49 protein-coding genes, 2 tRNA genes and 1 other RNA gene (2 of these 52 cut by a window edge) are annotated in these 57,671 nt (G+C 58.5%); 15 read left to right on the top strand and 37 right to left on the bottom strand.

The window, feature by feature from the left end; translation table 11 throughout:
- On the top strand, positions 1–987 hold the 3' portion of the coding sequence (locus FX982_RS11235) for a TRAP transporter large permease (protein ID WP_172613031.1). The gene continues 294 nt to the left of window position 1, outside the view; 987 of the gene's 1,281 nt are visible here — the last part of the coding sequence; its start codon lies beyond the left edge, outside the window; its stop codon occupies positions 985–987.
- 84 nt (positions 988–1,071) lie between these two features.
- On the opposite strand, the gene FX982_RS11230 is transcribed toward FX982_RS11235, so the two are convergent.
- The 18 genes from FX982_RS11230 to rlmE form a co-directional block, all read right to left on the bottom strand.
- Positions 1,072–2,031 carry a GGDEF domain-containing protein gene (locus FX982_RS11230; RefSeq protein ID WP_172610678.1) on the bottom strand — a complete coding sequence of 320 codons (960 nt, stop codon included), beginning with the start codon at positions 2,029–2,031 and terminating at the stop codon, positions 1,072–1,074.
- Positions 2,032–2,034: 3 nt separating this feature from the next.
- Positions 2,035–3,036: a response regulator gene (locus tag FX982_RS11225; protein ID WP_172610677.1), complete on the bottom strand. Its 1,002-nt coding sequence runs from the start codon at positions 3,034–3,036 to the stop codon at positions 2,035–2,037.
- Positions 3,037–3,486: 450 nt separating this feature from the next.
- Entirely contained in the window at positions 3,487–3,837 is a 351-nt protein-coding gene (locus FX982_RS11220) for a BON domain-containing protein (RefSeq protein WP_122535429.1), read from the bottom strand.
- Positions 3,838–4,131: 294 nt separating this feature from the next.
- Positions 4,132–6,237 carry a polyribonucleotide nucleotidyltransferase gene (pnp, locus tag FX982_RS11215; protein WP_172610676.1) on the bottom strand — a complete coding sequence of 702 codons (2,106 nt, stop codon included), beginning with the start codon at positions 6,235–6,237 and terminating at the stop codon, positions 4,132–4,134.
- Positions 6,238–6,409: 172 nt separating this feature from the next.
- Complete coding sequence (rpsO, locus tag FX982_RS11210; protein WP_037015114.1) at positions 6,410–6,679, bottom strand: 30S ribosomal protein S15; 270 nt, start codon at positions 6,677–6,679, stop codon at positions 6,410–6,412.
- Positions 6,680–6,831: 152 nt separating this feature from the next.
- A complete protein-coding gene (truB, locus tag FX982_RS11205) occupies positions 6,832–7,749 on the bottom strand; it encodes a tRNA pseudouridine(55) synthase TruB (RefSeq protein WP_065987599.1) in 918 nt (305 codons plus the stop codon).
- 3 nt (positions 7,750–7,752) lie between these two features.
- Positions 7,753–8,154 (bottom strand): 30S ribosome-binding factor RbfA, encoded by a 402-nt coding sequence (rbfA, locus tag FX982_RS11200; protein ID WP_122535428.1) that lies wholly within the window; start codon positions 8,152–8,154, stop codon positions 7,753–7,755.
- Positions 8,155–8,315: 161 nt separating this feature from the next.
- Positions 8,316–10,844: a translation initiation factor IF-2 gene (infB, locus tag FX982_RS11195; RefSeq protein ID WP_172610675.1), complete on the bottom strand. Its 2,529-nt coding sequence runs from the start codon at positions 10,842–10,844 to the stop codon at positions 8,316–8,318.
- Positions 10,845–10,871: 27 nt separating this feature from the next.
- Positions 10,872–12,353 carry a transcription termination factor NusA gene (gene nusA, locus FX982_RS11190; protein WP_065987602.1) on the bottom strand — a complete coding sequence of 494 codons (1,482 nt, stop codon included), beginning with the start codon at positions 12,351–12,353 and terminating at the stop codon, positions 10,872–10,874.
- 59 nt (positions 12,354–12,412) lie between these two features.
- Positions 12,413–12,871 (bottom strand): ribosome maturation factor RimP, encoded by a 459-nt coding sequence (rimP, locus tag FX982_RS11185; RefSeq protein ID WP_163022007.1) that lies wholly within the window; start codon positions 12,869–12,871, stop codon positions 12,413–12,415.
- 127 nt (positions 12,872–12,998) lie between these two features.
- A tRNA-Met gene (locus FX982_RS11180) sits at positions 12,999–13,075 on the bottom strand.
- Between the two features lie 97 nt (positions 13,076–13,172).
- Positions 13,173–13,258, bottom strand: a tRNA-Leu gene (locus tag FX982_RS11175).
- Positions 13,259–13,302: 44 nt separating this feature from the next.
- Positions 13,303–13,686, bottom strand: coding sequence for a preprotein translocase subunit SecG (gene secG / locus FX982_RS11170; RefSeq protein WP_122535425.1), 384 nt, complete (start codon positions 13,684–13,686; stop codon positions 13,303–13,305).
- A gap of 4 nt (positions 13,687–13,690) precedes the next feature.
- Complete coding sequence (tpiA, locus tag FX982_RS11165) at positions 13,691–14,449, bottom strand: triose-phosphate isomerase (RefSeq protein ID WP_172610674.1); 759 nt, start codon at positions 14,447–14,449, stop codon at positions 13,691–13,693.
- A 66-nt stretch (positions 14,450–14,515) separates the two neighbouring features.
- On the bottom strand, positions 14,516–15,859 hold the full coding sequence (glmM, locus tag FX982_RS11160; protein ID WP_172610673.1) for a phosphoglucosamine mutase: 1,344 nt from the start codon (positions 15,857–15,859) through the stop codon (positions 14,516–14,518).
- Between the two features lie 16 nt (positions 15,860–15,875).
- Positions 15,876–16,727 (bottom strand): dihydropteroate synthase, encoded by an 852-nt coding sequence (gene folP, locus FX982_RS11155; RefSeq protein ID WP_172610672.1) that lies wholly within the window; start codon positions 16,725–16,727, stop codon positions 15,876–15,878.
- Positions 16,728–16,735: 8 nt separating this feature from the next.
- Positions 16,736–18,646, bottom strand: coding sequence for an ATP-dependent zinc metalloprotease FtsH (gene ftsH, locus FX982_RS11150; protein ID WP_122535421.1), 1,911 nt, complete (start codon positions 18,644–18,646; stop codon positions 16,736–16,738).
- A 189-nt stretch (positions 18,647–18,835) separates the two neighbouring features.
- A complete protein-coding gene (gene rlmE, locus FX982_RS11145; RefSeq protein ID WP_065987607.1) occupies positions 18,836–19,486 on the bottom strand; it encodes a 23S rRNA (uridine(2552)-2'-O)-methyltransferase RlmE in 651 nt (216 codons plus the stop codon).
- Positions 19,487–19,593: 107 nt separating this feature from the next.
- Between rlmE and FX982_RS11140 the strand changes: the two genes are divergently transcribed.
- Positions 19,594–19,902 carry a YhbY family RNA-binding protein gene (locus tag FX982_RS11140; protein ID WP_074888472.1) on the top strand — a complete coding sequence of 103 codons (309 nt, stop codon included), beginning with the start codon at positions 19,594–19,596 and terminating at the stop codon, positions 19,900–19,902.
- A gap of 179 nt (positions 19,903–20,081) precedes the next feature.
- On the opposite strand, the gene greA is transcribed toward FX982_RS11140, so the two are convergent.
- The 7 genes from greA to grpE all read right to left on the bottom strand — a co-directional run bounded on the left by greA (position 20,082) and on the right by grpE (position 30,194).
- Positions 20,082–20,558 (bottom strand): transcription elongation factor GreA, encoded by a 477-nt coding sequence (gene greA / locus FX982_RS11135; protein ID WP_122535420.1) that lies wholly within the window; start codon positions 20,556–20,558, stop codon positions 20,082–20,084.
- Positions 20,555–23,776, bottom strand: coding sequence for a carbamoyl-phosphate synthase large subunit (gene carB, locus FX982_RS11130; RefSeq protein WP_172610671.1), 3,222 nt, complete (start codon positions 23,774–23,776; stop codon positions 20,555–20,557). The genes greA and carB overlap by 4 nt, the downstream gene beginning before the upstream one ends.
- A 122-nt stretch (positions 23,777–23,898) precedes the next feature.
- Positions 23,899–25,035, bottom strand: coding sequence for a glutamine-hydrolyzing carbamoyl-phosphate synthase small subunit (gene carA, locus FX982_RS11125; RefSeq protein WP_172610670.1), 1,137 nt, complete (start codon positions 25,033–25,035; stop codon positions 23,899–23,901).
- Between the two features lie 301 nt (positions 25,036–25,336).
- Positions 25,337–26,143, bottom strand: a complete 807-nt coding sequence (gene dapB, locus FX982_RS11120; protein ID WP_172610669.1) for a 4-hydroxy-tetrahydrodipicolinate reductase — start codon at positions 26,141–26,143, stop codon at positions 25,337–25,339.
- Positions 26,144–26,153: 10 nt separating this feature from the next.
- Positions 26,154–27,284 (bottom strand): molecular chaperone DnaJ, encoded by a 1,131-nt coding sequence (gene dnaJ / locus FX982_RS11115; RefSeq protein WP_172610668.1) that lies wholly within the window; start codon positions 27,282–27,284, stop codon positions 26,154–26,156.
- 322 nt (positions 27,285–27,606) lie between these two features.
- A complete protein-coding gene (dnaK, locus tag FX982_RS11110) occupies positions 27,607–29,526 on the bottom strand; it encodes a molecular chaperone DnaK (RefSeq protein ID WP_254074894.1) in 1,920 nt (639 codons plus the stop codon).
- 101 nt (positions 29,527–29,627) lie between these two features.
- Complete coding sequence (gene grpE, locus FX982_RS11105) at positions 29,628–30,194, bottom strand: nucleotide exchange factor GrpE (protein WP_122535414.1); 567 nt, start codon at positions 30,192–30,194, stop codon at positions 29,628–29,630.
- A 277-nt stretch (positions 30,195–30,471) separates the two neighbouring features.
- Between grpE and recN the strand changes: the two genes are divergently transcribed.
- Positions 30,472–32,145 (top strand): DNA repair protein RecN, encoded by a 1,674-nt coding sequence (gene recN / locus FX982_RS11100; RefSeq protein WP_172610666.1) that lies wholly within the window; start codon positions 30,472–30,474, stop codon positions 32,143–32,145.
- Between the two features lie 108 nt (positions 32,146–32,253).
- Here the strand turns inward: recN and fur are convergent, their stop codons facing one another.
- Positions 32,254–32,661 carry a ferric iron uptake transcriptional regulator gene (gene fur, locus FX982_RS11095; RefSeq protein WP_065987616.1) on the bottom strand — a complete coding sequence of 136 codons (408 nt, stop codon included), beginning with the start codon at positions 32,659–32,661 and terminating at the stop codon, positions 32,254–32,256.
- A 98-nt stretch (positions 32,662–32,759) separates the two neighbouring features.
- Here fur and FX982_RS11090 point away from each other — a divergent pair, with 98 nt between their 5' ends.
- Positions 32,760–33,284, top strand: coding sequence for an outer membrane protein assembly factor BamE (locus tag FX982_RS11090; protein ID WP_122535412.1), 525 nt, complete (start codon positions 32,760–32,762; stop codon positions 33,282–33,284).
- 87 nt (positions 33,285–33,371) lie between these two features.
- Here the strand turns inward: FX982_RS11090 and FX982_RS11085 are convergent, their stop codons facing one another.
- Genes FX982_RS11085 through FX982_RS11075 form a run of 3 tightly spaced genes read right to left on the bottom strand, consistent with a single transcriptional unit; the run spans position 33,372 to position 35,530 of the window.
- Complete coding sequence (locus FX982_RS11085) at positions 33,372–33,692, bottom strand: RnfH family protein (RefSeq protein WP_172610665.1); 321 nt, start codon at positions 33,690–33,692, stop codon at positions 33,372–33,374.
- Positions 33,685–34,119 carry a type II toxin-antitoxin system RatA family toxin gene (locus FX982_RS11080; RefSeq protein WP_065987619.1) on the bottom strand — a complete coding sequence of 145 codons (435 nt, stop codon included), beginning with the start codon at positions 34,117–34,119 and terminating at the stop codon, positions 33,685–33,687. The genes FX982_RS11085 and FX982_RS11080 overlap by 8 nt, the downstream gene beginning before the upstream one ends.
- A 7-nt stretch (positions 34,120–34,126) precedes the next feature.
- Positions 34,127–35,530, bottom strand: coding sequence for a sodium-dependent transporter (locus tag FX982_RS11075; protein WP_172610664.1), 1,404 nt, complete (start codon positions 35,528–35,530; stop codon positions 34,127–34,129).
- 127 nt (positions 35,531–35,657) lie between these two features.
- Between FX982_RS11075 and smpB the strand changes: the two genes are divergently transcribed.
- Positions 35,658–36,140, top strand: coding sequence for an SsrA-binding protein SmpB (gene smpB / locus FX982_RS11070; RefSeq protein WP_065987620.1), 483 nt, complete (start codon positions 35,658–35,660; stop codon positions 36,138–36,140).
- Between the two features lie 81 nt (positions 36,141–36,221).
- Here smpB and FX982_RS11065 read toward each other — a convergent pair whose 3' ends face one another.
- Positions 36,222–36,989, bottom strand: coding sequence for a GntR family transcriptional regulator (locus FX982_RS11065; protein WP_122535409.1), 768 nt, complete (start codon positions 36,987–36,989; stop codon positions 36,222–36,224).
- 415 nt (positions 36,990–37,404) lie between these two features.
- Between FX982_RS11065 and FX982_RS11060 the strand changes: the two genes are divergently transcribed.
- The 5 genes from FX982_RS11060 (at position 37,405) to ssrA (ending at position 44,212) form a co-directional block, all read left to right on the top strand.
- Positions 37,405–39,111, top strand: coding sequence for a lactate permease LctP family transporter (locus FX982_RS11060; protein ID WP_172610663.1), 1,707 nt, complete (start codon positions 37,405–37,407; stop codon positions 39,109–39,111).
- 66 nt (positions 39,112–39,177) lie between these two features.
- Positions 39,178–40,323: an FMN-dependent L-lactate dehydrogenase LldD gene (lldD, locus tag FX982_RS11055; protein WP_122622782.1), complete on the top strand. Its 1,146-nt coding sequence runs from the start codon at positions 39,178–39,180 to the stop codon at positions 40,321–40,323.
- Between the two features lie 72 nt (positions 40,324–40,395).
- Entirely contained in the window at positions 40,396–43,206 is a 2,811-nt protein-coding gene (locus FX982_RS11050) for an FAD-binding and (Fe-S)-binding domain-containing protein (RefSeq protein WP_172610662.1), read from the top strand.
- A gap of 210 nt (positions 43,207–43,416) precedes the next feature.
- On the top strand, positions 43,417–43,707 hold the full coding sequence (locus FX982_RS11045) for a hypothetical protein (protein ID WP_172610661.1): 291 nt from the start codon (positions 43,417–43,419) through the stop codon (positions 43,705–43,707).
- 113 nt (positions 43,708–43,820) lie between these two features.
- Positions 43,821–44,212: a transfer-messenger RNA gene (gene ssrA, locus FX982_RS11040) on the top strand.
- 86 nt (positions 44,213–44,298) lie between these two features.
- Here ssrA and FX982_RS11035 read toward each other — a convergent pair.
- On the bottom strand, positions 44,299–44,763 hold the full coding sequence (locus FX982_RS11035) for a hypothetical protein (RefSeq protein WP_172610660.1): 465 nt from the start codon (positions 44,761–44,763) through the stop codon (positions 44,299–44,301).
- Between the two features lie 394 nt (positions 44,764–45,157).
- The gene (locus FX982_RS11030) at positions 45,158–45,361 is read right to left on the bottom strand and encodes a DUF6021 family protein (protein WP_122535404.1); all 204 of its coding nucleotides are present in this window, start codon (positions 45,359–45,361) and stop codon (positions 45,158–45,160) included.
- Positions 45,362–45,753: 392 nt separating this feature from the next.
- Here FX982_RS11030 and FX982_RS11025 point away from each other — a divergent pair, with 392 nt between their 5' ends.
- The 4 genes from FX982_RS11025 (at position 45,754) to FX982_RS11010 (ending at position 49,099) form a co-directional block, all read left to right on the top strand.
- Entirely contained in the window at positions 45,754–46,932 is a 1,179-nt protein-coding gene (locus FX982_RS11025; protein ID WP_172610659.1) for a sugar transporter, read from the top strand.
- A gap of 473 nt (positions 46,933–47,405) precedes the next feature.
- Positions 47,406–47,687: a hypothetical protein gene (locus tag FX982_RS11020; RefSeq protein ID WP_172610658.1), complete on the top strand. Its 282-nt coding sequence runs from the start codon at positions 47,406–47,408 to the stop codon at positions 47,685–47,687.
- A gap of 187 nt (positions 47,688–47,874) precedes the next feature.
- Positions 47,875–48,723: an HPP family protein gene (locus FX982_RS11015; protein ID WP_172610657.1), complete on the top strand. Its 849-nt coding sequence runs from the start codon at positions 47,875–47,877 to the stop codon at positions 48,721–48,723.
- Between the two features lie 103 nt (positions 48,724–48,826).
- Positions 48,827–49,099 (top strand): hypothetical protein, encoded by a 273-nt coding sequence (locus tag FX982_RS11010; protein ID WP_172610656.1) that lies wholly within the window; start codon positions 48,827–48,829, stop codon positions 49,097–49,099.
- Positions 49,100–49,141: 42 nt separating this feature from the next.
- Here the strand turns inward: FX982_RS11010 and FX982_RS11005 are convergent, their stop codons facing one another.
- The 5 genes from FX982_RS11005 to FX982_RS10985 all read right to left on the bottom strand — a co-directional run bounded on the left by FX982_RS11005 (position 49,142) and on the right by FX982_RS10985 (position 56,932).
- The gene (locus FX982_RS11005; protein ID WP_172610655.1) at positions 49,142–51,427 is read right to left on the bottom strand and encodes an Orn/Lys/Arg decarboxylase N-terminal domain-containing protein; all 2,286 of its coding nucleotides are present in this window, start codon (positions 51,425–51,427) and stop codon (positions 49,142–49,144) included.
- Positions 51,424–52,833, bottom strand: a complete 1,410-nt coding sequence (potE, locus tag FX982_RS11000) for a putrescine-ornithine antiporter (RefSeq protein WP_172610654.1) — start codon at positions 52,831–52,833, stop codon at positions 51,424–51,426. The genes FX982_RS11005 and potE overlap by 4 nt, the downstream gene beginning before the upstream one ends.
- Before the next feature lie 334 nt (positions 52,834–53,167).
- Positions 53,168–54,004 carry a regulatory signaling modulator protein AmpE gene (ampE, locus tag FX982_RS10995; protein WP_172610653.1) on the bottom strand — a complete coding sequence of 279 codons (837 nt, stop codon included), beginning with the start codon at positions 54,002–54,004 and terminating at the stop codon, positions 53,168–53,170.
- A 15-nt stretch (positions 54,005–54,019) separates the two neighbouring features.
- Positions 54,020–54,568 (bottom strand): 1,6-anhydro-N-acetylmuramyl-L-alanine amidase AmpD, encoded by a 549-nt coding sequence (ampD, locus tag FX982_RS10990; protein WP_172610652.1) that lies wholly within the window; start codon positions 54,566–54,568, stop codon positions 54,020–54,022.
- A gap of 123 nt (positions 54,569–54,691) precedes the next feature.
- The gene (locus FX982_RS10985; protein ID WP_172610651.1) at positions 54,692–56,932 is read right to left on the bottom strand and encodes a DUF1631 domain-containing protein; all 2,241 of its coding nucleotides are present in this window, start codon (positions 56,930–56,932) and stop codon (positions 54,692–54,694) included.
- A gap of 384 nt (positions 56,933–57,316) precedes the next feature.
- On the opposite strand from FX982_RS10985, the gene nadC reads away from it, so the two are divergent.
- A protein-coding gene (gene nadC, locus FX982_RS10980; protein WP_172610650.1) for a carboxylating nicotinate-nucleotide diphosphorylase crosses the window boundary here: on the top strand, positions 57,317–57,671 show its 5' portion. 494 nt of this gene lie beyond the right edge of the window; the window shows 355 of its 849 coding nt (coding positions 1–355); it begins with the start codon at positions 57,317–57,319; the stop codon falls past the right edge of the window.

Below are 57,671 nucleotides of genomic sequence, written 5' to 3'. Positions count from 1 at the left end.
GCCTCGACGTTCTTCGGCGCCATCTCCGGCTCGTCGGTTGCCGACACGGCGTCCGTGGGTTCGGTGCTGATTCCGGAGATGGAGCGCAACGGCTATCCGCGGGACTTCTCTACGGCGGTGACGGTGAGTGGTTCAGTGCAAGCATTGCTGACACCGCCCAGCCATAACTCGGTACTGTACTCGCTGGCCGCCGGTGGCACGGTGTCGATCGCGTCGCTGTTCATGGCCGGGATCATGCCAGGCCTGTTGCTCAGCGCCGTGATGATGGTGCTGTGCATGATCTTCGCCCGTAAGCGTAATTACCCGAAAGGCGAGGTGATACCGCTGCGCAAGGCGTTGAAAATCGCCGGTGAAGCCCTGTGGGGCATGATGGCGATGGTGATCATCCTGGGCGGCATTTTGTCGGGCGTGTTCACGGCCACGGAGTCCGCAGCGATCGCAGTGCTGTGGGCGTTCTTCGTCACCATGTTCATCTACCGCGATTACAAATGGCGCGACCTGCCAAAGCTGATGCATCGGGCCGTGCGCACGGTTTCCATCGTGATGATCCTGATCGGTTTCGCCGCCAGCTTCGGTTACATCCTGACGCTGATGGAAATCCCGATGAAGATCACCACGGCGTTTCTGACGCTGTCGGACAACCGCTACGTGATCCTGATGTGCATCAACGTCATGTTGTTGCTGCTGGGCACGGTAATGGACATGGCGCCGTTGATCCTCATCCTCACCCCGATTCTGCTGCCGGTGATCGTCGGCATCGGCGTCGATCCGGTGCACTTCGGGATGATCATGCTGGTCAACCTGGGCATCGGTTTGATCACGCCGCCTGTGGGGGCCGTGCTCTTCGTCGGCGCTGCGGTGGGCAAGGTCACAATTGAGGCCACAGTGAAAGCGCTGCTTCCCTTCTATGTCGCACTTTTCCTGGTACTGATGGCGGTGACGTACATTCCTGCAATCTCGCTGTGGCTGCCAAGCGTGGTGCTGTGATTACGGTGACAAAAAGAAAAGCTGTTGAACTGAAAACGCCCTCCTAGTGAGGGCGTTTTACTGTCGGTGCCTGCGTAGTCGCCTTCAATCCGAGGCATCCACTGACACGCGATTGCGCCCGTTTTTCTTGGATTCGTACAGCGCCTGATCCGCCCGTTCGATCAGCATCTTGTAGTCGTCCATCGGCGAGGTCATGTCAGCGACACCCAGGCTGATCGTGCAATGAATGGCTTCGCCTTCCTGCATGACGTCCAGCGCCTCGACGGCGGCGCGCAGACGCTCGGCAAACATGGCGCCCCCCTGCTTGTCGGTGTCCGGCAGCAGCACTGCGAACTCTTCGCCACCGTAACGGCCGGCGATGTCAGCGTCACGGATGTGCTCACGCACCACGTCCGCCACCCGCTGGATCACCCGATCACCGCATTGATGGCCAAAGGTGTCATTCACGCGCTTGAAGTGGTCGATGTCGAACATCACCAAAGCCGCCGACGAGCCGTACCGCACGTGCCGTGCATGCTCCAGACGCAATGCTTCTTCCCAGTGGCCGCGGTTGTACAGGCTGGTCAGGCGGTCGGTGCTCGACAGCTTCTGCAGCTCGCGGTTGGCCGCCTGCAATTGCAGACGGTTCGTCGCCACATCGGTGACGTCGTAGATCACCAGGCACACATGGGTCACCGCCCCGGTCGTCGACCGCAGGGGATACATCGTGGTGTTCTGGTACATGAAGTCTTCTTGCCCGGTGATGGGCTGGTAGCTCTTGAAATGAATCAGATAAGGGCGCTGCTCCCAGATCGTGAACGCTGGCGTGCCGAGGGTAATCACGCTGTCGATCTTGTTCTTCAGCCAGCGTTCGTTGATCTCCGGAAATAACGAAAAGAACGAACGGTTCGCCGCTTCATACGACAGTATCCCGGAACGGTTCTCCATGAAGGTGTTCCAGACCTGCACGCGGTATTCCTGATCCAGCACCACCACGCCGACGTCGATGTTCTGCGTCACGGTAAGCAGCCAGTGCAATTCCTTGAAATCGATACGATCGTTCATGAATCAGCTCATCAAATGGGCGAGTTTCCGCGACAGCAGCTCGACCGAGTCCTCGGTGAACAACATCAACAGATCGAAATGGATGTTATGGCCTTCCAGGCTGTAACTAATCTCCACAGCCAGCGTCTTCTTCCAGCGCCGCTCATTGAGACGGATCAGCTCTTCAATGCCGCTATGCAAGCCCAGAACCTGGGGGTGGCTTTGGGAAAATGCGACGTCGAGCTCCTCCGCAATGCCGCTCAGGCAGGCTCCGATCAGGATGGAAGACAGATCCAGCAACATCTCCATGTCAGAGTAGTCGGCATCGTCGATTTTCATCAACTGCGCCATGTCGGCGATTTCCGAGTCATGAAACAACAACAGCGCTTCGCCGGCGATGCCGCCACCGATATAGCCCTGACACACCGCCGTGAGCCGGTCGTTGGCCTGGGCATCGGACAACGCCATGTGCAACTCGCCTACTTCCAGCATATTGACGTTGGGCACCGGCAGTTGCACAAACACCCCTAACACCCTCGCCAGCAATGCGGCCGCGCGGCCCATCGCGACGTTCACGGTCTCGCGGAATGCATCATTGAAACTGATGGGGGTCTGGTCGACGCTCAATGCCGGGGCGCCCCACTGATTGGCGCTCTCCCCCAGCAAGCCCAGCCGCTGAAGGGTCTGCTGCAGCTGATCTGGATCGGCCGGTTTTTTCAGAAACGCGAGTGCGCCCAGTTCGAGGGTACGACGCACCGCCTCTTCCTGAACGTCGCCGGAGACAATAATGACGCTGGCTTGCAGGCTTTCCGCGCGAATGGCGGCCAACGTCTCGTAGCCGTCCATGTCCGGCATCGTCAAATCCAGCAACACCACGCTGCCCAAACCCTGACGAATCGCCTCGATCCCTTCACGGCCATTGGTTGCCGTGGTCACTGAAACGTCCCACTCAGGCGGCAAGGATCTCATCAGCTGCTTCCGCGCCATGTTGGAGTCGTCGCAAATCAATAAGGGAATCGTGGGCATTTACTTCTCACAGCAAAAGAGTTTCAGGCCTGGGCCGATGCAAGGCAGCGGGGTGAACAGTGCTTCGCACCAGACTGTAGTTGATGACGGCAGATCAAGGCATTGAGCCTGCGGGTAATTTCTACACCGAATCCACAAGGGGCTGCGTGATATGCAAGTAATGTGCTCATCAGAACTCGATCATTCCGAACAGGTGGATTTCATCCTCTCATTTGGATAGGAAGTCGCGCTGTAGCGTAACGCACCGCGAGTGCCGAGCCTACGTGAGATGCTCCCGAGCTAGCGGAGCAGGCTGGAAGACGCGCGGAAATATGCGCACAAAAAAGCCCCGACGCGAGCGCCGGGGCTTCTGATGACCACATCACTGTGGCCTTCGGATGAACCGCGAATCAGTCAGCTGACGACTTTCCCACTGTCAGCCGATGGTTCCGCATGTTCTACCGAGTGGAATTACTCAGCTTTCAGGCCATCAGCCGAAACAGCCTTGACGCCTTTGATTTTCTTGGTGATGGCTACAGCAGTTGTTTTCTGTGCTTCAGTCACAGCAACAGTCGACGACAGGGAAACCACGCCTTTGTTAGTCTCAACCTTGATGTCGGAGCCTGGAATGCCTTTTTCGGTTACCAGGTCAGCTTTGACCTTGGTGGTGATCCAGGTGTCAGAGGTAGCCTCTTTGGTTTTGGCAACTTCGTTTGCAGCTACAGTCATTGGCGCTTGAGCAGAGGTCTGAGCCATGGCTACGTTAGCCATAGTCAGAGTCAGAGCAGTGGCGGTAGCAGCAGCAATAGCGAACTTCTTCATACGGGTAACTCCTGTTTTTCTCAGAATCTGCGCCAATCTGGTTGGCTGCAGGGTTACTGGTATATCGCAAGCGCTGTGCCAACCCGCGCTCACAGAGATATTCGTTATTAATCAACGACTTATATTTTCATGGATCCGCAGCTGTCGTGCAGATTGCCCGCTTTAAGAAAGTTCCACTTGCAAGATGCATGTTCTGACGAGCCGCCGTAGTCTGGTTTTCGTTTCTAAGCCATTAATTGCATTCGAAAAAAAGAGCCCCGAAGGGCTCTTTTTATCAGCTACAGGAGAGAGGGTTTAAACCCCCGACGCCTTGGCAGCTGCGACGTCTTTGATCGACAGCTTGATGCGGCCGCGGTTATCCACGTCCAGTACCAGCACTTCGACTTCCTGACCTTCTTTCAAGATGTCGGTGACTTTCTCAACGCGAGCGTCGCTCAACATGGAGATGTGCACCAGACCGTCTTTGCCCGGCAGGATGTTGACGAACGCGCCGAAGTCGACAATGCGCTCGACCTTGCCAACGTAGATCTTGCCGATCTCGGCTTCAGCGGTAATACCCAGAACGCGCTGACGTGCAGCTTCAGCCGCTTCCTTGGTTTCGCCGAAGATCTTGATCGAGCCGTCGTCTTCGATATCGATCGACGCTTTGGTCTCTTCGCAGATGGCACGGATGGTCGCGCCGCCTTTGCCGATCACGTCACGGATCTTGTCGGTGTCGATCTTCATCGCGATCATGGTCGGCGCGTTTTCCGACAGCTCGGTGCGCGACTGACCGATGATGGTGTTCATCTGACCCAGGATGTTCAGACGCGCTTCCAGCGCCTGACCCAAAGCGATCTCCATGATCTCTTCGGTGATGCCCTTGATCTTGATGTCCATCTGCAGCGCGGTCACACCTTTGGCGGTACCGGCCACTTTGAAGTCCATGTCGCCCAGGTGGTCTTCGTCACCCAGGATGTCGGTCAGGATGGCGAACTTCTCGCCTTCTTTAACCAGACCCATGGCGATACCGGCAACCGGCGCCTTCATCGGAACACCAGCGTCCATCAGGGCCAGCGAAGCACCACAGACCGAAGCCATGGAGCTGGAACCGTTGGACTCGGTGATTTCCGATACGACACGAATGGTGTACGGGAATACGTCGGCAGCAGGCAGCATGGCCTGAACCGAACGGCGGGCCAGACGGCCGTGACCGATTTCACGACGACCTGCGCCACCCATGCGACCACACTCGCCCACCGAGAACGGAGGGAAGTTGTAGTGCAGCATGAACGGGTCTTTTTTCTCGCCTTCGAGGGTGTCGAGCAACTGAGCGTCACGCGCAGTACCCAGGGTGGCCACGACCAGCGCCTGAGTCTCGCCACGGGTGAACAGTGCAGAACCGTGAGTCTTCGGCAGAACGCCGACTTCGATGTTCAGCGGACGCACAGTCTTGGTGTCGCGACCATCGATACGCGGCTTGCCGTTGACGATGTTCTCGCGAACGGTGCGGTATTCGATTTCGCCGAAGGCTGCTTTCACTTCACTTGCGGACGGGCTGCCGTCTTCAACAGCCAGCTTGGCAACGATCTGATCCTTCAGCTCACCCAGGCGAGCATAACGATCGGCCTTGACGGTGATGGTGTAGGCCTCGGAGATCGCTGCGCCGAACTCGGAGCGGATGGCGCCCAGCAGTTCAGTGGCTTCGGCTTTCGGCGCCCAATTCCAGGTTGGATTGGCAGCTTCGGCGGCCAGCTCTTTGACGGCCTTGATAACCGACTGGAATTCGTCGTGGGCGAACAGCACAGCGCCCAGCATCTGGTCTTCGGTCAGTTCTTTGGCTTCCGATTCAACCATCAGTACCGCTTCTTCGGTACCGGCAACGACCATGTCCAGGCTCGATGCTTTCAGTTGCTCGTAAGTCGGGTTCAGCAGGTAGCCGGTGCTCTCGTGGAAAGCAACGCGCGCGGCACCGATCGGGCCGTCGAACGGAATGCCGGAGATTGCCAGGGCAGCGGACGTACCGATCATCGCAGCGACGTCCGGATCGGTTTTCTTGCTGGTGGAGACGACAGTGCAGACAACCTGCACTTCGTTCATGAAGCCTTCCGGAAACAGTGGGCGGATCGGACGGTCGATCAAACGCGAGGTCAGTGTTTCTTTTTCGGAAGGACGGCCTTCACGCTTGAAGAAACCACCAGGGATCTTGCCAGCGGCGTAGGTCTTTTCCTGGTAGTGAACGGAAAGAGGGAAAAAGCCTTTGCTCGCGTCTGCATGCTTGGCGCCGACCACAGTCACGAGAACGGTGACGTCGTCGTCAACGGTGACCAATACAGCACCAGAGGCTTGACGGGCAATGCGGCCAGTCTCGAGGGTTACGGTCGATTGACCGAATTGAAATTTCTTGATTACCGGGTTCACGGTTTCCTACCTTCTTTGTGGCTCTTGGGGAACTGGTTTCTTGCGAATTCTTGGGCAGCGAGGGGAATCGGACCCTTCGGCAGCCCAGATACAACTAGAGGCTGGGAGCCCGCCAGCCCACTGGTAAAACCAGCGGAGCATGACGAACAACCAACCTCTATCCGAGTCGTTATTAGCGACGCAGACCCAGACGACCGATCAGGGCGCTGTAACGGCTAACGTCCTTACCTTTCAGGTAATCCAGCAACTTGCGACGCTGGTTTACCATACGGATCAAACCACGACGGGAGTGGTGATCCTTACCGTTGGCCTTGAAGTGGCCTTGCAGTTTGTTGATGTTGGCGGTCAGCAGTGCAACTTGCACTTCTGGCGAACCAGTATCACCAACAGCTTGCTGGTAGTCGGTTACGATCTGAGCTTTATCTTCAACGCTGAGTGCCATTTGGGCATTCCTTTTTATCAAGAAACCGCTCCTGGGAGACGGCTTCAACAGGCCGAGAGCTGACTCTCGTATTTAAATGTGAGGAGTGACCATGCCTGTTAACAGCCACCCTCGTACCGCCGTGCCAGGACACCCTGCCGCGACGGGTCCGGTCACTCTGACCGAATCAGTCGACGCGGCGCAATGCGCCCGTCCTCACTCACTTCACCGATCCCGATGAAGCGTCCTTCATGATCCTGCACCCGCACCATGCCAAACTTCGGCGCGTCGGGGGCTCTGACTGGCTGACCATGCAACCAGTAAAACGAACTGTGCTCCGAGAACTGCAACAACGGCCAATCCAGCAACCCGCTGTCCGATGGCATCAGGAAGCGATCGACCGCCTCATTACCGCCTTCGGCATGCACCGCTTCCAGCTCTTCCAGCGTTACCGTCTGGGCCAGCGTGAAAGGGCCGGCCTGGGTGCGACGCAACTGAGCGACGTATGCACCGCAGCCCAGCTTCTCACCGATATCTTCCACAAGCGTACGAATATAGGTGCCTTTGGTGCAGTCGACAGCCAAACGAGCGGTCTCACCTTCACACGCCAATAATTCCAGGCGCGCAATAGTAACAGAACGCGGTTCGCGCTCCACCACTTCCCCAGCCCGGGCCAGCTTGTATAACGGCTGACCGTCCCGCTTGAGGGCGGAGTACATCGGCGGTATCTGACTGATATCCCCGCGAAATGCCGGAAGCACTGCTTCGATATCCGAGCGACCAACGGTCACAGGCCGCGTTTGCAGAACCTCACCCTCGGCGTCGGCCGTGGTGGTGGTCTTGCCGAGCTGCATCAGGGTTTCATAACCCTTGTCGGAGTCGAGCAGGTACTGCGAAAACTTTGTCGCCTCACCGAAGCACAGCGGCAGAACGCCGGTCGCCAGCGGATCAAGACTGCCGGTGTGGCCGGCTTTTTCTGCGTTGAGCAACCAGCGCACTTTTTGTAGCGCGGCGTTGGACGTGAAGCCCAGCGGCTTGTCGAGCAGGATGATCCCGCTGACGTTACGGCGAATACGCTTGACCTGAGCCACGCCTTATTCCTCCGGACCGTCTTGCTTGGGTGCGGCTTGGTGCTGACCATCTTCAGCCACGGCACGCTCGATCAAGGCCGACAAGTGCGCGCCACGGGCAACGCTTTCGTCGTAATGGAAATGCAGCTGCGGAACGCTGCGCAGCTTCATCTCACGCGCCAGTTGCATACGCAGGAAGCCTGCAGCGGCGTTGAGCACTTTGATCGACTGCGCGATCTCTTCGGCGCTGTCCTGACCCATCACGGTCATGAAGATTTTCGCGTGACCGACATCACGGCTGACGTCGACGGCGGTGATGGTGACCAAACCCACGCGGGGGTCTTTGATTTCACGACGGATCAGCTGTGCCAGCTCACGCTGCATCTGATCGCCGATACGTTGGGTACGGCTGTATTCTTTTGCCATGTCTTGTTACCTGTCACTGCTGACCCATGGCAAAAGCCATGTGGTCTGAAAGCGGCAAACGCCCGGCCTGGCGAGAGCCGGACCGGGCGTTGCGTTTAGAGTCCATGACCGACGCCTGGCATTTTCATGCGGCGCAAGCCACGACTCCTGAAGCTCGCGATTTAGAGGCTGCGAGCCACTTGGACCTTCTCGAAGACTTCGATCTTGTCACCGACCTTGACGTCGTTGTAGCTCTTGACGCCGATACCGCATTCCATGCCGGCACGTACTTCGGAAGCGTCATCCTTGAAGCGGCGCAGGGATTCCAGCTCGCCTTCGAAGATAACGATGTCTTCACGCAGTACACGGATTGGACGGTTACGGAAGACAACGCCTTCGATGACCATGCAACCGGCGATCGCGCCGAATTTCGGCGAGCGGAACACGTCGCGGACTTCAGCGATACCCAGGATATTCTCCCGAACGTCACTGCCAAGCATACCGGTGAGGGCCTTCTTGACGTCTTCGATGATGTCGTAGATGACGTTGTAGTAACGCATATCCAGACCTTCCTGCTCGACGATCTTGCGCGCGCCAGCATCGGCACGCACGTTGAAGCCGAACAGTACAGCGTTGGAGGCCAGTGCCAGGTTGGCGTCGCTTTCGGTGATACCACCGACACCGCCGCCCACTACACGCACTTGCACTTCGTCGTTACCCAGGCCATTCAAGGCACCCTGCAACGCTTCCAGAGAACCACGGACATCGGATTTGAGGACGATGTTGAGCGTCTTCTTCTCTTCCTGACCCATGTTCTCGAAGATGTTTTCCAGCTTGCCGGCGTGAGCACGGGCCAGCTTGACTTCGCGGAACTTGCCTTGACGGAACAGAGCCACTTCACGGGCTTTCTTCTCGTCGGCAACAACGCTCATCTCGTCGCCAGCGTCCGGCGTACCATCCAGGCCGAGAATCTCGACAGGGATCGACGGACCGGCTTCCTTGATTGGCTTGCCGTTCTCGTCGAGCATTGCCCGAACGCGACCGTAGTTGGAGCCAACCAGAACCATGTCGCCCTGACGCAGCGTACCGTCCTGAACCAGAACAGTGGCAACCGGGCCACGGCCCTTGTCCAGACGCGATTCAACCACAACACCACGACCCGGAGCCGACGGCGTTGCCATCAATTCCAGAACTTCGGCCTGCAGCAGAACGGCTTCAAGCAGCTCGTCCACGCCGGTACCCATCTTCGCGGAGACCGAGACGAAAGGTGTCTCGCCGCCCCACTCTTCGGACGTTACGCCGTGAACGGACAGCTCACTGCGGATACGGTCCAGGTCGGCGCCCGGTTTGTCGATTTTGTTAACGGCTACGACCAGCGGAACACCGGCAGCCTTGGCGTGTTGCACGGCTTCGATGGTCTGCGGCATCACGCCGTCGTCTGCAGCGACAACCAGAATCACGATGTCGGTTGCCTTGGCACCACGGGCACGCATTGCGGTAAACGCAGCGTGACCCGGGGTATCGAGGAACGTCACCATGCCACGCTCGGTTTCTACGTGGTATGCACCGATGTGCTGGGTGATACCACCGGCTTCGCCAGCAGCCACCTTGGCGCGTCGGATGTAGTCGAGCAGCGAAGTTTTACCGTGGTCAACGTGACCCATGACCGTTACAACCGGCGCACGGGAGAACGTCTCACCTTCAAACTTCAGGGACTCGGCCAGGGAATCTTCCAGCGCGGTGTCGCTGACCAGGGTCACTTTGTGGCCCAGTTCTTCAGCGACCAGCTGGGCAGTCTCCTGATCCAGAACCTGGTTGATGGTGGCCGGAGTACCCAGCTTGAACATGAACTTGATGATCTCGGCAGCTTTGACCGACATCTGCTGAGCGAGATCGCCCACGCTGATGGTTTCGCCGATCTTCACTTCACGAACCAGAGGACCGGTAGGGCTCTGGAAACCGTGAGCATTACGCTTCTTCAGCTTGGCCTTGCCGCGACCGCCGCGACGGAAGCCATCGCTTTCTTCGTCGGTAGTACGAGGAGCAACGCGTGGCGTTGGCGCCTTTTCCTTGACCGATGCGCGATGCGGGGCGTTCTTGCGATCGCCGTCACCACCGCCGCCGCTGCGACGATTGTTATCGTCGTTGCGTGGTTTGTCAGGGCGACGCTGTTCGTCTTTCTTGCGATCGGCGACAGGTGCAGCAGGTGCCGCAGCCGGAGCCTCCCGAGCTGGCTCGGCAGCTTGCGGAGCCGGTGCCGGCGCTGCAACAGCCTCGGCAGCGGGGGCACCCGACGAAGGCTGACGGCGCGCTTCTTCTTCGGCACGCTGGCGGGATTCTTCTTCAGCCTTTTGACGAGCGGCGTTTTCTACCGCACGACGTTCGTCCAGCTCGCGCTTGCGTTCGGCTTCGATTTCTTCCGGGCTGCGCTGAACAAAGACTTTCTTTTTACGTACTTCAACGCTGATGCTTTTGCTGCCAGCAACGCGAAGGGTACTGGTGGTCTTGCGCTGCAAAGTGATCTTGCGCGGTTCTTCCACCTTGGCCTTGTGACCGCTTTTCAGGTGCGTCAACAGGGCTTGCTTTTCGATATCGGTCACAACTTGTTCGGCGGCGTTGTGCGGCAAACCTGCCTCACGCATCTGCTGTAACAGGCGCTCTACCGGTGTGTCGACCGTCTTGGCCAGTTCTTTCACCGTGACTTGCGTCATGCACTTCTCTCCTCAGGCCGCATCTACTTACTCGAACCAATGGGCTCGGGCGGCCATGATCAACTTGCCGGCACGATCATCGTCAATGCCGTCGATGTCGAGCAGATCGTCAATAGACTGCTCGGCCAGGTCTTCGCGGGTAATTACGCCGCGCACCGCCAGTTCCATCGCCAAATCCTTGTCCATACCCTCAAGCGAGAGCAGGTCTTCGGCCGGATGGGCGTCTGCCAGCTTTTCCTCAGTAGCGATGGCTTTAGTCAACAAACGATCCTTGGCACGAGCGCGAAGCTCGTTGACGGTGTCTTCGTCAAAGCCGTCGATGTTGAGCATTTCTTCCAACGGTACGTAGGCAATCTCTTCCAGGCTGGTGAAGCCTTCGTCTACCAGAACCTGAGCGAGATCCTCATCGACTTCCAGCTCGTCGATAAAGTTGCGCAGGATGTCGCCGGTTTCCGCTTGCTGCTTGGCCTGGATGTCCGATTCGGTCATCACGTTAAGGGTCCAGCCAGTCAGCTGACTGGCCAGACGCACGTTCTGGCCACCACGGCCAATCGCCTGGGCGAGGTTGTCTGCGCCTACAGCGATGTCCATGGCGTGGGCATCTTCATCAACGATGATCGCTGCCACTTCGGCAGGCGACATGGCGTTGATGACGAACTGCGCCGGGTTATCGTCCCAAAGCACGATATCCACACGTTCGCCGCCCAACTCGCCGGAAACAGCCTGCACGCGAGAACCACGCATGCCGATGCACGCGCCTTGCGGGTCAATGCGTTTGTCCTTGGAGCGAACTGCGATCTTTGCACGCGAACCAGGATCACGGGAGGCAGCCATCACCTCAATGAGTCCTTCGGCGATTTCCGGAACTTCAATCCGGAACAGCTCGATCAGCATTTCCGGCGCGGTACGCGACAGGATCAACTGAGGGCCGCGGTTTTCGGTGCGGATCTCTTTGAGCAATGCACGGACGCGGACACCCACGCGGAAAGTCTCCCGCGAAATGATGTCTTCACGCGCCAGCAGAGCTTCGGCATTGTTACCAAGGTCGACGATGACATTGTCACGTGTAACTTTTTTAACAGTGCCGGAAATGATTTCGCCCAGACGCTCACGGTAGGCGTCCACGACTTGAGCTCGCTCAGCTTCGCGAACTTTCTGCACAATGACTTGCTTGGCAGTTTGCGCGGCGATGCGGCCGAACTCGATGGAATCGATCTTTTCTTCTACTACGTCGCCAACGTTGGCGCCCGGGTGCGTCAGGGCAACTTTGCTCGGCCACGTTTCGATAGCCGGGTCGTCGAGGTCGTCTTCTTCGACGACGGTCCAGCGACGGAAAGTCTCATAGGCACCTGTTTGACGATTAATCTCGACACGCAGGTCTACTTCATCTTCAAAACGCTTCTTGGTGGCCGTGGCCAGAGCTATCTCAAGCGCTTCAAAAATCACATCGGCCGGTACGCCTTTTTCATTGGATACCGATTCAACAACCAGCAATACTTCTTTGCTCATCGTACGCCTCGCCTTTCGCAAGCCATTGGATCCGCGGGATCCGCTGTATCTGGCACGTCTTAGTCAAACGTGGGAATAATGTTGGCTTTGTCGATCAGATCGATCGGCAACAGAAACTCGTGATCTTCAACCTGAACCACGACGTCCTGCTCCTCCACCCCGCGGAGAAGGCCTTGAAAGTTGCGTCGACCTTCAAACGGCGAACGCAGCTTTATCTTCACTTGTGCCCCGGCAAACTCGGCAAACTGCTCAATCGTGAACAGTGGGCGTTCCATGCCTGGAGAGGAAACTTCGAGCGTGTATTCGGAGCTGATCGGATCTTCCACATCCAGAATACCGCTGATCTGACGGCTGACGATCGCGCAATCGTCCACCAACACGCCGCCTTCTTTATCGATATAGACGCGCAACATCGAGTGACGCCCTTGAGACGAATACTCGATACCCCAGCATTCATAGCCTAGGGCCACGACCACCGGGGCCAACAAGGCCTGCAACTCTTCTAGCTTGCTCGACACCTGAACCCCCTCGTGCATGCTGCAAATAAAAAATGGGCAAAAGCCCAATCATGAAAACGCCGGCGAAAAGCGGCGTCATAAAGTGTCCAGCTAACAAAAAGCCCCTGAAAAGGGGCTCCGCTAAAACTGGTTGCGGGGGCTGGATTTGAACCAACGACCTTCGGGTTATGAGCCCGACGAGCTACCAGACTGCTCCACCCCGCGACAAAGCTGGGGCGGAAGTATACGACCGATCCAAATTTGGGTCAATCCGACACATCCACCTACAAGAAAGCCCGCTACTGCGGGCTTTCTTGTTAATTGGTACCGAGAAGGGGACTCGAACCCCTACACCCTATGGGCACAACCACCTCAAGGTTGCGTGTCTACCAATTCCACCACCTCGGCATTACAACTCTTTTGCAGCCCCAAAAACAGCTGCGAATCCGTTATTACTTTTGCTCTGGAGTGACAGGAACATCAGCAGGTACTGCAGCTGGTTTCTGTTGCCCTTCCAGAACCGGAACATCATCTGCTGCCGGCTTTTGTTTCACTTCCAGTACAGCTGGATTTGGCAAACCTACTTGAGTCAGCTGGTGAGCTTTCTCTTTAGCAAAGTAACCTAACCCTAAGCTAGTCATGAAGAAACAGGCGGCAAGTATAGCAGTAAGTTTACTGAGAAAGGTAGAGGAACCTTGTCCACCGAACACAGTATTTGATGCACCTGCTCCAAATGATGCGCCAGCGTCGGCACCTTTACCCTGCTGCAGCAAAACCAGAGCAACAACGCCCAGTGCACCCAGCAGATGAAGAACGACTACGACTGTTTCCAGCATTTTTTCAGTTTCCCGCGGCGCGAATGATCGCACCGAACTCATCTGCATTCAGGGAGGCGCCACCAATGAGGCCTCCATCGATATCCGGCATGCCGAACAGTTCGACCGCATTGGCCGCCTTCACGCTGCCGCCATATAGAAGACGCACACCTTGTGCGACTTCAGAATTCTCTTTCATCAACTGCGCACGAATCGCTGCGTGCACTTCCTGAGCCTGTTCCGGCGAGGCAGTCAATCCGGTACCGATGGCCCAGACTGGCTCATAAGCAACTACCGCATTAACGAAAGCACCGATGCCAAGCTCCTCGATGATGCTGTCCAGCTGCTGCCCGACAACTTCAAGCGTCTTGCCCGCCTTGCGCTCTTCGAGCGTCTCACCGATACACAGTATCGGCGTCAGACCTGCCGCCTGGACGGCCTCGAACTTGCGATTAAGCACCTCATTGCTCTCGCCCATTATCTGGCGACGCTCAGAGTGCCCGACAAGCACAAACTTGCAACCTGCATCCGCCAACTGAGTCGACGACACCTCTCCAGTCAACGCGCCCTGGCCTGCCTGATGAGCGCAATTCTGCGCACCGACAGAGATCGACTGCCCTTCCAGGCAATCAACCACAAGACTCACGTGCAGGCTAGGCGGGAAGACCGCCACATCTACTACGCCACCCGGAAGGGCGAGATTTGCAAGACCCTCGATCAGCTCAGCGACGCTGGCGCGGGTACCGTGCATCTTCCAGTTACCAGCTACCATAGGGCGACGCATGCTGTACCTCGTCGGTCAAAGTGGGCGCAGATGTTACCCAACAGTTTCAACACTGGCAAGCCGAAATCAGGCGCAAACTTCAGCAACCAGTTTTGCCAGTTCATCGGCATACCCGCGGACCAGGGTTTCGTCCTCGCCCTCGACCATTACCCGGACCAGCGGCTCGGTACCGGACTTGCGCAGAAGTACACGCCCACGCCCGCCCATGGCGGCGGTCACGCGGTCACACGCTTCAATGACAGCAGGGTGCTTGACCGGATCAACACCTCCACCCTCAAAGCGCACGTTAATCAGTACCTGAGGGCATTTCTTCAAACCTGAACGCGATTGCGCGAGGCTCTGACCGGTACGCTTCATCGACAGCAGTACCTGAAGCGCGGCGATGATCGCATCCCCCGTCGTGGTATGCCGGAAGCACACGACATGACCCGAGTTCTCGCCGCCCACCTGCCAGTCACGCTCCAGCAGCTCGGCGATGACATAACGGTCGCCCACGTTGGCGCGCACGAACGGGATGTCAAGATCCGCAAGTGCCAGCTCCAGCCCGAGGTTGCTCATCAGGGTGCCGACGACACCTCCCTGCAACTGGCCTCGCTCCTGTAGGTCACGCGCGATGATGTAAAGCAGTTCATCGCCATCGACGATCGCGCCGGTGTGGTCGACCATCAGCACGCGGTCGCCATCACCGTCAAAACCGATGCCCAAGTCAGCGCCATGCTCAACAACGGCAGCCTGCAGCGCTTCCATGTGGGTGGAGCCGCAGTTGTCATTGATGTTGAGCCCGTTAGGGGCCGCCGACAGCACGGTCACCTCGGCGCCAAGCTCACGGAACACATTCGGCGCCACTTTGTACGTTGCACCGTGGGCGCAATCGACAACGAGCTTCAGCCCCTCAAAATCAGTACTGGTCGGAACACTGCTCTTACAAAATTCGATATAACGGCCCGCAGCGTCGTTGATACGCGACACTTTGCCTAGCTTATCTGACTCCTCGACCGTCATAGGCGAGTCGAGGAGCTCTTCGATCATGAGTTCGATTTCATCAGGCAACTTGGTGCCCTGCCCGGAGAAAAATTTGATGCCGTTGTCGTAGTGCGGGTTGTGCGACGCACTGATCACGATGCCCGCTTCGGCATGAAACGTACGCGTCAGATAAGCAATCGCAGGCGTCGGCATCGGACCCAGCAGCATCACATCCGCTCCGGCTGCGGACAAACCTGCCTCAAGCGCCGACTCGAACATGTAGCCCGAAATACGTGTGTCCTTGCCGACCAGGATCCGGCATGCGCCCATTTTCCGGAAGGCCATCCCTGCTGCCCATCCCAATTTCAGCATGAAATCAGGGGTGATCGGGAATTGGCCTACACGTCCGCGGATACCGTCGGTACCGAAGTATTTTTTTGTGCTCATGGGTGCTCCAGATTTCTTATTTAGCTGATTCAACAGCAGCAATCATACGCACCACGTCTACCGTCTCCGGGACGTCATGCACACGCAGGATTTTTGCGCCTTTGGCCATCGCCATGGCGGCCAGCGCCAGCGCACCATTTAGACGCTGATCAACAGGCTTGTCGAGAACCTTGCCGATCATGCTCTTGCGAGAGACGCCGACCAGCAGCGGACGGCCCAAAGCATGGAGCGCCTCCATATGCTTGAAGAGGCTCAGATTATGCTCGAGGGTTTTGGCAAACCCGAATCCCGGATCGAGGATGATGTTCTCAACCGGAATGCCTGCCGCGACGCACTGCTCCATGCGCTCGCGCAAGAATGCACTGACCTCGGCGACCAGGTCTGTGTAGTGAGGATCATTCTGCATGTCCGTAGGCTCGCCGCGCATGTGCATGAGGCAAACAGGCAAACCCGTCGCTACAGCGGCGTCCAGCGCCCCGTCTCGACGCAGCGAGCGAACATCGTTGATGAGGCCTGCCCCCAGTCGCGCCGTCTCGCGAATGACGGACGGCGTTGAGGTATCCACTGAGATAATGACATCCAGCTCGGCGCTGATCGCCTCGACGACAGGCGCCACACGCTCCAGTTCTTCAACAGGAGAAACAGATCGCGCACCAGGGCGAGTCGACTCTCCACCGACATCGATCAAGGTCGCGCCCGCCAGCATCATCGCTTCGGCATGACGCAACGCGAGGTCGCGCTGCGCAAAGCGCCCGCCGTCCGAGAACGAATCAGGAGTGATATTGAGGATTCCCATCACATGCGTGCGGGATAAATCAAGAACCCGGTTGCCGCAAGGCAACCGGGTCGGGTGAAGCGCAGAAGTCATGTCAGACCTTAGTGTTCGGCAGCAGGGCCGCCAATCGGCGATTCCGGACGCGGACCTACAGGTGCGATTGGAGTACCGGAATCTCCGGAGCCACCTTCCCAATCACGAGGCTCACGCGGTGTGCGGCCTGCCATGATGTCATCGATTTGTTCGGCATCGATGGTTTCGTACTTCATCAGCGCATCAGCCATTGCTTCCAGCTTGTCACGATTATCCGTGAGGATCTGTCTGGCCGTGCCGTAGCACTGATCAATGATGCTGCGCACTTCAGAGTCGATAAGACGTGCCGTGTCACCTGAGAGGCTGGAATTTTGACCGCCGCCACCACGACCGAGGTACCCGCCTTCGTCTTCGTCCGAATACATCAACGGACCCAGCTTCTCGGAAAGACCCCACTTGGTGACCATGTTCCGAGCGATCTGGCTGGCCCGCATGATGTCGTTGGAAGCACCGGTGGTCACGCCATCGAAGCCCAGTGTCATTTCTTCCGCAATACGCCCACCGTACAGCGAGCAGATCTGACTGATCAATGCACGCTTGGACAGACTGTAGCGATCCTCCTCCGGGAGGAACATCGTGACACCCAACGCACGACCGCGAGGGATGATCGACACCTTGTACACCGGATCATGCTCTGGCACGACGCGACCAACGATTGCGTGACCTGCCTCGTGGTAAGCCGTGTTCCGCTTCTCTTTGTCGGACATGACCATCGACTTGCGCTCGGCGCCCATCATGATCTTGTCTTTCGCCAACTCGAATTCTTTCATCTCGACGATGCGCTTGCCGGTACGAGCGGCAAACAGCGATGCCTCGTTGACCAGGTTTGCCAAGTCGGCACCGGAGAACCCAGGAGTACCACGAGCAATAACACCTGGCTGAACGTCGTCACCCATTGGCACTTTACGCATGTGTACTTTGAGAATCTGTTCACGACCACGGATGTCGGGCAAGCCCACGACTACCTGACGGTCGAAACGGCCTGGACGCAGCAGTGCCGGGTCGAGGACGTCTGGACGGTTGGTGGCGGCAATCACGATGATGCCGTCATTCATTTCAAAGCCGTCCATCTCAACCAGCAACTGGTTGAGCGTCTGCTCACGCTCATCATGACCGCCGCCCATGCCGGCGCCACGGTGGCGACCTACCGCATCGATTTCGTCGATGAAGATGATGCAAGGCGCATGCTTCTTGGCTTGCTCGAACATGTCACGGACCCGGCTTGCACCAACACCGACGAACATTTCAACGAAGTCAGAACCGGAAATCGTGAAGAACGGGACCTTGGCTTCACCGGCGATGGCTTTCGCCAACAAGGTTTTACCAGTACCCGGAGGACCCACCATCAGAACGCCACGCGGGATGCGACCACCCAAGCGCTGGAACTTGCCCGGGTCGCGCAGAAACTCGACGAGCTCGCCGACTTCTTCTTTGGCCTCATCACAACCGGCAACGTCAGCCAGTGTCGTCTTCACCTGATCTTCGGACAGCAGACGCGCTTTGCTTTTGCCAAAGCTCATCGGGCCGCCCTTACCACCTGCACCACCTTGCATCTGGCGCATGAAGAACATGAAGACAGCAATAATCACGAGGATGGGGAAGCTGGCGACGAGAAGCTGAGTCCAGATGCTTTGCTGCTCTGGTTGCTTGCCTTCGATCACTACGTTGTTGTCGACCAGATCACCGATAAGACCGTTATCCTGGATAGCCGGTCGGATGGTCTTGAAGGAGTCGCCATCGCTGCGCTTGCCGGTGATGACGTAACCGTCAACGGCAACCTTCTCCACCTTGCCGTCCTTCACCTGCTGGATGAATTCGGAATAGTTGAGGGTCTGCGGCTCGTTAGGACTGGAGAAGTTGTTCATCACGGTCACGAGAACCGCCGCGATGATCAACCACAGGATCAAATTCTTTGCCATATCGTTCAATTAGCTACCCTCTGAAGCAAGCTCCACGCTGGAGCGTGCCTCGCATGATATTTACCGGCCTAACGTACTACAGATCCTACAGGCGTGGCAGGCGGCGTCTGTAACCCTTTGTGAAACTTTGACTACGCGATGTTGGTTACGCTCCCTTGATTAAGCTATTTGAAAAAAGCTATCGCTTGATCAAAGGCGCTCATCGCTTGCCGATCCTTCTATGCCGCGAAACCCGCGACCCAACAAATATTGCTCCCTGGACCGGTCCCGCGACGACAAAGGCTTGCGCATCTGCACCTTGTCGAACAACTTGCGGATGTCCTTGTGGTACACGTCAAAGCCCTCACCCTGGAAGACCTTGATCAGGAAATCACCACCAGGACGCAGTACACGGCCGGCCAGATCCAACGCCAGTTCACAGAGGAACATCGCGCGCGGCATATCCACAGCGCTCAATCCACTCATATTGGGGGCCATGTCGGAAATCACAAGGTCTACCTGCGTATTACCCACAGCCTCAAGGATCTGGGCGAGCACTTCATCCTGGGTGAAATCCCCCTGGATGAAGGTCACGTCGGGGATGCTGTCCATTTCCAGAATGTCCGATGCAATCAAACGGCCCTGACCACCAATCAGACGACTGGTCACTTGGGACCAGCCCCCTGGTGCTGCGCCAAGGTCGATGACCGTCATGCCGGGACGAATGATTTTGTCTTTTTCCTGGATCTCGAGAAGCTTGTAACTGGCGCGGGAACGGTAACCATCCCGCTGCGCCATTTTGACGTACTTGTCGTCGAAGTGTTCTTTAAGCCAGTTATGGCTGGTTTTGGAACGTGCCACGGAGCACCTCAAAAAATTAGGACGAGTCGCGATTAACCGGGCGGTCCCGGACTCGCTCGGGTAAACTGGCCGCCGCTTTTTACAAGATCAGACGCAGAGGTCAGATTATGCCGCTCACTCAAGAGCAGAAGAAACAATACAAATCCATTGGTCACCATCTGAAACCGGTGTTGATGGTGGCGGACAATGGTCTGACTGAGGGTGTGCTGGCCGAACTGGAGCGCGCGCTGGGCGATCACGAGTTGATCAAGATCAAACTCAACATCCTCGACCGCGAAAGCCGCCTGGCAGCCATCGCTGAATTGTGCAAAGTCGGCAAGGCCGATCTGGTGCAGGTCATCGGCAAAATGGCGCTGATCTACCGCAAGAACCCGAAGGTCAACAAGCAGCTGTCCAACGTCCACCGCTTCAACTGATCTTGTCAGGTCAGCGACCAATGATCGCTGGCCTTCCGATTCGGCGCCCACCTGCAAAGATGAGCGCCGACCCGGCAGACCCGGTCATACCAGAGCTGCGACTGCCGGCTCGAAAGATCAACCAATGACCTTCGAACCGGCTGCCTGAATCAACACCCGCGCAATGCGGGTGTCGATCATCAAACGTGACGCACTTCCACGATTTCGTACTCGATCACACCGCTAGGTGTTTTCACAGCGACGACATCGCCCTCTTCTTTCCCAATCAACGCGCGAGCAAGCGGCGAACCTACCGAAATCTTGCCCAGTTTGAAGTCAGCTTCGTCCTCGCCCACGATATGGTAGGTAACGCGCTCGTCCGTCTCTACGTTGGCAATTTCGACCGTCGTGCCGAAGATCACCTTGCCAGTGTGAGGGATGGTAGTGACGTCGATGATCACCTGATTCTGGATCCGGCCTTCGATGTCGCGGATACGCGCTTCGACCATGCCCTGTTGTTCGCGAGCGGCGTGGTATTCGGCGTTTTCCTTGAGATCGCCCAGCTCACGCGCAGTCCCGATGTCCTGGCTGAGCTTGGGACGAACCACCTTGGTCAGGTGTGCGTGTTCTTCTTCCAGGGCGCGAGCGCCCTGAACGGTCATTGGATACTTGATCATGCTTTGAGTCCTGCGTGTAGATCCTGCAAGCGGCGCACGGTTTTTTCAGGACCGAACTTCAGCGCTTCACAGATGGCCTCGCCCGCAGCAATGGTCGTGGTGCAGTAAATCTTGTGCTGCAGGGCATTGCGGCGAATGGAGTAGGAGTCGGCGATCGACTGACGACCTTCGGTGGTGTTGATGATCAGCGTGACTTCGTCATTCTTGATCATGTCGACCACGTGTGGACGGCCCTCGGTCACCTTGTTGACGCGGCGCACTTTCAGACCGGCCTCTTCAATCAGGCGTGCAGTGCCGGCGGTTGCAACGATGTCGAAGCCCAGCTCGATCAAGCTGCGTGCAACACCTGCCACCAGGGGCTTGTCGTCATCACGCACGCTGATGAACGCCGTTCCGCCAGTCGGTAGCACTTCACTGGCGCCCATCTGGGCTTTGGCGAAGGCTTCTCCGAAGGTGTCACCGACACCCATGACTTCACCGGTCGACTTCATCTCCGGGCCGAGGATCGGGTCAACGCCCGGGAACTTGGCGAACGGGAACACCGCCTCTTTCACGCTGTAGAAATTCGGAATGATTTCTTTGGTGAAGCCGAGTTCTTTCAGGGTTTTACCGGCCATGACGCGAGCTGCAATCATCGCCAGCGAGACACCAATGCACTTCGAAACGAACGGCACAGTACGCGAGGCGCGCGGGTTCACTTCAATGACGTAGATATCTTCACCCTGCAATGCCAGTTGCACGTTCATCAGGCCGACAACGCCGAGCTCCAGGGCCATTTTCTTGACCTGCTCACGCATTTCGTCCTGGATATGCGCCGGCAGCGAATACGGAGGCAGCGAGCATGCCGAGTCACCGGAGTGAACGCCGGCCTGTTCGATGTGCTGCATGATTGCGCCGATCACCACGTCGGTACCGTCGCAGACGGCATCAACGTCCATTTCGATCGCGCAGTTGAGGAAGTGATCAAGCAGCACCGGGCTGTCGTTGGACACTTGAACCGCTTCACGCAAGTAGCGCTTGAGTTCGTCTTCTTCGTAGACGATTTCCATCGCACGGCCGCCCAGTACATAGGACGGACGCACCACCAGCGGGTAGCCGATCTTCGCAGCGGCCCGAATCGCTTCGTCTTCGCTGCGCACCGTAGCGTTTGGCGGTTGACGCAGGTTCAGTCGCTCAACCATTTGCTGGAAGCGCTCGCGGTCTTCTGCACGGTCAATGGCGTCCGGGCTGGTGCCGATGATCGGCACGCCTGCAGCCTCCAGCGCGCGAGCCAGTTTCAACGGGGTCTGCCCGCCGTACTGAACGATCACGCCTTTCGGCTTCTCGACGCGGACGATTTCCAGCACGTCTTCCAGGGTCACTGGCTCGAAGTACAGCCGGTCGGAGGTGTCGTAGTCGGTCGATACGGTTTCCGGGTTGCAGTTGACCATGATGGTCTCGTACCCGTCCTCCCGCAGCGCCAGCGCAGCGTGCACGCAGCAGTAGTCGAACTCGATGCCCTGGCCAATGCGGTTCGGACCGCCACCCAGAATCATGATCTTGTCGCGATTCGTCGGGCTGGCTTCGCACTCTTCCTCGTACGTGGAGTACATGTACGCAGTGTCGGTGGCGAACTCTGCGGCGCAGGTATCAACGCGCTTGTAGACCGGCAGCACGTCCAGCTTGTGACGGTGCGTGCGCAGGTTTTTCTCGGTCACACCCAGCAGCTTGGCCAGGCGTGCGTCCGAGAAGCCCTTGCGCTTGAGGCGATACATAATGTCGCGGTCAATCGCCGACAGACCGAGAGTCTTGACCTTCTCCTCGTCCTTGATCAGGTCTTCGATCTGCACCAGGAACCAGGGGTCAATCATGTTCATGCCGAAAATCTGTTCAACCGTCATGCCGGCACGGAAAGCGTCGGCTACGTACCAGATGCGCTCGGCACCCGGAACCGTCAGTTCGCGCTTGAGAATGCTCATGCTTTCCGGATTGCTCAGGTCCAGCTTCGGATCGAGACCGCTGACGCCCACTTCAAGGCCGCGCAGGGCTTTCTGCAGGGATTCCTGGAACGTGCGGCCGATGGCCATGACTTCGCCGACCGATTTCATTTGAGTGGTCAGACGCGCGTCAGCTTTCGCGAACTTCTCGAACGCAAAGCGCGGCAGCTTGGTGACGACGTAGTCGATCGACGGCTCGAACGACGCCGGGGTCTTGCCGCCGGTGATTTCGTTCTGCAACTCGTCCAGCGTGTAGCCGACAGCCAGCTTGGCTGCCACTCGGGCGATCGGGAAGCCGGTAGCCTTGGAAGCCAGTGCAGAAGAACGAGAAACCCGTGGGTTCATCTCGATCACAACCATGCGGCCGGTGTCAGGGCAGATACCGAACTGAACGTTGGAGCCGCCTGTTTCGACGCCGATCTCGCGCAGGACCGCCAGCGAGGCGTTACGCAGAATCTGGTATTCCTTGTCGGTCAGCGTCTGTGCTGGCGCAACGGTGATGGAGTCGCCAGTGTGGACGCCCATCGGATCGAAGTTTTCGATGGAGCAGACGATGATGCAGTTGTCCTTTTTGTCGCGGACAACTTCCATTTCGTATTCTTTCCAGCCGATCAGCGACTCGTCGATCAGCAGCTCCTTAGTCGGCGACAGGTCGAGACCGCGGGCGCAGATTTCTTCGAACTCTTCACGGTTGTACGCGATGCCGCCACCGGTGCCGCCCATGGTGAAGGACGGACGAATGATGCACGGGAAACCCAGCTTTTCGAGGACCGCATTGGCCTCTTCCATGCTGTGGGCGATACCGGAACGCGGGCACGCCAGCCCGATGGATTTCATGGCTTTGTCGAAACGCGAGCGGTCTTCAGCCTTGTCGATGGTGTCGGCATTGGCGCCGATCATTTCAACGCCGAACTTCTCCAGAACGCCTTCGCGCTCCAGATCCAGTGCGCAGTTCAGTGCGGTCTGGCCGCCCATGGTTGGCAGCAGCGCATCGGGGCGTTCTTTTTCGATGATCTTGGCGACGGTCGCCCATTTAATCGGCTCGATGTAGGTCGCATCCGCCATGGCCGGGTCGGTCATGATGGTGGCCGGGTTCGAGTTGACCAGAATGACGCGGTAACCCTCTTCGCGCAGGGCCTTGCAGGCCTGGGCGCCGGAGTAGTCGAATTCGCAGGCCTGGCCGATCACGATCGGGCCAGCGCCAAGAATCAGGATGCTTTTAATGTCTGTACGTTTTGGCATGGGTTGTCACTCGAATCCTGTGTCAGTCGGCAAGCCGTCTTGAACATCTCAGGTGCCGGGCGGGCTGCCGGATCGGGTCCGGTCTGCCGCGGTCACCTGCTCGCTACAGTCGCAAGGCAGCCTCAGCGGCGTTTGTCCATGGCTGTGATGAAGCGATCGAACAGCGGCGCGACGTCAGTCGGGCCCGGGCTCGCTTCAGGGTGACCCTGGAAGCTGAACGCGTCCTTGTCGGTGCGCTCAATGCCCTGCAGGCTGCCATCAAACAGCGACTTGTGAATCGCGCGAACGTTGCTCGGCAAGGTCGCTTCGTCCACCGCAAAACCATGGTTCTGGCTGGTGATCATGACCACGCCTGTGTCGAGGTCCTGAACAGGGTGGTTGGCGCCGTGGTGGCCCAGATCCATCTTGATGGTCCGAGCGCCGGAGGCGAGCGCCAGCAGTTGGTGACCCAGGCAGATACCGAACACCGGAATGTCGGTCTCCAGCACATCCTTGATCGCTTGAATGGCATAGTCGCAGGGTTCCGGATCGCCAGGGCCGTTAGACAGGAAAATGCCGTCCGGCTTGAGCGCAAGCACTTCGCTGGCCGGGGTTTGCGCCGGTACGACCGTTACACGGCAACCGCGCTCTACCAGCATGCGCAGGATGTTCAGCTTGACGCCGTAGTCCCAGGCGACCACGTGGTACTTCAAGTCGGCTGCGGCGACCTCGGGGCTGCTGTCGGACTGCAGGTTCCAGACCGTGGAGCGCCACTCGTAGGTGTCTTTGGTGCTGACTTCCTTGGCGAGGTCCATGCCCTTCAGACCTGGGAAACCTCGTGCTGCCGCGATGGCTGCCTCTTCGGAAATGCTGTCGCCAGCCATGATGCAGCCATTTTGAGCGCCCTTCTCACGAAGGATGCGCGTCAGACGGCGCGTGTCGATGCCCGCAATCGCAACGGTTTTATTGGCTTTCAGATACTCATCCAGGGGCATCTTGTTACGCCAGTTGCTCGCAACCAGTGGCAGGTCGCGAATCACCAGACCCGCCGCCCAGACGCGGTCGGACTCGGCATCTTCCGGCGTGGTGCCGGTGTTGCCGATGTGCGGGTAAGTCAGGGTGACGATTTGCTGGGCATAGGAAGGATCGGTAAGAATTTCCTGATAGCCGGTCATTGCGGTGTTGAACACCACTTCACCAACGGTTTGACCGTCGGCACCAATGGCTTCGCCGCGAAAAATGCTGCCATCAGCAAGGGCGAGTATGGCTGGCTTAGTCAAGAAGACCTCCCGTAATAAAGCCTGAAAGGGCGATCGCAGGTTGTAAAAAAGCGGAATGACGTATAGACACGTCACCCCGCTTTTTTCATAGAATTATCTGCGCGCTTTTAGTGGACACACTAAAGCTGTAGCTTACAGAAAGAGGTCTTTTTAATCCACCGCTAAAATTGCCGTGAGGGCTGGGGAGTGCGACGGGACATCGCGTAGCGGGTGTGTAATGGCTTGAAACTGCGGGCAGGATACAGGGAAAGCCTCTCTCCTGCCCGCATTGTTACTGGTGACATTTCGAGCGCCGGGAGACTCAGCGCAGGTCGAGTACGTCCTGCATGTCGTAAAGACCCGGCGCCTTGCCATCAAGCCACAGCGCGGCACGCACTGCGCCCTTGGCAAAGGTCATCCGACTGGAAGCCTTGTGCGTAATCTCCAGACGCTCACCCTCGGCGGCGAACAACACAGTGTGATCACCCACAACGTCACCGCCACGGACCGTGGCGAAGCCGATCGTCTCCCGCTCACGAACACCTGTGTAGCCCTCACGACCGTAAACGGCGACCTTGCTCAAATCACGCCCCAGGGCATTGGCAACAACCTCACCCATGCTGACCGCCGTACCCGACGGCGCGTCGACCTTGTTGCGGTGATGAGCTTCGATGATCTCGATGTCTGCATCTTCACCCATCACTCGCGCCGCCAGATCCAGCAGCTTGAACGACAGATTCACTCCCACACTGAAATTGGATGCGAAGACGACAGGAATATCCCGACTCGCTTCCACCAGCAGATGCTTTTGTTCGACGCTCAAGCCGGTGGTACCAATGACCATCGACTTACCCGCCTTACGGCAGAACGCCAGGTTTTTTAACATGACGTCGGGCAATGTGAAGTCGATCAGGACGTCAAACTCGTCCATGACCTGCTCCAGATTACCGGTCAACTGAACACCGATACGCCCCAGCGATGCGAGTTCGCCGGCGTCTGCACCGATCATCGTGCTGCCGGGACGGACGATTGCCGCTGTCAGTCCGGTGAGCGGCGCACGATCCTGCACCGCCTCGATCAGGTTCTTGCCCATGCGCCCGGCGGCGCCCATCACAGCAATGCGTCGCATGCCCTGCCCCTTAGAGATCGCCGAAGAAACGCTTCACACCTTCAAACCAGCCACTGGCTTTAGGCGAATGAGAGCTGTCGCCTTCGAGGGATGCGCGGAACTCTTCGAGCAATTCGCGCTGACGACGGCCGAGATTGACCGGGGTCTCTACCGCCACACGGCACATCAAGTCGCCCGCGCCACCGCCACGCACAGGGGCAACGCCTTTCCCGCGCAGACGGAACTGCTTACCGGTTTGCGTGCCTTCCGGGATCTTCAGCTTGACGCGACCGTCCAGCGTCGGCACTTCCAGCTCACCACCTAGCGCAGCGTCGGTGAAGCTGATCGGCACTTCGCAGTACAGGTGCTTGCCGTCGCGCTGGAAGATGGCGTGTTCACGCACGTTGATCACAACGTACAGGTCGCCCGTAGGGCCGCCCTGCGTGCCCGCCTCACCTTCGCCGGACAGACGAATACGATCGCCGGTATCGACGCCTGGCGGCACCTTGACCGACAGCGTCTTCGACTCTTCGACACGGCCTTCGCCATGGCAGGAGTCGCAAGGGTCGGAAATGATCTTGCCGTTGCCGTGGCAACGCGGACAGGTCTGTTGAACAGAGAAGAAGCCCTGCTGCATACGCACCTGGCCAATGCCGCCGCATGTCGGGCAGGTCACAGGGGAAGAGCCCTTTTTGGCGCCGCTGCCGTCGCACGGCTTGCAGTTGACCAGTGTCGGGACACGGATGCTGACGGTGGTGCCACGCACGGCTTCTTCAAGATTCAATTCGAGGGTGTAGCGAAGGTCGCTGCCACGCTGGGCACCGCCACGACCACCGCCACCAGCACGGCCGCCACCGAAGAAGTCGCTGAAGACATCGCCGAAGATGTCAGAGAAGTTGGCGCCACCGCCGCCGAAACCACCACCCCCCATGCCCTGATCCACACCGGCATGACCGTATTGGTCATAGGCCGCGCGCTTGCTGGCATCGGAAAGCACTTCGTACGCTTCGTTGGCTTCTTTGAAGGCGTCTTCCGAAGCCTTGTCACCCGGGTTGCGGTCGGGGTGAAATTTCATTGCGAGACGGCGATATGCCTTCTTCAGTTCCGCTTCGCTGGAGCCACGCTCCACTCCCAATACTTCGTAATAATCACGCTTTGACATAAATTTTCCGCACTCTTGAGGACGTCCGGCATGACCCTCCTGAGCCTGCCGGACTCGTTGAGCCCCTTTCAGGCCCGGACCCAACTCACGTCATTAAACGATCCTGGTCTTGGTTCAGCGGCCTTTGATCGACCGTGAAAAGCGGCAGAACAAGCCGGAGTGCAGGAGCATCCGGCTTTGCCACAAAGCCCGCGATACAGCTTCGCGTGCTTGAAAATTTTGGGTGTTCCAGACACGCCAACGCGGGAGCAAGCTCCCGCGCGGCGACATCCTACCAGCGACTGTTAGAAAGCAGTCAACCGGCGATCAAGTGAGCCTGCGCTTACTTGTGGTCTTTTACTTCTTCAAACTCAGCGTCGACCACGTCGTCAGCCGGCTTGCTTTCTTCCTGAGCGGCCTGCGCACCGCCTTCAGGTTTTTCGGCTTGCTCGGCGTACATCTTCTGAGCGACCGGGGCGGAGACTTTCGACAGCTCTTCGATCTTGGCATCGATGGCAGCCTTGTCGTCGCCTTTCACAGCGGCTTCAAGTGCAACCAGTGCGGCCTCGATAGCGGTCTTTTCTTCAGCGGTGACTTTGTCGCCAGCGTCGGAGATCATTTTGCGAGTCGAGTGAACCAGCGCATCGCCCTGGTTGCGGGCAGAGGCCAGCTCTTCGAACTTGCGGTCTTCGTCCGAGTTCGCTTCAGCGTCGCGAATCATCTGCTGGATTTCTTCATCAGACAGACCGGAGTTGGCCTTGATCACGATCGACTGAGTCTTGCCTGTCGCCTTGTCTTTCGCGCCGACGTGCAGAATGCCGTTGGCGTCGATGTCGAAAGTCACTTCGATCTGAGGCACGCCACGCGGTGCTGGTGGAATCTCGGCCAGATCGAACTTGCCCAGGGATTTGTTCTGGGTCGCCTGCTTACGCTCGCCCTGCAGCACGTGAATAGTCACTGCGCTCTGGTTGTCGTCGGCAGTCGAGAACACTTGCGATTTCTTGGTAGGAATCGTGGTGTTTTTCTCGATCAGCGCCGTCATCACGCCGCCCATGGTTTCGATACCCAGCGTCAGCGGGCTTACGTCCAGCAGCAGAACGTCTTTTACGTCGCCGGCCAGTACCGCACCCTGGATCGCTGCGCCCATGGCAACGGCTTCGTCAGGGTTAACGTCTTTACGCGCTTCCTTACCGAAGAACTCGGTGACCTTCTGCTGAACCAGTGGCATGCGGGTCTGGCCGCCGACCAGGATCACGTCATTAATCGCGCTGATTTCGATACCCGAGTCTTTAAGCGCAATGCGGCAAGGCTCGATGGTACGTTGCACCAGATCTTCAACCAGCGATTCCAGCTTGGCGCGGGAGATCTTCACGTTCAAGTGCTTTGGACCGGTGGCGTCTGCAGTGATGTACGGCAGATTAACGTCGGTCGAATTGCTCGAAGACAGCTCGATCTTGGCTTTCTCGGCGGCTTCTTTAAGACGCTGCATCGCCAGCGGATCACCCTTCAGGTTCATGCCGGATTCTTTCTTGAATTCGTCGACCAGGTAATCGATCAGGCGGTTGTCGAAGTCTTCACCACCCAGGAAGGTGTCGCCGTTGGTGGCCAACACTTCGAACTGGTGCTCGCCATCGACTTCAGCGATTTCAATAACGGAGACGTCGAACGTACCGCCACCCAGGTCATAAACGATGACGGTGTGGTCGCCCTTCGCTTTGTCCATACCGTATGCCAGTGCGGCTGCGGTTGGTTCGTTGATGATGCGCTTGACGTCCAGACCGGCAATACGACCGGCATCTTTGGTGGCCTGACGCTGGCTGTCGTTGAAGTAAGCCGGAACGGTGATGACCGCTTCCGTCACTGCCTCGCCGAGGTAGTCCTCAGCGGTCTTCTTCATTTTCTTCAGAATTTCAGCCGAAATCTGAGGAGCGGACATTTTCTTGCCGTTGACCTCTACCCACGCATCGCCGTTGTCAGCCTTGGCGATTTTGTACGGCACCATCTTGATGTCTTTCTGAACGACTTCTTCGTCGAACTTACGGCCGATCAGGCGCTTCACTGCATACAGCGTGTTGTGCGGGTTGGTAACAGCCTGACGTTTGGCCGATTGACCAACAAGAATCTCGCCGTCATTGGCATACGCAATGATCGAAGGGGTGGTACGAGCGCCTTCGGCGTTCTCGATGACCTTGGCGACGCCGTTTTCCAGAACCGAGACGCAGGAGTTAGTGGTCCCCAGGTCGATACCGATAATCTTGCCCATGTTGAATCTCCCGAAACTTAAATTTGGTTGCCGCAACTGCATTTACAAATTGCGGTAATTCTTAAACGCTTGGCCTGTAAATGGGGGCCACTCAGCTAATTTCAAGCCTGCTCGTCAATAGACGGCGAAACAGGCGATGGCGCCTTGCTGACCACGACCATGGCCGGGCGAAGCAAACGGCCATTGAGCTGATAACCCTTCTGGAAAACCTTGAGCACGCTGTTCGGCTCCACGTCAGCGCTTTCCTGCATCGCCATTGCCTGATGGTGCTCGGCGTTGAATGGCTGGCCGTGTGGATCAATGGCTTCCAGGTGGTAGCGCTTGAGCGTGTCGTAGAACATCTTCAGCGTTAGCTCGATGCCTTCACGCATGGGCCGGATGCTCTCGTCATCCGGGTTGGACAAATCCAGGCCACGCTCAAGGCTGTCAACGATCGGCAGCAGATCGCTGGCGAATTTTTCGAGCGCAAACTTATGCGCCTTCTCTACATCCTGTTCAGCACGGCGGCGGACGTTCTGCAGATCCGCAGCTACACGCAGAGACTGGTCCTGCGCCGCCTTCAGCTGTTCTTCAAGCACTTGCACGCGGGTTGCCAGATCATCTTGAGAAGTCGCCGTGTCAGCAGCCTGATCCTGGGCCTGCATGTCCGGGTTCTGTTCGTCAGCCATAAATTCTCTCCTTCTAATTACATCCGTGAGCTCAACTCACGCCTCTGCCCGGCTATATGGGGTCGTAATTTCCGTGTTCAAGGGGCCTGGGTGCAGGATCGGCCGAATAACCCTACAAATGTGCTGACATGAGATAGGCGGCCATGCGCGCTGGCGAAATTCAGGATTGATGCTAAAAAATTGCCATGACCTATCAAATCGAGCTAAGGCCGGGCATTGTCAGCCCAAAGCAAAACACTGTATAAATAACCAGACAAATTGTTTGGGAGCCGCTCTGATGCTGGTCCACCTGTCCATACATAATTACGCCATCGTTGAACATCTCGATCTCGAACTTGATCGCGGCATGAGTGTGATCACCGGGGAAACCGGGGCCGGCAAGTCGATCATGCTCGACGCGCTAGGGCTAACGCTCGGCGATCGCGCCGACAGTGGTGTTGTAAGGCCAGGTGCCGACAAGGCAGACATACTGGCGACCTTCGACGTGTCGGATATCCCAGAAGCAAGCGCCTGGCTGAAGGAGCGCGATCTCGAAACCGACGGCCCCTGCATTCTGCGTCGCGTCATTACTGCCGAAGGCCGCTCACGCGCCTATATCAATGGGACACCATGCCCCCAAGGCGACCTGAAAGCGCTTGGCGAACTGGTCATCGACATTCACAGCCAGCACGAGCATCAATCGCTGCTAAAGACCGACACCCATCGGCGACTGCTGGACGAATATGCGGGCGCCACCGACCTCGCACGCCAAGTGCAACTGGCTTCCCAGCGGTGGCGGCAAACCCGTCAGGAGCTAGAGCGTCTTTCCAACTCTGGCGACGAGCAGCGTGCTAAGCATCAGTTGCTGAGCTACCAGCTTGAAGAGCTAGAGAGCCTGAGTCTCGGCGAAAACGAGCTCGAGCGGCTGGAGCAGGAACACACCACGCTGACCAATGCCGAGAGTCTGTTGGGCATCTGCCGGCAAGTGGTCGAACTGTGCAGTGAAAGCGATTCCGGCAATGCGCTGAACGCCCTTACCGCCAGCCTCAACCGACTGAGCAGCGTGAACAACACCCCCGACGCGCTGAATGAAGCGACCAATCTGCTCTCCAGTGCGCAGATCCAGGTTGAAGAAGCCGTCGGCGAGATCAATCGCTTCCTTGATCGCTTCGAAGCCGACCCTGCCCGCCTGCAGCAGATCGAAGAACGCCTCGACACTATTTACACGCTGGCACGCAAACACCGCGTGCAGCCAACCGAAGTTGCAGCGCTGCATCAGAAGTTGCTCGACGAGATCGAAACCCTTAACGCCAACGATGAAGCGATCGAGAGACTGGAACACGAGGTAGGCTCTTACGCGCGGCACTATCAAGAGAAGGCGCGCGAGCTGAGCGACCTGCGTCACCGTGCTGCGCCGGAACTGGCCCACAAGGTCGAGCACGAAATTCAGCGGCTCGGCATGCCGGGCGGCCGTTTCAATATCGAGCTGCGCGAGAACGTAGACAGAGAGCTGTCACCCAACGGGCTGGAGCAGGTTGAACTGCTGGTCAGCGCCAACCCGGGCCAGCCACTCAAAGCGCTGGCGAAGGTGGCGTCGGGCGGTGAGCTGTCGCGGATCAGTCTGGCGATTCAGGTGATCACCGCACAGACATCCCGGGTTCCGACGCTGGTGTTTGACGAAGTTGACGTCGGTATCGGTGGCCCTACGGCTGAAATCGTAGGTCAGCTGCTGCGCCGCCTTGGCGAACGCGGCCAGGTCATGACCGTCACTCACTTGCCCCAAGTCGCAGCTCAAGGGCATCAACACCTGCTTGTGCACAAGGTCCGGGACGCGGACGTCACGCGCACTGCGGTTTCCAAGCTCAGCAAGAATGAACGGGTGGAAGAGGTGGCGCGAATGCTGGGAGGGATAGACCTGACCAAGGAGTCGCTCGCGCACGCCAAGAAGATGGTGGTCACCTCCAAGTCGTGATGACCGTCACGGCCTGGCCCGGCCCACACCGATCCCAGCCGCCGATAACGGAGTGCAGAAACAACAAAGGCGACCCGAAGGCCGCCTTTGTCGTACTTCACAAGAGGCTTACACCTTTTGCTTGCGTACGTAGAGCACCAGATTGTGATCCACCAGCTCGAAGCCGTGCTTGCTCACAATGGCTTTTTGCAGTTTTTCGATCTCTTCGTCGAAGAACTCGATGACCTCACCGGATTCCACGTTGACCATATGGTCGTGGTGGCCTCCGTCAGCCAGTTCAAATACCGCGTGGCCGCCGTCGAAGTTGTGGCGAACCACCAATCCGGCTGCTTCGAACTGAGTCAGAACTCGGTAAACCGTTGCCAGACCGACGTCTTCGTTGGCCTCCATCAGCGCCTTGTAGACGTCCTCTGCGCTCATGTGGCGCTGCTGCGCAGAATCGAGCATTTGAAGGATCTTGACCCGCGGCAGGGTCACTTTTAGTCCGGCTTTGCGTAGTTCGCTATTTTCAACCATGGTCAGCTTTCTCGCAGACGCTGCTTCGCAGCTTCTCTTAATGCAGGTATGATCGGGGTTTACGTTGTCCCAGCCAAGATAGTGGAAGTCGCCCACCGATGCAAAACACCAAGCTCTTGCTAACCAGTTTCACCTTTGTGGGACTGCTCGCACTCGCCGGTTGTTCATTCCCCGGGGTTTATAAAATCGACATCCAACAGGGCAATGTCGTCACGCAGGACATGATAGACCAGTTACGCCCGGGAATGACCCGTCGGCAAGTAAGGTTTATCATGGGCAACCCCTTGTTGACCGACACTTTCCACCCTGAACGCTGGGACTATCTGTACAGCCTGCAGCCTGGTGGTGGAGAACGCCAGCAGGAGCGCGTGAGCCTTATCTTCAATGGCAACGACCAATTGGCGAGTCTGTCAGGTGACTTCAAGCCGGGTGTCAGCCGCGACGAAGCCATTCTCGGCAAGGGCAGCGATACAACTGTCACCCCCGAAAACCAAGGGACAGAGCCGCCGAAGGAAGAGCCACCGAAGCCTGGCTCGTTGCTTGAGCAGATTCAGAACGACGTCGACAAAGTCGAAACCGTGCCCATTCCTTCCCAGGAACCATTGGATACGAATCCGCGTTGAGCCACCGTTTCCTTGTGGAATCAGCCGCATAAAAAAGCCCGGACATCCCGGGCTTTTTTACGTCTCTCAATCGAGCCGATGAGAACATTAAATCGATTTTTGCGCCTTTCTTGAAGCCGCAGCTTTTAAAGCACGCAGACGGCGTATCTCTTTCGGATCGGCCAGCAACGGGCGATAAATCTCAACCCTGTCACCGGCCTCCAATTCGTGCTGCTCCGGCCCATCGATAAGCCTGCCGAAAATGCCCAAGGGGCAGTGTGCGAGATCCAGCTCAGGAAAGCGCTCGGCCATGCCCGACGCGATGGCTGCGGCACGTACCGACGTTCCGAGGGGCACGTCCAGTGCAAGCAGTGCCTGACGGTCGACGGCGGCATAGACCACCTCGACCCTAATCATCGGCTCAGCCATGCAGCTCTTTGGCTCGCTGGCAGAACGCGTCAACCAACGTGTTGGCGGCCTGATTGAACAGCGGCCCCAAGGTCGCGCGTACGATCGAGCCGCTATAGTCGAACGACAAGTCCAGGCTGATCTTGCAGGCCTTTTCATTCAGGGCCTTGAAAGTCCAGACACCATGAAGCTGGCTGAAGGGCCCCTCCTCCAAATTCATCTCGATGGTTTGCCCGGGCGTCAGCGTATTACGCGTGACGAAGTGCTGGCTCAAACCGCCTTTGGCGATCTCGACACGGGCACGCATTGAGGTATCACTCTGCTCCAGCACACTGGCGCCGGAACACCAGGGCAGGAACTCGGAGTAGCGACTCACGTCATTGACCAGGTCGTACAGCGCCTGGGCGGGATATGGCAAAAGGGCGGAACGTTGAATATGCGTAGTCATGTCAGCGTCATTTCCAAAGCTGAGCGGCAAAGACAATCACGATGCCGATCGGCGCCACATAGCGCATCAAAAAGAACGTTAAAGCGAACAGAACCGGGCTGCGTACCGACAATTCGTCACGCACCGCGCCGCGTCCCATCACCCAACCTGCGAATACCACAAAACACAAACCACCCAGCGGCAGCATGATCCGCGAGGTGAAGAAATCGATCACGCCGAAGAAATCCAGTCCCGACGATGCTCCCCACTGATAGAGATGGAAGCCGGCGCCTTCGTTCACGAAGAATTTGGCCTGCTTCCAGATGTTGAACGAGAACACCGTCCCCAACCCGACGAACCAGCAGATAAACGATAGCCAGAAAGTCACCCAGCCGCGGCGAACCTCTGTGCGCTCGACCAAGTACGCGACCATGGGTTCGAGCAAGGAAATGGCCGAGCTCCAGGCCGCGACGGCGACCAGAATAAAGAACACCACGCCCATGACGGTACCGAACGCGACGTTACCAAATGCGTAGGGCAGCGTAACGAACATCAGGCCCGGCCCTTCGCTTGGGTTTAGGCCGGCTGCGAACACAATCGGAAACAGTGCGAGGCCCGCCAGCAGTGACACGAACGTGTCGAGCAATGCCACGCCCACGACGGTTGCGCTGATCGAGGCCTCTTTGGTCATGTAGGCGCCATAGATCATGATCGAACCGACGCCCACACTGAGTGAGAAGAACGCGTGGCCCATGGCAGGGAGCAGGCCATCCAGCAGCTTTTCGGGCGTGAAGTCGAACATGAAATGCACGCCTTCCATGAAATGCCCGGTGGTCAGGCTGTAGCCCAGCAAAATCACGATGAGCACGAATAACAAAGGCATCAGGATACGCAAGCTGCGCTCGAGGCCGGCGTTGACGCCCTTGGCAATGGTGATCGCCGACAGCAGCATGAACAGCGTGTGCCAGCCCACCAGACGCCATGGATCGGCGATCATCTCGCCGAAATAGGCACCGACGCCGTCAGGCGTCACGCCTTTGAAATCGCCTTTGCCGACATCAATGATGTACTCGAGCGACCAGCCGCCGACGACGCTATAGAAAGAGAGGATCAACAACGCGGTGACCATGCCGGCAAACGCGCCCCAGGACCACTTTGATGAATGCCCGGCGGCGATTGCCAGCGAACGCAGCGCGTTGGCCGGACTCTGCCGTGCACGGCGACCGATGAGCGTCTCGGCAATCATCACCGGAATCCCGATCAGGGCGATGCACGCCAGAAACACCAGCACGAACGCACCACCGCCGTAGACGCCGACCATGTAAGGGAATTTCCAGATGCTGCCCAACCCCACGGCAGAGCCGGTGGCAGCCAGGATGAACACCCAGCGACTGGCCCAACTCCCGTGAACCGAAACCTTGTCCGTCGACATCGTTGACACGTCCAACACGCAAAAAAGATCGCGCATTGTCCGGGATTCACTCCACGTGCTCAAGCACGCAGCTTCAGCACGCGAGCCCATAGCCGAGACGCCCGTTGATCCCTATAATGCGTCGCCTATGGCTAAGCTCAAGAAACATCCCACAGGGACCATCGCGCAAAATAAAAAGGCGCGTCACGATTACTTCATCGAACACAAGTTCGAGGCCGGTCTGGTCCTGGCTGGCTGGGAAGTAAAAAGCCTGCGTGCCAACAAGGTGCAGCTGGTTGACAGTTACGTGTTGCTCAAAGACGGTGAGGCCTGGCTGATGGGTAGCCATATCTCGCCACTGACGACAGCCAGTACCCACGTCATCGCTGACCCGACACGCACCCGTAAACTGTTGCTCAACAAGCGCGAGCTGGAAAAGCTGACGTCGTCTGTTCAGCAAAAAGGCTACGCCTGCGTGGCCCTTGCCCTTTACTGGAAGCAGCACTTGATCAAGTGCGAGATTGCTCTGGGCAAAGGCAAGAAGGAATACGACAAGCGCGACACCGAGCGCGAACGCGACTCCAATCGCGAGCTGCAACGCGCGGTGCGTAACAAGGGCAAGGAAGACTGATTCAGTCTTTCTTGTCGCTTCGAAAAGGAGCGCCTGTAGATGACGCACGGCCCGCAACCACTCCGGCGCCGTGCAACCTCTTCAAATCCGGTTCCGCCGTTCGGCCCGCGCAGTGCGCTGAACCTGCTGGCGCACTTCCTCCAGCACCTCCTGTACGTACAGCAAATGACGGCTCGACACCTCTCGGGCATCGTCCGCCCGCCCTTCGATAATCGCCATGTACAACTCACGATGCTGATCAATCAGCATGTCGCGGGTTTCTGCGCGCTGTTTGTACATGCCGCCGATATTAGTGACCACGCTGCGCCGCAGCAGATCGAACAAGCCACGAATCGTGTGCAGCAACACAGCGTTATGGCTGGCTTCGGCGATGGCGAGGTGGAAGCTGGCATCTGCAGCGCCCTCCTCCGCACGGCTCACTTCTTCCGCACGGCTGTAGCAATCCTGTAGCGCATCAAACGCTTCACGCAGCCGTAGCCGGTCGACATCCGTTGCACGTATGGCCGCGTAATAAGCGCAGGAGGCTTCCAGGGTGTGGCGGAATTCGAGCAGGTCGCGCTGGGCTTCCGGGCTGCTTTCCAACAGATGAAGCAGCGGATCGCTGAATGTGGAGCCGAGACTGTCGACGACGTAATTGCCGCCGCCCTGACGACTAACCAGCAGCCCTTTGGCCGTAAGCTTTTGAATAGCCTCACGCAGCGAGGGACGTGACACCCCAAACTGCTCGGCAAGCGCTCGCTCAGCTGGCAGACGACCGCCGGAGCTCAACGTGCCTTCCAGAATCATTCTTTCCAGCTGCTCGACAATCTCGTCGGACAGGCGGCGCTGGCGCACCTGATCAAAGCCCATAACCCTTCACTCCACAACCCGGCAGCCCCGTCTGACGTGATGCGGGGCGCATATTCTCGCCGATCGCGATCAGACATTCACCCGTCAGGTGTAGGAGAAATCTCCCTCTCAGGCGAAATGCGGGCGAGCTGCTACGAAAGTTTACGCGTCATAAATTGACACACCGTCAGCAAGGCTTCTAACCTAGCTCCAAGACATTGTAAATTGGTATTACCAATTTACAATGCCGGCGCCGGACGGCTACCACCGTACTGCGCCGCAGGCACTTCCCTACGGCGGAACGCTTGAGCTGGTGAGCTGTGCGACTCGTTCGTCAGCGCCGACAGGAAGACAGACAAGCAGTTGTCGCCTGCAGGAGCCGCGCACGTAAGACATGGACACCGGGCCTAACCAAAAACAATTAGGGGCCTCATACATGCAAACCTGGCAACAGCTCTACACACCTCTTGGCGGCTTGGGCCTTTCGGCGCTGGCGGCTGTCATTCCGATCGTTTTCTTCTTTCTGGCGCTGGCGATATTCCGGCTCAAGGGCCACATCGCAGGCGCGATCACCCTGCTGCTCGCCATTTTGATCGCGATCTTCGCGTTCCAGATGCCTGCCGACATGGCCGTCGCGTCCGCCGGCTATGGGTTCCTTTATGGCCTGTGGCCCATCGCGTGGATCATCATTGCGGCGGTGTTTCTCTACAAACTGACGGTCAAAAGCGGCCAGTTTGAAATCATCCGCAGCTCGGTCATGTCGATCACCGACGATCAACGCATTCAGGTCTTGCTGATCGGTTTCTGCTTCGGCGCGTTTCTGGAAGGGGCAGCGGGCTTCGGTGCGCCGGTGGCGATCACCGCCGCATTGCTGGTCGGGCTGGGACTGAACCCGCTGTATGCCGCCGGCCTTTGCCTGATCGCCAACACCGCACCGGTGGCGTTTGGCGCACTGGGAATCCCGATCATCGTGGCAGGCCAAGTGTCCGGCCTCGACCCGTTCAAGATCGGCGCCATGGCCGGTCGTCAATTGCCGCTATTGTCGGTATTCGTGCCGTTCTGGCTGATGTTCATGATGGACGGTGTGAGAGGCGTCAAAGAGACCTGGCCGGCAGCGCTGGTTGCAGGCGGCAGCTTCGCGGTCGTGCAGTTTCTAACCTCCAACTACATCGGTCCGGAACTGCCCGACATCACCTCCGCATTGGTCAGCCTTGTGGCCCTGACCTTCTTCCTGAAAGTCTGGCAGCCGGCGCGCTCAACCGACGCTCAAGTCGCCGGTGCGTCCGGCGGTACTGCGGTCATGGCCGGAGGCCCAGGCAATCCAGGTGGCTTTGGTCAGCCGCGCACCACCAAGAAATCGCCATACTCGGCAGGCACCATCATCAAAGCCTGGTCGCCCTTCCTGATTCTTACCGTTGTCGTGACGATCTGGACGCTGAAGCCGTTCAAGGCGCTGTTCGCTGCGGGCGGTCCGCTGCAGGCACTGACCATGAACTTCCCGGTGCCTCACTTGGATCAACTGGTCATGAAGATGGCGCCGATTGTCGCCAACCCGACGGCCATGCCAGCGGTGTACAAGTTCGACCTCCTCGCCGCCTCGGGCAGCGCGATTCTGATCTCGGCCATTCTGGCGATGATCGTGCTGCGCATTACCCCTAAAACAGGTGTGGTCACTTTCAAAGAAACGCTGATCGAACTGCGCTGGGCCATCGTCTCCATCGGCATGGTGCTGGCCTTCGCCTTCGTCATGAACTACTCCGGCATGTCCTCGACGCTGGCACTGGTCCTTGCGGGGACGGGTAGCGCGTTCCCGTTCTTCTCGCCGTTTCTCGGCTGGCTGGGCGTGTTCCTGACAGGCTCCGACACCTCGTCTAACGCGCTGTTCGGCTCGTTGCAGGCCACCACTGCGCATCAACTGGGCGTCAGTGACGTGCTGATGGTCGCGGCGAACTCCAGCGGCGGCGTGACCGGTAAGATGATTTCCCCGCAATCGATCGCGGTGGCCTGCGCGGCGACTGGCCTGGTGGGTAAAGAATCCGACCTGTTCCGCTTCACCCTCAAGCACAGCATTTTCTTTGCCACCATCGTTGGCTGCATCACCTACGCCCAGGCGTACTGGTTCACCGGCATGCTGGTTCATTAATCAGACGAGCGCCGGGCGTGTTTCATGCGCTCGGCTGCGGCCCCGCTCACTCATCTGCGAGATCCCATGATCATTTCTGCCTCCACCGACTACCGCGCCGCCGCCCAGCGCAAGCTCCCGCCGTTCCTGTTTCACTACGCCGACGGCGGCGCCTACGCCGAGCACACCCTGCGCCACAACGTCTCAGATCTGGCCAGCATCGCGCTGCGCCAGCGCATCCTGAAGAACATGTCCGAGCTGAGTCTGGAGACGACGCTGTTCGGTGAAACCCTGAGCATGCCGATGGCGCTGGCACCGGTTGGTCTCTGCGGCATGTATGCCCGCCGTGGCGAAGTCCAGGCCGCCCGCGCTGCAGATGCCAAAGGCATTCCGTTCACGCTGTCGACAGTTTCGTTGTGCCCGATTGAAGAAGTCGCCCCGGCGATCAAGCGACCCATGTGGTTTCAGCTGTATGTGCTGAAGGACCGCGGCTTCATGCGCAACGCGCTGGAGCGAGCCAAAGCCGCCGGCGTCAAAACACTGGTGTTCACCGTCGACATGCCTGTCCCGGGCGCTCGCTACCGTGATGCGCACTCCGGCATGAGCGGCAAAAGCGGGCCGATGCGCCGCGTCTTGCAAGCCATGACTCACCCGCAGTGGGCGTGGGACGTGGGCATCAACGGCCGGCCCCACGATTTGGGTAACGTGTCGGCCTATCGTGGCAATCCCACGGGGCTTACCGATTACATCGCCTGGCTGGGCAACAACTTCGACCCGTCGATTTCATGGAAAGACCTGGAATGGATTCGTGATTCCTGGGACGGTCCGATGATCATCAAAGGCATCCTCGATCCGGAAGACGCACGCGACGCCGTTAAATTCGGCGCCGACGGCATCGTCGTGTCCAATCACGGCGGCCGCCAGCTCGATGGTGTGTTGTCCAGCGCCCGTGCGCTGCCCGCCATTGCCGACGCAGTGAAAGGCGATCTGAAGATTCTCGCGGACTCCGGCATTCGCAGCGGTCTGGATGTGGTGCGCATGATTGCCCTCGGTGCCGACACCGTGCTGATCGGCCGTGCGTTCATCTACGCCTTGGCCACCCACGGCGAGGCCGGGGTGAAAAACCTGCTGGATCTGTTCGAGAAGGAAATGCGCGTCGCAATGGTCCTTACCGGCGCCAAGTCGATCAGCGAGATCACCCGTGATTCGCTGGTCCGCGAACTGGGCGCCTGACTCGCGCCGATTCCCCGCATGCGGCCCGACAGAGGCCGCAGCGCCACCGAGATGCCCCACGAGGAAAACAGCATGACTTTGCCCGCCGCGTTTCTGGCCGGTGTGAACAGCCTTATTCCTGCCGGTCGACGCTTCGACGACCCGCTCTCGACCCTGGCATTCGGCACCGACGCCAGCTTTTATCGGCTGGTCCCCAAACTGGTCATCCGCGTCGAATCCGAAGATGAAGTCGTGACGCTGCTCAAACTGGCGCAGGCCGATAAAGTCCCGGTGACCTTCCGCGCGGCGGGCACCAGCCTCTCGGGTCAGGCGATCAGCGACTCGGTGTTGATCGTGCTCGGCGACAACTGGAACGGCCGTGAAATACGCGAGCAAGGCGCGCAGATCCGTTTGCAACCCGGCGTCATCGGCGCACAGGCCAACGTCTGGCTGGCGCCATTCGGACGCAAGATCGGTCCGGACCCGGCGTCCATGCATGCGGCGAAAATCGGCGGCATCGTCGCCAACAATTCCAGCGGCATGTGCTGCGGCACGGCCCAGAACACCTACCACACCCTCGCTGGCATTCGGCTGGTGCTCGCCGACGGCGCCCGCCTGGACACCGAGGACGCCGCCAGCGTCGCTGCCTTTCGCGTAAGCCATGCCGATCTGCTGGAGCGCCTTGCGCAACTGGGTCGCGAGACCCGCGCAAACACCGAACTCGCTGCGAAGATTCGCCATAAGTACCGCCTGAAGAACACCTGCGGCCTGTCGCTGAACGCCTTGGTGGACTTCGACGAGCCCCTCGACATCCTCAGCCATCTGCTGGTGGGTTCGGAGGGCACGCTGGGTTTCATCAGCGCGGTGACATACGACACGGTGCCTGATCACCCAAGTAAAGCGACGGCGCTGATTGTCTTTCCCGACATCGAAACCTGCTGCAACGCTGTGACGGTTCTGAAAACCCAGCCGGTCGCTGCCGTCGAACTGCTTGATCGACGCAGCCTGCGCTCGGTGCAGAACAAGCCAGGCATGCCGGCATTTGTTCGTGAGCTGTCGGAGGGTGCCTGCGCACTGTTGATCGAAGCCCGCGCCGCGACCCGACCGTTGCTGCACGAACAACTGGCGCAGGTCATGGCGTCAATCGCGCACTTCCCGGTCGAGAAGCAAGTCGATTTCACCGAAGACGCGACCGAAAACGCCCGGCTCTGGGCCATTCGCAAGGACACCTTCCCTGCCGTCGGCGCGGTGCGTGAGACCGGTACGACGGTGATCATCGAGGACGTGACCTTCCCCGTCGAGCAACTGGCCATCGGCGTTCGGCGATTGATCGAGCTGTTCGAAAAGCACCGCTACGACGAGGCGATCCTGTTCGGCCACGCGCTGGAGGGCAACTTGCACTTTGTCTTCACTCAGGGCTTCAACGATCCGAAGGAGATCGCGCGCTATTCAGCCTTCATGGACGACGTCACGCACCTGGTGGCCGTGGAGTTCAATGGCTCACTGAAAGCCGAACACGGCACCGGCCGCAACATGGCGCCCTTCGTGGAGCTTGAGTGGGGCCGCGAGGCTTACGCGCTGATGTGGCAACTCAAACGGCTGCTCGACCCCGCTGGCATCCTCAATCCCGACGTCGTGCTCAGTGAAGATCCGCAGGTGCACCTCAAGCACCTGAAACCCATGCCAGCGGCCGATGCGATCATCGACAAATGCATCGAGTGCGGCTTTTGCGAGCCGGTGTGTCCGTCGAAAGGGCTGACCCTGAGCCCACGGCAACGCATCGTCATGTGGCGGGACATTCAGGCGAAGAAACGCGCAGGCACCGACACAACTCAGCTGGAGCGCGACTACCAATACCAGGGCATCGACACCTGCGCTGCCACCGGTTTGTGCGCGCAGCGTTGCCCGGTCGGCATCAATACCGGCGAGCTGGTGAAGAAGCTTCGCGGGCAGCAAGCGCATCATGACAAGGCCGCGAGCTGGATCGGTCAGCACTTTGCGACAGCCATGAAGGGCGCGCGATTTACGCTGCATGCGGCCAATGGCGCCCGCATGCTGCTTGGCGCACCGAGGCTTGCGAAGATATCCAGCGCGCTGAGCAAGGCGTCCTCAGGCCGCGTGCCGCAGTGGACGCCAGCCATGCCGCAGCCAGAACACGCTATTCGATTCTCCCCGCCGGTTGAAGATCAGCGCCCTCGCGTGGTTTATCTGGCGGCCTGCGTGTCCCGTGTCATGGGGCCTGCGGCAGGTGATCGCGAACAGATGTCGCTGATGGACAAGACCCAAAAGCTGCTGGAGAAAGCCGGTTATCAGGTGGTGTTTCCGGAAGACCAGGACAGCCTGTGCTGCGGCCAGCCTTTCGCCTCGAAGGGCTACGCCGAACAGGCGGAAGGCAAGCGTCAGCAACTGCTTGCCGCGTTGACCAAGGCCAGCCGCGGCGGGCTCGATCCGATTTACTGCGACACCAGTCCCTGCACATTGCGCCTGGTTCAAGACCTCAAGGAAACCCGACTCGACCTGTACGACCCAGTGCGTTTCATCCGCACCCATCTGCTGGACAAACTGGTGTTCACCCCGCAGCAGGCGCCCATCGCTGTTCACGTCACCTGCAGCACGCAACACCTGGGCGAGAGCCAGGCGCTGATCGACCTCGCACGGATGTGCAGCGTGAATGTGGTCATCCCCGAAGGTATTCATTGCTGCGGGTTCGCGGGGGATAAAGGGTTCATGACGCCCGAGCTGAATGCCCATGCGCTGCGCTCGTTGAAAGACGCTGTTCAATTCTGCGATGAAGGCATTTCGACCAGCCGGACGTGCGAGATCGGGCTCACGCAGCACGGCGGTATCGACTATCACGGTCTGGTCTATCTCGTGGACAGGGTGACTCAACCAAGAACCGCTTGATGCACACAAATGGGGCGTAGATGGCACCATTATCTCGAAACATCCGGCAACGTGGCTTTTTCACAGCATGATGAAAAAAAATAGAACCCCTGCGATGGTCGGCAGTCCATCTCTTTAAGCGCCACAACCCATTCGGCGCTTTTTTCCTCTATCTCGGGCACCGGCGGAATCAGTCGGCGATACCGAGTCAACAGGCTCAAGGAGATACACATGAAGCGCACCGCACTGACTGGACTGTTTCTTACCGCTGCACTGTTGGGTTCCCCGGTCTTCGCTGCTGATGACCTGTGCGGCGCGAACATCGCGGCACTGAAAAATGCTGAGGCGTCGACCACCACCAACCTGACCGGCGACAGCAAGACTGACATTGAAAAAACCGTCGCCGATGCCACTGCCGCGCAAAAAAGCGGCAATGACAAAGAGTGCATCTCGATCACCACCAAGAAAATCACCGAGCTGAAAACCGGCGGTGACGGCAGCGACGGCGGTGCCGCCAAGTAATGCCCGAATCGCGACTGGCCCAACGCCGTCGCGAGCGGAATGTCAGGCGAACGGTCGACGTATCTCATTGATTCGGGTAGACTCCGCCGCCTGACTGCTAGAGCAGCAGAATTGGGGCCGATTAGGATTCGACGCCGGTGATGAAACTCTAGGGGCATGCCGACTTGGTAACAGAAGTCGTAAATCCACTGTTGCAACTTTCTATAGTTGCCAATGACGAAACCTACGGGGAACAAGCTCTCGCCGCGTAAGCGGTGCTAGCCTTCCTTCTGGTAGCTTCGGCTCCAGCAATCACCAGGGGATGCCTGTAAACCCAAAGTGATTGTCATATAGAACAGGATCGCCGTGCAGTACGCTGTGGACGAATCGGCTAAAACTTACACAGCTCGCCCAAAGCACCCTGCCCGTCGGGTCGCTGAGGGTTAACTTAATAGACACGGCTAAGCATGTAGGCCCGAAAGCGGAGTACTGGCGGACGGGGGTTCAAATCCCCCCGGCTCCACCAAATCCTAAAAAGAAGACGTCCCCGGACGTCTTTTTTTGTGCCTGGATTTTGATGTGTTGGACACCGCGCCGGCGCAAGCCAAGGCGTCATAATCCCTTTCTAAAATGCACCATCGAATCCACAAACCGTTGAGCTTTTGCCTGATTGTCCACCAGCACATTGTTCAAAACAGAACCCGCCTGACTGCGGGTGATGACTACCCAACGTCCTCGTTTGGAGTAAAGCTTCACGTCGCCAATTGAGTTGAAATAAATTCGCGTGACTAGCGATTTCGAATTGGTTCTCGACGTGCCCGCAGCGAATGCGCCGTTGCCCAACGGCATCGCACTCGCGAATCCATTGGTCTCGGAAACTACGCCGCTGCCGTAAGCGATGTATTCCGAAGTAATGATGACCTGCTCGGGTCTGGTCTTTTGAGGCTGCTCCATAAGCACCTGCTCAATCACAGACTTTGCCTGCTCGTCGGTGATCGGTGCTGCGGCATACTCCACCACTTTCGAAGCGCAGCCTCCCAACAGCAGGGCAATGAGGACACAAAGCGTCTTACGCACGATGACTCCTTGAAAATATCGACTTCGAAATTGGTGTTACACGGTCACTCGATCTTTGCAAGCAGGTCAGGCGCCAAGCCAGCATTCGTCTCGGGGCGGATCGAGAAATCTGATCGCCACTCCCATTGGAACAGCGCTTGTACTCATCTTGTTCGGCCCTAGCCGGTAAGGCATGAGAGATAGCCAGGAAGACACTCACAGCATGAGGCCATGCGATACCGAAGTTGATGGCGCTCACACCGGCCCCTTCCCGGCTAAAGCCGGTCCCACTGAGAGCGGTGACCTACCGCGAATGCTCGTTACCCTAAAACACCGCACTGCCTTAGAACACCGCCATAGCCACAAAAAAAACCCCGCTCGAATCAGCAGGGCTTTTAGGTTCAGCGCGAGTCGATCAGACCCCGCCCTTCCCCGGCAACGGCTCATCATTCCCACGGCGAGTGGTTGGCTCTTCAGTCACCGGATCGTTCTCAGTACGCGCGGGCTCAGTAGGGTCAACCTGCGGATCGGAGACATCGGGCGATTCTTCATTAAACCCAAGATCCTTATCCGGATCCGTCTGCGCGCTGGTCCCTGTAAGCGAAGTGTCATTAGCCATGAATTCGATCTCCTCGTTTACGTGCGAGTTGTCCGCACCATGACCATCAGAAGCCCGCGAGCGCTCCAAGTGCCGCGGATTAGACGGGCGGTTTCGTCAACGGCGCCTTACGTCGAACGCGGATCTCACTGCTCCCTCCTTCTTTTCTGATGCCAGAAGCCACAGAGGTAGCGAGGCTGCGACAAATGAACGCCCCTCTCAACCCGGACCTGCGTTGTGACAACGTTTACAACGGCGTAGAATCCGCAACATCTCGTCGCATCTCCCCATACTCATAATATTCAGCTGACCGCATGCACCGCCTAGGCAAAAGCCTCGAGCGGTCTTCCTGCTTGTCGGCGTTTTTGTTGAGGACGCGGCCAACCGAATTATTAAGGAGGGCATTCGTTTTAATGAATACCACTAACCCACCCACCGGAAGTTGGCTGAGCGTCATCGCGCTGGCATTGGCAGCTTTCATCTTCAACACCACCGAATTCGTGCCGGTGGGTTTGTTGAGCGCCATCGGCCACAGCTTCGACATGACCACCGCACAGGTCGGCCTGATGCTGACGGTGTACGCGTGGATCGTCTCGCTGACCTCGCTGCCGATGATGCTGCTGACCCGCAATATCGAGCGACGCAAGTTGCTGTTGTTTGTGTTTCTGACGTTCATCGCCGCTCATGTGATGTCGAGCCTGTCATCGAGCTTCGGCATGCTGTTGGTCAGTCGCGTCGGTATTGCGGTGGCCCACGCCGTGTTCTGGTCGGTCACCGCATCGCTCGCCGTACGGGTGGCGCCAGAGGGCAAGCAGGTTCAAGCCCTCGGCCTGCTGGCCACCGGTACCGCGCTGGCGATGGTGCTTGGTATTCCGCTGGGGCGCGTGCTGGGTGAAGCGCTGGGGTGGCGCGCAACATTCCTTGCGATTGCCATTGCCTCAGGCCTGACCGTGCTGGTGCTGATGAAGTCGTTGCCGCTGCTGCCAAGCCAGAACTCGGGCTCGCTGCAAAGCCTGCCGATGCTGTTCAAGCGCCCGGCATTGATGTCGCTCTATCTGTTGACGGCTCTGGTGGTCACCGCGCAGTTCACGGCCTACAGCTACATCGAACCGTTCGCACAGCTCGTGGCGAAGATGACCGGCGACATGACCACCGTCATCCTCTTGCTGTTCGGCGGTGCCGGCATCATCGGATCGGTGATCTTCAGCCGCTACAACAACCGTTACCCACGTGGCCTGCTGATCACCGCGATCGGCGCCCTGGCGGCCTGTCTGATTCTGTTGCTCCCGCTGTCCGGCAACTCATCGTCGATGGGTGTGCTGAGCGTGGTCTGGGGCATGGCGATCATGTGCTTTGGTCTGGTGATGCAGTCCAAGGTGCTGGCGATGGCGCCGGATGCAACAGACGTGGCAATGGCGCTGCATTCAGGCATCTACAACATCGGTATCGGCGGTGGCGCGCTGCTCGGCAGTGTGGTGATCAGCCAGCTCGGCGTGGCCAATATCGGTCTGGTCGGCGGGATGGTAGCGATCAGCGGCCTGCTGCTGGCGTGCCTGGCGACCCATCGCTATGGCGAAACCATTCGGGCATAGAGGCGAAACCCCGAACGCAGTCAGGAAGGCGGGAGCGACCGTGACGTCGCTCAAGCCTCCTCGCAAAACAGCTGCGTATCCGCTAGACAGCCGGCGTCTCAAAGCCGTGCTCGTGGGCAAACTCACTCCCCCATGAACTCGTTCGCCGCGCCACAGCGACCGGTCCATCATTCCCATCGATAACCAACATTCCCGCGAATGCCTTCCGCTCACAACTCATGGGCGTACCATCGCCCTCACACCCAAACACGACCGAGGGCAGGAAAATGATCGTTCATCTCCTTACTTGCTTGACGCTCGCAGCACTCACCAGCTACGTCGTCGCCCTCAAACTCTTCGATCTGGGATCGGTCTTGATGACCGCGGACGAAGCGGACAGTCGTGTTGTGGCACCGGCCAACTAAGGCCAAGTAGCTGACACTTATCAGCACCTTTCACGCTTTCAACTTGCTGTTAGATGCGGAGCAATCGACATGACCCGAGACGTCACTTTGCACGTTAGCTTTCCCACATTCGGAAAGAACTATTACTCACAACATGTCATCGCCCGCAAAAATAGCCATGGTCTCGTTGAGGACAACCGCTTCGGCGGCTTCATGATGCCGTCGGCGGAAAACCACTTCAGCAATGAGGTGGTGGGTTTCAACGATCAGTTCCGGTTTTTGACTGACGTATTGGCCATGCACTTGCTGGAAGTTGAAGAGGCCCGACCTGCACGCCGAGCTCGACAGTCAGCTCAGTCGCGCAGCGCGTAACGCAGCATTGAACAACGCCATCCATGCAGCCAGGTAACCCCGACCTTGGCGACATGGGTGGTTTTTCTTTTTGCCGCATTTGCCCCGTGTCTCCGGCGTGGTGAATCTAGCTCTATTCACGTTTGCCTTCGTTGACCAATGCATTGAGAATCCCGAGCACTTTCCCCCCTTATAAAATTTGCTGATCGTGAAAAACCTCTTACGCAGTTTCATCCCCCATTCGTCTAACACTCATCCTGCAGAGTGGTGGCGCGCCGCAATTGGCGCGTGCCTGGGCATCTTCGTCAGCGCTGTGTTTTGCCGCGAGTTGTACGGCATAGATATCACGCTGCACCTGCTGGGTCCGGTGGGCGCATCGGCGGTGCTGCTGTTTGCGGTGTCGACCGGCGCGCTCGCTCAGCCGTGGTCGATCCTCGGCAGTTACCTGATCGCCGCACTGGTAGCGCTGTTATCGATCAGGCTGCTTGGCAACACCATTAACGCCGCCAGCCTGGCGGTCTGCTCGTCCATCCTGCTGATGTGCGTGTTCCGCTGCCTGCACCCGCCCGCTGCCGCGGTGGCCATCTGCATCGTCACGTCGAAGAACGAGCTGTCGCCCATGGGCCTGCACGTGCTTGGCCCGGTGATGCTCAACGCGGTATGCCTGCTGGCCGGCGCGCTCATCTACAACAACCTGACCAGGGTGCGTTACCCCAAGGCGCAGGCCAGGGAGCTGCCGGTGCCCGAGCAAGTGCCACTCAACAGCGACGGCTTCAACGCTGAAGACCTAGACAAAGCGCTGGCAGAAATGGGCGAGTTCGTCGATGTCTCTCGCGAGGACCTCGAGGAGATTCTGCACAAGACCGAAGAACACGCGCTGCGGCGCAACCGTTCCGATATCGACGCCGCTCGGCTTGTGTCGCGCAGCACGCAAAGCCTGTCTCTTGAGCACTCGATGGCTGACGCAATGAAGATGCTGGCTGGGAATGACAGCAAATACCTGCCGGTGCTGGACGAAGACAAGAAAGTGGTGGGCATCATCACGCTGGTCAAGTGACAGCTCGCGCCAAGCACCCACTGGTGGAAATCCGGAATCTGAGGTCTGATGCGCAAAGCTCGTACAGATAACGAGCCACACCCCTACTTCTGCGGAAACCCACATGAAACACGCCCTGCTCGCCGGCTTGCTCCTGACTGTATGTGCCCTGCCCTTCGTGGCGTATGCCAACGACGACAACAATCAGTGCCAGATGAACCTGAGCAAGGTTCGTGACGCCAAAGTCGCCAATCCCAACCTTAGCGACGCGGTCAAAAGCGATATCGACACGACCGTGCACCGCGCCGAAGCGGCGTTGGCGCGGCACAACGATGACGGTGGGCGTGAGTGTGTGGCGCTGACGCAGCAGGCGCTGCAAAAGGCCCAGAGTAACTGAGCCGGAGGTGCGCCAGACGGCTCACCTCACTCAGCACTGTAGCTATTTCAGCACCAGCATCCGATAAACCCCCGCTTCGTTTTCAATCCCATGGGTGTCGTGAGTGAACCCGGGGAATGAGCGATCAAAGCTTTCAAGCGCCCGAAGATAGGCCAGCAACGGCCCGTCCGCTGGCCCTGCGTTTTCCCCGGGCATCAACAGCGGAATGCCCGGCGGATACGGCACGATGCCCGTCGCGGCAATGCGCCCCGCGGCCTCTTCCAGGGTGACCTGCTCCACTTCGTTTTTGACCAACTTCTCGTACGCCTCCACCGGGCTGAACTCCGCCCTGGGCAATGTGCCGAACGCCTTCGACATGGCCGCCGTGGTCTTGGTCTCTTTCATCGCGGCGAAGATGTCTTCCGCCAGATCCTTCAACCCCATCCCGGCATAGCGCTGCTGATTCGCGGTGAGCAAATCGGGCAGGCAAAGCTCCAGCTCAAGGTTGGTGTCGTAGTCGCGTTTGAAGTCCAGCAACGCGTTGACCAACGTGCCCCACTTGCCCTTGGTGATGCCGATGGAAAACAGGAAAAGGATCGTGAAGTCGGTGGTCTTTTCGACGACGATGCCTTGGTGCCCCAAATAGGCACTGAGCACACAGGCTGGAATGCCAAAGTCCAGGAGGTTGCCGTCGTCACCCATGCCCGGGCTGAGGATGGACACCTTGATCGGATCGAGCATGCAGTAGCCGTCTTCGATGTCGCCGAAGCCGTGCCACACCTCGTTGGGGTGCAAGACCCAGCAATTCGGATCGGTCTTGAGCCGGACGGGATCGACTTCGTGAAACGGAATCGCCGTCGCCCCGACCTGCACTGAAGGCGGCTGCCAGCAGGAGAAAAACCAGTCATCGCGGCTCTGCATGTCAGTTTGCATGCGGGAGATAACCTGCCGGAACGCCACCGCTTCTTCGATGGATTCGTTGGTCAGAATCTGTCCACTCGGCGCCTCCATCATCGCCGAGCTGACATCGCAGGACGCCATGATCGCGTAATTGGGCGAGGTCGACGCGTGCATCATGTAGGACTCGTTGAACCGCCCGTGGGGAATCGGGTTGCGGCCGTTACGGACATGAATCATCGAGGCCTGGGACAGCGCCGCAAGCAACTTGTGGGTCGACTGCGTGGCGAACACGGTGGGCTTGGACGGATCGTGATCGTCCGGGCTGCCGTGCATGGCGAAGCGGTCTTTGTACAGCGGATTGAACCGCGCATAGCCGTACCAGGCTTCGTCAAAATGCAGCCGGTCAACGCTCTGCCCCAGCAACGCTTCGACGCGCGTGACGTTGTAGGTCAGGCCGTCGTAAGTAGAGTTGGTGACGATGGCATGCACGGGCGTCGGGTCGATGTGGCTTTTGACCAGCGGGTTGCTGGCGATGGCGGCTTTGACGCTCTCCGCGCTCAGGGTCTGCGGCAGTATCGGGCCGATGATGCCGAAGCGGTTGCGGGTGGGCACCAGGTAGGTCGGGATCGCGCCAGACAGCGTCATTGCGTGCTCGGCGGACTTGTGACAGTTGCGGTCGCACAGGGCGATCTGGTCACGGGTCACGCTGGCCATCAGGATCACCCGGTTGGACATCGATGAACCGTTGGTCACGTAGTACGTGCGGTGGGCGCCAAACACCTTGGCCGCATAGCGTTCGCCCTGGCCGATCGGGCCGCTGTGGTCGAGCAACGAGCCCAGTTCGCCGACCGAAATCGACAGGTCGGAGCGCAGCAGGTTCTCGCCAAAAAACTCGTAAAACGCGCGGCCTGCGGTGCTCTTCAGAAACGCCGTGCCGCCGGCGTGGCCCGGGGTGTGCCATGAATATTCGTAGCTGCGGGCAAACTTCAGCAGCGCGCCGAACATCGGTGGCAACACCGCCTGACGGTAGCGTTCAATGGCCGCCATGATGCGTCCGCTGAGGAAACGGCTGGTGTCTTCCGGCAACCAGATGAAGTCATCGGCGTGCTGCATGACGATCAGCGGCACGCTCGACGCCGTACTGCGATCGCTGATCAAAAAAACTGGCACCCGGGTATTGCGCTCACGCAAGGTGGTGAGCAGATCGATGCATTCCTTGTGGTCGTCACTGCTGTCCATTTCCCAACTGAGCAACACACACTGGATCGCCGGATCAGAGCTGAGAATCGACTTCGCATCACTCAAGCTTTCGGAGGTCAGCACACTGATGGCGCGCTCTTCGACGTCGCTGATCAGCTGGATCAGCGCCCGGCCGAACACGCTGCGTTTGTCGGGCTGGCTGCTGACCAGCAGCGCCAGCATGCCGAGCAAGTGTCTGTTGTCGCTCATGGTCGAGTCTCCAGGGTGGCCAGGTTCAGGTTATTGACGGGGATCGGCTCGCCGACGATGTGCTGCGCCGCGACGGTCTGGGTCGGCACGCTGTTGTTCAGCGCTTCGAGTTTGATCAGGCGAGTGTTAACGAAGCCGAACAGCGTGTAGCCGACGATGGTTGCTACCCCGCCGAGCATCAACGCTTCAGCGCCGGAGCTGTACAGCGCCAGATAGCTGTACGCGGTCGCGATGCCGGCCACGATGTTGGTGATGAGCGCCTTTTTCGGCGGCACGTTGGAGACTTTTTGCAGAGTCATCAGTGTTGCCATCGACAGGATGTACGGCACCAGGTTGGTAACCACCGCGAGATTAACCAGTGTGTCGAACTGCTTGGCCAGGTCGGGGCTGATGGTCAACAGCGCCAGTGCGGTCTGGATCGCCAGCAGAATCAGCATGCTGATGATGGGCACCCCGTGCTTGTTGGCCTTGGCGAAGATCGGCAGGAAGTAACCGGTGTCTGCGGAGCTTTTGAATACTTGAGCCACCGTGAACTGCCAGCCCAACAGCGAGCCGACGCAGGCGAGGACCATGAGACCCATGATGATGTCGCCGATCATGGGGTTGAACATCTTGGCGAACACCAGCCCGAAGGGTGCGGTGGAAGAAACCAGTTCCGCGTTATCGACGATGCCCGCAATGACGTTGGTCGACAAGATGTAAATCACTGCTGCGCCGAGGGTCCCGCCAAGCACTGCGATGGGCACGTTCTTCTCGGGGTTCTCCACCGCATCGCCGTTGGCGCACGCCGACTCCAGGCCGAGAAACGCCCACAGCGTGATCGCCACCGAAGCGCCCGCGGCTTCGTACCAGGTTTTGTCATGGGGATTCCATCCTGCAGCGTAAGTGCTGCTGTCGAACCAGAACCAGCCGATTGTCGAAACCAGCACCACAGGGGCAATAACGCCCCACACGGTCACTGCACCTATCTTGCCGGTAATACTCGCGCCGCCGAAGTTGGCGAACGTGGTAATCCATAACAGAGCAATGGTCGCCAGGCCCACTTCAAGCGAACCCAACTTGATATCGAACAGCGTCTGGATATATCCCACCGCAGTAATGCTGATCGCCACATTGGCAATCAACAACGACAAGCCGTAGGTGTAGTTGGTGATGTAGTTGCCCGATTTACCGAAGGTGTATTCAGCGTAACCGCCCATGCCACCGGTCTTGCGACTGAGCATGCCGCATCGCGCAAAGGCGTAGGCCAGAGCCAGCGAGCCGGTGGCGGTGATCAACCACGAAAGGATGGAGATGCCGCCAACCTCGGCCAGTTTGGTAGGCAGCAAGACGATGCCGGACCCCAGCATGTTGACCGCAGTCAACATCGTGAGCTGGCCGACGCTCATTTTCTTAGCGACTGACATTCCTTTGCCCTATTTGAAGGAAGTGAGAGGGTTTAGCTATAGCAAAGGATTCTTGTTAATCAAGAAACAGCCGATCGCTAGTTGCTGGCGACAAGCCACCTTTGCTCGGGCTAGTTATGTTTTTGAAGGATTAATAAGATTGAAAAGAACTGTGAGTTCAGAGAGATGGCGCCGTATGCCGAAGGCAAAAGAGGATAGCGTCAAGAACCGGCGGGGTATTGATCTATGTCAATCAACGGCCATGTCGCGGAGCGACAACACCGCGTATTCCGGAGGGGCGCGAGGGGTCAAGCGAACAAGGGCATACAGGAGCCGGGTTGCCGGCTCCCGACGATCAAACGAATAACGTGATCAACGCAAAGCCGACGTACCAGACGATGGCCGAGCGGATGAGCAATTCCCACAATACGTCCAGGCTGTTGACGCCCTCGACGCCCACCACGGGCGCCGGAACCTCGCCAGCGACACAGCCGACTTTGCTGATCAGGCGCGAGGCACTGATGTTCCAGTTCAGCAATTCGCTGAGCATCACGCGGCTGACCGCTACGAAGTTTCCGACCAGTGCGAAGCTGGCCGCCAGCAAACGCACGGGCACCCAATCAAAGGCATGCCTTGCCTGGGTCGCGCGCTCAACCACCGCTGGTGTCTTGCCGTGCTCCGAGGCCAGCGCCAGCAAGCGGTACGCCAACGCGGCAACCGGGCCGAGCACGAAATACCAGAAAATCACCGCGAAAAAGCCCTGATATATCTGCCACAGCAAATACGTTTGAGCGCCGCCCAAGAGCTGTTCTTCATTCTCGGCCTGAACCCCCAGATCACGTTCGGCAACCAGCACTGCTGCTTCCTGATCGCCCCGACGGCAAGCGTCTCGAAACGAGCCGAGGGTGGCTTTGACGTCGCCACGGCCCAGGCTGTAAATCAGCACCAGTAAATGGATCGGCAGCGCGAGCCAGCCATAGGCCACCGAGCCGACAATGACCAATATCAGGGCCAGGACCACCAAAGGCAGCACAACCGTCACCATCAGAATCCACCACGGCCGTTTGGCCGAGCGCGGGTTGGATTCCAGCCGACTCAATTGATTGAGCCATGGCCCATCGCGCTGGATACGCCGGCGCAGGGCCGAGAACTTCTCGATCCAGACCGCCAGCAGCAAAACCAGAAAACTCATCAGCTGTTCCTCATTTCAAACATCCAAGGCGGCACGAAACCGCGCCCAGTCAAAACACGGCCCCGGATCGGTCTTGCGCCCCGGCGCGATATCGCTGTGACCACATATGCGTTGCGTCGTAATCGTCGGCCACGCCGCTTGCAGCTGGCGGGTCAGCTCGACCAACGCCTCATATTGCGCGTCGGTGAAAGGTTGATCATCAGTGCCTTCCAGCTCTATGCCAATGGAAAAATCATTGCACGTCTCGCGCCCCTCGAAGACTGACACACCTGCATGCCAGGCACGATCCAGACACGACACGAATTGCGTCACCGCTCCGTCGCGCTCAATCAGGAAGTGCGCAGACACCCGCAGCTCGGCGATGCCTTCAAAATAGGGGTGTTCTGTGACGTCCAGCCGGTTCTGGAAAAACGCTTGGACCTTGCCGGTCTTGAACTGCGCGGGTGGCAGACTGATGTTGTGGATCACCAGCAACGAGATTTCGTTTTCCGGCCGCGCATTGAAATTGGGTGAAGGGCATTGCTGCGCGCCGTGGCACCAGCCGGTGGCAGGGTCCAGATGCATGGGAAGTCCTTAGGGCGTAAAACGACAGCGCGCAGTATGCCCGCGACAGGAAAGGATGTGGATGGCGAATCTACGCAGAAAGCGCACAGATTCGCAGTCGGAAGTCGTAGGACCGATCGGGGCTTAGCCCTTGAGCTTGCGCAGATTGCCCAGTACCGACTCCAGTGCGCGGTCGAACAGCAGGGCGTCGTCGAGAACACGAATCGTGCCGCGACGGAACTCCACCGCCAGACCCATCCGGGTTTTCTCAAGGACTTTCATGCCAGTGCGATTGACGAACACGTAGCGACCGCTCGGCTCAACGATCGCCGCCAGCTTGCAGCGCAGCTTGTGGGATTCGTCCTCGTGGATCTCGACCCAACTGCCGAGACGAAGCTTTTCGACCTGCATCAAGCCTTCGTCATCGGCAGGAAGCTGCATCGACGGTTCGCTCTGGATTTGCTCGCCGGGCCCGACCAGCACGATCTCCTCGACCACCGCCATCATCGTCGGGCCGTCAGCAGCCTGGGGCTGATCGCCTTCCGCGTCGCCTTTTGGCGTCCGCGGCACATGGCTGAACGCCTGGACGTGAAGCACTTCGAGCTGGCTGAAGAATTCGCTGGTGGCAAAGGGATCAAAAGCCGCGCTGCTCAGGCCGTCGCGCAGGGATTTCAGCAGCCCAGGTACCACTTCAAGCAAACGCTGTCGAGCATCCGGTTCGTCATGGGGCTCGACGCTCCAGATCAAATCGTCCATTGCCTGAAGACCTGACGCCCATTCAGCCGACTGATCGCCGTGCTTCAGGCATGTGAGCAACAGCACCTTGCTCCACGCCTCCTGCAACAGGCGAACAACCACCTGCGGCAGCGTCTTGCCAAGCAGGCGATCGTTGAGCGCCTGCTGCACACGCTGACGTGCCAACTCTGCCAACGCGCGGCCTTGTTCTGCATCACGGGTGCGCTGCTCGAGCAGCTCACTGCGGCGGCGCTCGTCGCTGGTGAAGGCCAGAAAATCCACCAGTAATTCCGTGAAGATCGCCGGATCATCGACGAAATCGTGGAGCAGACGCTGAACGATCTGATCGATGCGGGCATAAAGCGAGTCGCGCTGGGTGTCGTCGCGACCACCCCAGCCAAGCGCCGCTGACGCGATTTCGTTCAGCAGCCGGCGCGCAGGGTGGCTACCACGGCTGAAGAAACTCTTGTCGATGACCGCGACCTTGAGCATCGGAATCTGCAAACGGCCGATCAACGCGCGCAGCGAACTTGGCAGATTGCGGTCGTCGAGAATGAATTCGAAGAGCATCGAGATGAGGTTGATAACGTCCTCATCCATCGTGCCGACGACGCGAAACTTGCCGCTTCTCGCGCTCACCCGGCTGATCAACTGCTCAAGCTGGGCGCGGAGGTCGAAGTCGTCGCTGTCTTCGACTTTCGGGACGTACTGCTGCAAGTGGGACAGCAGACGCAGCAAGTCCTGGCTTGAAATCGGACGCGCTTCAGTCACCGAATCGGGGCGCGGCGTCAGATTTCCACGCACGTGCACCAGCAACTCCTGCAGCGCCGAAAACACGTCTTGCACGCTTTTATCGAGGCTTTCCGTCGCCTGGAGAATGGCGGCGTTGTCGGCGCGCACGGCTTCGCTCGAAGGCGGCACGCTGGCGATACGATCAGTGGAGCGGCGGGACGGCAATGCCTTAAGTTCCGGCAATACACCTGCGGAAATCAGCAACTGGTTGGCTTCCTCATAAAGCTGATCAGCGTTGCTCAAGGCGTATTTCTCAAACAGCTTGAGAATGATCAGCTTTACCTTGATTTCAACGCCGAGGCTGCGCCCGGCCTGCAGGAAATAGTCGCACAGGAGCGTCGGCCCCAACGGATTGGTCTCGTCGGTCAACGGCTGGGGGATGAGTACGTTCAAACGCGTGGTCAGTTGACCCAGGGCGATACCGTCGCGACTCATGACCTTGACCACCATGGCATCAACCGCCACGGTGCGCTCGAGATCATCGTTATGGACCAACGCAAGCTTGTCGTAGGAGACAGGCTCGGGAATCGGGGGCTCAGAAACTTCGTACTGACCCAGGCGCAGGAACGCTTCAAAGAATTTGTCGAGGAAATTGCGCTCGATGCTTTTACGCTTCAGGCGCAAGTCGCGCATGGCTTCGAAAAAAATGTTCTGCTCAGTGTTGTTGTGAGCACGGTCGGCCATTTCGAAAAGCGTGTCGTCAGCATTATCGAAAAGCGTCTGCAGGCTTTCCTTGAGCTGCTGCGCCGCCCGGTCACGAACCTGAAGCAAAACGACGGGCAGCCGAGCAACAGGCGAGGATCCCGAATGATCCGCACCTGCCTTCAAGGGCACCACTTTGTTACCGTCGTTCTGCATCAAGGACTCCTTCACACCGTCGACACAACTGCTCAGACAACAGTTACACCCCGCAGCGAATGAAGACTCGACTCCATTCGAACGGATCTCAAAATTTTATCCCTGGGGATGTTGCAGGCTAACGTCAACACCATGACGTCAAATACAAGGCGAAAGTATCGAGTAAAACCGGGTCGCTCGCCAGCGAACTCTTCGCCTTTATTGGAATGATAGAAGGCGGCGAAGGGACATGTGCAGCGATAGACCACGGAAATCGCAATCTGTCGCATAACCAAGAAAAAAACCGACAAAGTGCATCTAATGCATCCGACTGGACACTTGCCGCGCGTAGGTTGGTACACCCGTCTGCCATATACTCGGCGCACTTAGTCCGTGGAGCTCGTTATGCCAAACCTACGTCTTGATGCCCTCGCTGCTGAAATCGAAGCCAACGTACGCCGCGCGTTGCTGGAGGATGTGAGCAGTGGCGACATCACCGCGCAGCTGATTCCGGCGGAGCGACTGGCGAAGGCCACGGTGATCTCCCGCGACGCAGCGGTGATTGCCGGTACAGCATGGGTCGATGCGGTTTTCCGTCAGCTTGACCCGCGAGTGGCCGTGCATTGGCAGGTCGTTGATGGTGATCGCGTGCAGCCCAATCAGGCGCTGTTCCATCTAGAAGGCCCCGCCCGCTCCTTGCTGACGGGCGAACGCAGCGCGCTCAACTTCCTTCAACTGCTGTCAGGCGTCGCCACCCGCG

This window comes from Pseudomonas graminis, assembly GCF_013201545.1.
In the GTDB taxonomy this organism is placed as follows: domain Bacteria; phylum Pseudomonadota; class Gammaproteobacteria; order Pseudomonadales; family Pseudomonadaceae; genus Aquipseudomonas.
The sequence above is the reverse complement of the archived record's forward strand: the minus strand, read 5'-3'. Positions and strand labels throughout refer to the sequence as shown.

Coding starts and splice junctions, on each gene's coding strand:
- FX982_RS11230 (WP_172610678.1), bottom strand. CDS start 2,031: ATGAACGATCGTATCGATTTCAAGGAATTGCACTGGCTGCTTACCGTG.
- FX982_RS11225 (WP_172610677.1), bottom strand. CDS start 3,036: ATGCCCACGATTCCCTTATTGATTTGCGACGACTCCAACATGGCGCGG.
- FX982_RS11220 (WP_122535429.1), bottom strand. CDS start 3,837: ATGAAGAAGTTCGCTATTGCTGCTGCTACCGCCACTGCTCTGACTCTG.
- rpsO (WP_037015114.1), bottom strand. CDS start 6,679: ATGGCACTCAGCGTTGAAGATAAAGCTCAGATCGTAACCGACTACCAG.
- rbfA (WP_122535428.1), bottom strand. CDS start 8,154: ATGGCAAAAGAATACAGCCGTACCCAACGTATCGGCGATCAGATGCAG.
- infB (WP_172610675.1), bottom strand. CDS start 10,844: ATGACGCAAGTCACGGTGAAAGAACTGGCCAAGACGGTCGACACACCG.
- nusA (WP_065987602.1), bottom strand. CDS start 12,353: ATGAGCAAAGAAGTATTGCTGGTTGTTGAATCGGTATCCAATGAAAAA.
- secG (WP_122535425.1), bottom strand. CDS start 13,686: ATGCTGGAAACAGTCGTAGTCGTTCTTCATCTGCTGGGTGCACTGGGC.
- tpiA (WP_172610674.1), bottom strand. CDS start 14,449: ATGCGTCGCCCTATGGTAGCTGGTAACTGGAAGATGCACGGTACCCGC.
- glmM (WP_172610673.1), bottom strand. CDS start 15,859: ATGAGCACAAAAAAATACTTCGGTACCGACGGTATCCGCGGACGTGTA.
- folP (WP_172610672.1), bottom strand. CDS start 16,727: ATGACTTCTGCGCTTCACCCGACCCGGTTGCCTTGCGGCAACCGGGTT.
- ftsH (WP_122535421.1), bottom strand. CDS start 18,646: ATGGCAAAGAATTTGATCCTGTGGTTGATCATCGCGGCGGTTCTCGTG.
- FX982_RS11140 (WP_074888472.1), top strand. CDS start 19,594: ATGCCGCTCACTCAAGAGCAGAAGAAACAATACAAATCCATTGGTCAC.
- greA (WP_122535420.1), bottom strand. CDS start 20,558: ATGATCAAGTATCCAATGACCGTTCAGGGCGCTCGCGCCCTGGAAGAA.
- carB (WP_172610671.1), bottom strand. CDS start 23,776: ATGCCAAAACGTACAGACATTAAAAGCATCCTGATTCTTGGCGCTGGC.
- dapB (WP_172610669.1), bottom strand. CDS start 26,143: ATGCGACGCATTGCTGTGATGGGCGCCGCCGGGCGCATGGGCAAGAAC.
- dnaJ (WP_172610668.1), bottom strand. CDS start 27,284: ATGTCAAAGCGTGATTATTACGAAGTATTGGGAGTGGAGCGTGGCTCC.
- dnaK (WP_254074894.1), bottom strand. CDS start 29,526: ATGGGCAAGATTATCGGTATCGACCTGGGGACCACTAACTCCTGCGTC.
- grpE (WP_122535414.1), bottom strand. CDS start 30,194: ATGGCTGACGAACAGAACCCGGACATGCAGGCCCAGGATCAGGCTGCT.
- recN (WP_172610666.1), top strand. CDS start 30,472: ATGCTGGTCCACCTGTCCATACATAATTACGCCATCGTTGAACATCTC.
- fur (WP_065987616.1), bottom strand. CDS start 32,661: ATGGTTGAAAATAGCGAACTACGCAAAGCCGGACTAAAAGTGACCCTG.
- FX982_RS11090 (WP_122535412.1), top strand. CDS start 32,760: ATGCAAAACACCAAGCTCTTGCTAACCAGTTTCACCTTTGTGGGACTG.
- FX982_RS11085 (WP_172610665.1), bottom strand. CDS start 33,692: ATGGCTGAGCCGATGATTAGGGTCGAGGTGGTCTATGCCGCCGTCGAC.
- FX982_RS11080 (WP_065987619.1), bottom strand. CDS start 34,119: ATGACTACGCATATTCAACGTTCCGCCCTTTTGCCATATCCCGCCCAG.
- FX982_RS11075 (WP_172610664.1), bottom strand. CDS start 35,530: ATGTCGACGGACAAGGTTTCGGTTCACGGGAGTTGGGCCAGTCGCTGG.
- smpB (WP_065987620.1), top strand. CDS start 35,658: ATGGCTAAGCTCAAGAAACATCCCACAGGGACCATCGCGCAAAATAAA.
- FX982_RS11065 (WP_122535409.1), bottom strand. CDS start 36,989: ATGGGCTTTGATCAGGTGCGCCAGCGCCGCCTGTCCGACGAGATTGTC.
- FX982_RS11060 (WP_172610663.1), top strand. CDS start 37,405: ATGCAAACCTGGCAACAGCTCTACACACCTCTTGGCGGCTTGGGCCTT.
- lldD (WP_122622782.1), top strand. CDS start 39,178: ATGATCATTTCTGCCTCCACCGACTACCGCGCCGCCGCCCAGCGCAAG.
- FX982_RS11050 (WP_172610662.1), top strand. CDS start 40,396: ATGACTTTGCCCGCCGCGTTTCTGGCCGGTGTGAACAGCCTTATTCCT.
- FX982_RS11045 (WP_172610661.1), top strand. CDS start 43,417: ATGAAGCGCACCGCACTGACTGGACTGTTTCTTACCGCTGCACTGTTG.
- FX982_RS11030 (WP_122535404.1), bottom strand. CDS start 45,361: ATGGCTAATGACACTTCGCTTACAGGGACCAGCGCGCAGACGGATCCG.
- FX982_RS11025 (WP_172610659.1), top strand. CDS start 45,754: ATGAATACCACTAACCCACCCACCGGAAGTTGGCTGAGCGTCATCGCG.
- FX982_RS11020 (WP_172610658.1), top strand. CDS start 47,406: ATGACCCGAGACGTCACTTTGCACGTTAGCTTTCCCACATTCGGAAAG.
- FX982_RS11010 (WP_172610656.1), top strand. CDS start 48,827: ATGAAACACGCCCTGCTCGCCGGCTTGCTCCTGACTGTATGTGCCCTG.
- FX982_RS11005 (WP_172610655.1), bottom strand. CDS start 51,427: ATGAGCGACAACAGACACTTGCTCGGCATGCTGGCGCTGCTGGTCAGC.
- potE (WP_172610654.1), bottom strand. CDS start 52,833: ATGTCAGTCGCTAAGAAAATGAGCGTCGGCCAGCTCACGATGTTGACT.
- ampE (WP_172610653.1), bottom strand. CDS start 54,004: ATGAGTTTTCTGGTTTTGCTGCTGGCGGTCTGGATCGAGAAGTTCTCG.
- ampD (WP_172610652.1), bottom strand. CDS start 54,568: ATGCATCTGGACCCTGCCACCGGCTGGTGCCACGGCGCGCAGCAATGC.
- FX982_RS10985 (WP_172610651.1), bottom strand. CDS start 56,932: ATGCAGAACGACGGTAACAAAGTGGTGCCCTTGAAGGCAGGTGCGGAT.